The organism is Paraburkholderia diazotrophica (genome assembly GCF_038900755.1).
Taxonomy (GTDB): Bacteria; Pseudomonadota; Gammaproteobacteria; order Burkholderiales; family Burkholderiaceae; genus Paraburkholderia; species Paraburkholderia diazotrophica_A.
Genome location: NZ_JBBPEN010000001.1, coordinates 230687 through 284843, shown reverse-complemented (window position 1 = coordinate 284843; position 54157 = coordinate 230687). Strand labels below are relative to the sequence as shown.

Annotated in this window: 60 protein-coding genes (2 of these 60 cut by a window edge); 33 read left to right on the top strand and 27 right to left on the bottom strand. The window is 62.7% G+C overall.

The features are described from left to right. Positions 1-753: the 3' portion of a LysR family transcriptional regulator gene (locus AABE10_RS01365; protein ID WP_342931504.1), read on the top strand. 150 nt of this gene lie to the left of the window's left edge; 753 of the gene's 903 nt are visible here — the last part of the coding sequence; its start codon lies off the left edge, out of view; its stop codon occupies positions 751-753. A 53-nt stretch (positions 754-806) separates the two neighbouring features. Here AABE10_RS01365 and AABE10_RS01360 read toward each other — a convergent pair whose 3' ends face one another. Next, on the bottom strand, positions 807-2366 hold the full coding sequence (locus tag AABE10_RS01360) for a phospholipase D family protein (protein WP_342931503.1): 1560 nt from the start codon (positions 2364-2366) through the stop codon (positions 807-809). 112 nt (positions 2367-2478) lie between these two features. After that, on the bottom strand, positions 2479-2946 hold the full coding sequence (locus AABE10_RS01355) for a response regulator (RefSeq protein WP_342931502.1): 468 nt from the start codon (positions 2944-2946) through the stop codon (positions 2479-2481). Positions 2947-3419: 473 nt separating this feature from the next. Between AABE10_RS01355 and AABE10_RS01350 the strand changes: the two genes are divergently transcribed. Further along, positions 3420-3638 carry a hypothetical protein gene (locus tag AABE10_RS01350; RefSeq protein ID WP_342931501.1) on the top strand — a complete coding sequence of 73 codons (219 nt, stop codon included), beginning with the start codon at positions 3420-3422 and terminating at the stop codon, positions 3636-3638. 60 nt (positions 3639-3698) lie between these two features. On the opposite strand, the gene AABE10_RS01345 is transcribed toward AABE10_RS01350, so the two are convergent. After that, a complete protein-coding gene (locus AABE10_RS01345; RefSeq protein ID WP_342931500.1) occupies positions 3699-4598 on the bottom strand; it encodes a hypothetical protein in 900 nt (299 codons plus the stop codon). A 214-nt stretch (positions 4599-4812) separates the two neighbouring features. On the opposite strand from AABE10_RS01345, the gene AABE10_RS01340 reads away from it, so the two are divergent. The 4 genes from AABE10_RS01340 (at position 4813) to AABE10_RS01325 (ending at position 7693) form a co-directional block, all read left to right on the top strand. Then, a complete protein-coding gene (locus AABE10_RS01340; protein WP_342931499.1) occupies positions 4813-5346 on the top strand; it encodes a carboxymuconolactone decarboxylase family protein in 534 nt (177 codons plus the stop codon). Positions 5347-5558: 212 nt separating this feature from the next. Further along, entirely contained in the window at positions 5559-5963 is a 405-nt protein-coding gene (locus AABE10_RS01335; protein WP_090864343.1) for an FKBP-type peptidyl-prolyl cis-trans isomerase, read from the top strand. 289 nt (positions 5964-6252) lie between these two features. Beyond that, positions 6253-6750: a protein tyrosine phosphatase gene (locus AABE10_RS01330; RefSeq protein ID WP_342931498.1), complete on the top strand. Its 498-nt coding sequence runs from the start codon at positions 6253-6255 to the stop codon at positions 6748-6750. A 97-nt stretch (positions 6751-6847) separates the two neighbouring features. Continuing rightward, positions 6848-7693 carry a CHAD domain-containing protein gene (locus AABE10_RS01325; protein WP_342931497.1) on the top strand — a complete coding sequence of 282 codons (846 nt, stop codon included), beginning with the start codon at positions 6848-6850 and terminating at the stop codon, positions 7691-7693. A gap of 55 nt (positions 7694-7748) precedes the next feature. Here the strand turns inward: AABE10_RS01325 and AABE10_RS01320 are convergent, their stop codons facing one another. The 3 genes from AABE10_RS01320 to AABE10_RS01310 all read right to left on the bottom strand — a co-directional run bounded on the left by AABE10_RS01320 (position 7749) and on the right by AABE10_RS01310 (position 9028). Next, complete coding sequence (locus AABE10_RS01320) at positions 7749-7940, bottom strand: DUF3562 domain-containing protein (RefSeq protein ID WP_342931496.1); 192 nt, start codon at positions 7938-7940, stop codon at positions 7749-7751. 234 nt (positions 7941-8174) lie between these two features. Further along, complete coding sequence (locus AABE10_RS01315) at positions 8175-8528, bottom strand: hypothetical protein (protein ID WP_342931495.1); 354 nt, start codon at positions 8526-8528, stop codon at positions 8175-8177. 80 nt (positions 8529-8608) lie between these two features. Further along, positions 8609-9028 (bottom strand): secondary thiamine-phosphate synthase enzyme YjbQ, encoded by a 420-nt coding sequence (locus AABE10_RS01310; RefSeq protein WP_342931494.1) that lies wholly within the window; start codon positions 9026-9028, stop codon positions 8609-8611. 216 nt (positions 9029-9244) lie between these two features. Here AABE10_RS01310 and AABE10_RS01305 point away from each other — a divergent pair, with 216 nt between their 5' ends. Both AABE10_RS01305 and AABE10_RS01300 read left to right on the top strand, forming a co-directional pair. Beyond that, on the top strand, positions 9245-9511 hold the full coding sequence (locus tag AABE10_RS01305) for a cupin domain-containing protein (RefSeq protein WP_342931493.1): 267 nt from the start codon (positions 9245-9247) through the stop codon (positions 9509-9511). A 136-nt stretch (positions 9512-9647) separates the two neighbouring features. After that, positions 9648-10505 carry an oxidoreductase gene (locus tag AABE10_RS01300; protein ID WP_342931492.1) on the top strand — a complete coding sequence of 286 codons (858 nt, stop codon included), beginning with the start codon at positions 9648-9650 and terminating at the stop codon, positions 10503-10505. Here the strand turns inward: AABE10_RS01300 and AABE10_RS01295 are convergent, their stop codons facing one another. Further along, positions 10506-11180 (bottom strand): antibiotic biosynthesis monooxygenase family protein, encoded by a 675-nt coding sequence (locus AABE10_RS01295; RefSeq protein WP_342931491.1) that lies wholly within the window; start codon positions 11178-11180, stop codon positions 10506-10508. It lies immediately after the preceding gene. Positions 11181-11195: 15 nt separating this feature from the next. Beyond that, positions 11196-11588: a RidA family protein gene (locus AABE10_RS01290; RefSeq protein WP_342931490.1), complete on the bottom strand. Its 393-nt coding sequence runs from the start codon at positions 11586-11588 to the stop codon at positions 11196-11198. Between the two features lie 217 nt (positions 11589-11805). Here AABE10_RS01290 and AABE10_RS01285 point away from each other — a divergent pair, with 217 nt between their 5' ends. Continuing rightward, entirely contained in the window at positions 11806-12282 is a 477-nt protein-coding gene (locus AABE10_RS01285; protein ID WP_342931489.1) for a glycine zipper 2TM domain-containing protein, read from the top strand. 87 nt (positions 12283-12369) lie between these two features. Here AABE10_RS01285 and AABE10_RS01280 read toward each other — a convergent pair whose 3' ends face one another. Then, positions 12370-13908, bottom strand: a complete 1539-nt coding sequence (locus tag AABE10_RS01280; protein ID WP_342931488.1) for an NADH-quinone oxidoreductase subunit M — start codon at positions 13906-13908, stop codon at positions 12370-12372. A gap of 385 nt (positions 13909-14293) precedes the next feature. Between AABE10_RS01280 and AABE10_RS01275 the strand changes: the two genes are divergently transcribed. Continuing rightward, on the top strand, positions 14294-14542 hold the full coding sequence (locus AABE10_RS01275) for a hypothetical protein (protein ID WP_342931487.1): 249 nt from the start codon (positions 14294-14296) through the stop codon (positions 14540-14542). A gap of 93 nt (positions 14543-14635) precedes the next feature. On the opposite strand, the gene cyoD is transcribed toward AABE10_RS01275, so the two are convergent. The 4 genes from cyoD to cyoA are packed head-to-tail and all read right to left on the bottom strand — an operon-like array spanning position 14636 to position 18488. Continuing rightward, complete coding sequence (gene cyoD / locus AABE10_RS01270; protein ID WP_342931486.1) at positions 14636-14971, bottom strand: cytochrome o ubiquinol oxidase subunit IV; 336 nt, start codon at positions 14969-14971, stop codon at positions 14636-14638. Beyond that, on the bottom strand, positions 14972-15577 hold the full coding sequence (cyoC, locus tag AABE10_RS01265) for a cytochrome o ubiquinol oxidase subunit III (protein WP_342931485.1): 606 nt from the start codon (positions 15575-15577) through the stop codon (positions 14972-14974). Further along, positions 15577-17589 (bottom strand): cytochrome o ubiquinol oxidase subunit I, encoded by a 2013-nt coding sequence (gene cyoB, locus AABE10_RS01260; RefSeq protein ID WP_342931484.1) that lies wholly within the window; start codon positions 17587-17589, stop codon positions 15577-15579. Before cyoB ends, cyoC begins: the two co-directional genes overlap by 1 nt. Before the next feature lie 2 nt (positions 17590-17591). Beyond that, on the bottom strand, positions 17592-18488 hold the full coding sequence (cyoA, locus tag AABE10_RS01255) for a ubiquinol oxidase subunit II (RefSeq protein WP_342931483.1): 897 nt from the start codon (positions 18486-18488) through the stop codon (positions 17592-17594). 283 nt (positions 18489-18771) lie between these two features. On the opposite strand from cyoA, the gene AABE10_RS01250 reads away from it, so the two are divergent. From AABE10_RS01250 to AABE10_RS01235, 4 genes are all read left to right on the top strand, one after another. Next, positions 18772-19197: a DUF1810 domain-containing protein gene (locus AABE10_RS01250; RefSeq protein ID WP_342931482.1), complete on the top strand. Its 426-nt coding sequence runs from the start codon at positions 18772-18774 to the stop codon at positions 19195-19197. Positions 19198-19377: 180 nt separating this feature from the next. After that, positions 19378-19830: a transcriptional repressor gene (locus AABE10_RS01245; RefSeq protein WP_342931481.1), complete on the top strand. Its 453-nt coding sequence runs from the start codon at positions 19378-19380 to the stop codon at positions 19828-19830. Positions 19831-20027: 197 nt separating this feature from the next. Then, positions 20028-20690 carry a response regulator gene (locus AABE10_RS01240; RefSeq protein WP_342931480.1) on the top strand — a complete coding sequence of 221 codons (663 nt, stop codon included), beginning with the start codon at positions 20028-20030 and terminating at the stop codon, positions 20688-20690. Beyond that, entirely contained in the window at positions 20687-22018 is a 1332-nt protein-coding gene (locus tag AABE10_RS01235; protein ID WP_342931479.1) for a sensor histidine kinase, read from the top strand. The genes AABE10_RS01240 and AABE10_RS01235 overlap by 4 nt, the downstream gene beginning before the upstream one ends. Before the next feature lie 21 nt (positions 22019-22039). Here the strand turns inward: AABE10_RS01235 and AABE10_RS01230 are convergent, their stop codons facing one another. From AABE10_RS01230 to AABE10_RS01195, 8 genes are all read right to left on the bottom strand, one after another. After that, on the bottom strand, positions 22040-23491 hold the full coding sequence (locus AABE10_RS01230) for a heavy metal sensor histidine kinase (RefSeq protein WP_342931478.1): 1452 nt from the start codon (positions 23489-23491) through the stop codon (positions 22040-22042). Further along, positions 23491-24168: a heavy metal response regulator transcription factor gene (locus AABE10_RS01225; protein ID WP_342932226.1), complete on the bottom strand. Its 678-nt coding sequence runs from the start codon at positions 24166-24168 to the stop codon at positions 23491-23493. The genes AABE10_RS01230 and AABE10_RS01225 overlap by 1 nt, the downstream gene beginning before the upstream one ends. Before the next feature lie 179 nt (positions 24169-24347). Beyond that, a complete protein-coding gene (locus AABE10_RS01220; RefSeq protein ID WP_342931477.1) occupies positions 24348-24821 on the bottom strand; it encodes a type VI secretion system tube protein Hcp in 474 nt (157 codons plus the stop codon). Positions 24822-24881: 60 nt separating this feature from the next. Next, on the bottom strand, positions 24882-25376 hold the full coding sequence (locus AABE10_RS01215) for a lysozyme inhibitor LprI family protein (RefSeq protein ID WP_342931476.1): 495 nt from the start codon (positions 25374-25376) through the stop codon (positions 24882-24884). Further along, positions 25363-25941, bottom strand: a complete 579-nt coding sequence (locus AABE10_RS01210; RefSeq protein WP_342931475.1) for a lysozyme — start codon at positions 25939-25941, stop codon at positions 25363-25365. Before AABE10_RS01210 ends, AABE10_RS01215 begins: the two co-directional genes overlap by 14 nt. Before the next feature lie 638 nt (positions 25942-26579). Further along, on the bottom strand, positions 26580-27443 hold the full coding sequence (locus AABE10_RS01205) for an ABC transporter permease (protein WP_342931474.1): 864 nt from the start codon (positions 27441-27443) through the stop codon (positions 26580-26582). Between the two features lie 24 nt (positions 27444-27467). After that, positions 27468-28265: an ABC transporter ATP-binding protein gene (locus AABE10_RS01200; protein ID WP_087732859.1), complete on the bottom strand. Its 798-nt coding sequence runs from the start codon at positions 28263-28265 to the stop codon at positions 27468-27470. 47 nt (positions 28266-28312) lie between these two features. Further along, positions 28313-29329: an ABC transporter substrate-binding protein gene (locus AABE10_RS01195; RefSeq protein WP_342932225.1), complete on the bottom strand. Its 1017-nt coding sequence runs from the start codon at positions 29327-29329 to the stop codon at positions 28313-28315. A 241-nt stretch (positions 29330-29570) separates the two neighbouring features. Here AABE10_RS01195 and AABE10_RS01190 point away from each other — a divergent pair, with 241 nt between their 5' ends. Together AABE10_RS01190 and AABE10_RS01185 are read left to right on the top strand one after the other, a co-directional pair. Continuing rightward, positions 29571-30248 (top strand): response regulator, encoded by a 678-nt coding sequence (locus AABE10_RS01190; RefSeq protein ID WP_342931473.1) that lies wholly within the window; start codon positions 29571-29573, stop codon positions 30246-30248. Positions 30249-30285: 37 nt separating this feature from the next. After that, on the top strand, positions 30286-31728 hold the full coding sequence (locus tag AABE10_RS01185; protein ID WP_342931472.1) for a sensor histidine kinase: 1443 nt from the start codon (positions 30286-30288) through the stop codon (positions 31726-31728). 6 nt (positions 31729-31734) lie between these two features. Here AABE10_RS01185 and AABE10_RS01180 read toward each other — a convergent pair whose 3' ends face one another. Continuing rightward, positions 31735-32193 carry an Lrp/AsnC family transcriptional regulator gene (locus tag AABE10_RS01180; protein WP_087732959.1) on the bottom strand — a complete coding sequence of 153 codons (459 nt, stop codon included), beginning with the start codon at positions 32191-32193 and terminating at the stop codon, positions 31735-31737. 271 nt (positions 32194-32464) lie between these two features. On the opposite strand from AABE10_RS01180, the gene AABE10_RS01175 reads away from it, so the two are divergent. The 11 genes from AABE10_RS01175 (at position 32465) to AABE10_RS01125 (ending at position 43219) form a co-directional block, all read left to right on the top strand. Next, positions 32465-33538 (top strand): Leu/Phe/Val dehydrogenase, encoded by a 1074-nt coding sequence (locus tag AABE10_RS01175; RefSeq protein WP_342931471.1) that lies wholly within the window; start codon positions 32465-32467, stop codon positions 33536-33538. A 120-nt stretch (positions 33539-33658) separates the two neighbouring features. After that, positions 33659-34363 (top strand): FadR/GntR family transcriptional regulator, encoded by a 705-nt coding sequence (locus AABE10_RS01170; protein WP_342931470.1) that lies wholly within the window; start codon positions 33659-33661, stop codon positions 34361-34363. Positions 34364-34430: 67 nt separating this feature from the next. Then, entirely contained in the window at positions 34431-35321 is an 891-nt protein-coding gene (gene ltnD, locus AABE10_RS01165; RefSeq protein WP_342931469.1) for an L-threonate dehydrogenase, read from the top strand. Positions 35322-35339: 18 nt separating this feature from the next. Continuing rightward, the gene (otnK, locus tag AABE10_RS01160) at positions 35340-36656 is read left to right on the top strand and encodes a 3-oxo-tetronate kinase (RefSeq protein WP_342931468.1); all 1317 of its coding nucleotides are present in this window, start codon (positions 35340-35342) and stop codon (positions 36654-36656) included. Further along, positions 36653-37309 carry an aldolase gene (locus AABE10_RS01155; RefSeq protein WP_342931467.1) on the top strand — a complete coding sequence of 219 codons (657 nt, stop codon included), beginning with the start codon at positions 36653-36655 and terminating at the stop codon, positions 37307-37309. The genes otnK and AABE10_RS01155 overlap by 4 nt, the downstream gene beginning before the upstream one ends. 87 nt (positions 37310-37396) lie before the next feature. Then, positions 37397-38185, top strand: a complete 789-nt coding sequence (gene otnI, locus AABE10_RS01150) for a 2-oxo-tetronate isomerase (protein ID WP_342931466.1) — start codon at positions 37397-37399, stop codon at positions 38183-38185. A gap of 54 nt (positions 38186-38239) precedes the next feature. Further along, positions 38240-39226, top strand: coding sequence for a D-erythronate dehydrogenase (gene denD, locus AABE10_RS01145; RefSeq protein WP_342931465.1), 987 nt, complete (start codon positions 38240-38242; stop codon positions 39224-39226). Between the two features lie 390 nt (positions 39227-39616). Next, on the top strand, positions 39617-40708 hold the full coding sequence (locus AABE10_RS01140; protein WP_342931464.1) for a sugar ABC transporter substrate-binding protein: 1092 nt from the start codon (positions 39617-39619) through the stop codon (positions 40706-40708). Beyond that, on the top strand, positions 40705-41703 hold the full coding sequence (locus AABE10_RS01135) for an ABC transporter permease (protein WP_342931463.1): 999 nt from the start codon (positions 40705-40707) through the stop codon (positions 41701-41703). The genes AABE10_RS01140 and AABE10_RS01135 overlap by 4 nt, the downstream gene beginning before the upstream one ends. Continuing rightward, complete coding sequence (locus AABE10_RS01130) at positions 41703-42476, top strand: ATP-binding cassette domain-containing protein (protein ID WP_342931462.1); 774 nt, start codon at positions 41703-41705, stop codon at positions 42474-42476. The genes AABE10_RS01135 and AABE10_RS01130 overlap by 1 nt, the downstream gene beginning before the upstream one ends. 164 nt (positions 42477-42640) lie before the next feature. Next, the gene (locus tag AABE10_RS01125; RefSeq protein ID WP_342931461.1) at positions 42641-43219 is read left to right on the top strand and encodes an NnrU family protein; all 579 of its coding nucleotides are present in this window, start codon (positions 42641-42643) and stop codon (positions 43217-43219) included. A 111-nt stretch (positions 43220-43330) separates the two neighbouring features. On the opposite strand, the gene AABE10_RS01120 is transcribed toward AABE10_RS01125, so the two are convergent. The 3 genes from AABE10_RS01120 to AABE10_RS01110 all read right to left on the bottom strand — a co-directional run bounded on the left by AABE10_RS01120 (position 43331) and on the right by AABE10_RS01110 (position 46184). Then, positions 43331-44620, bottom strand: a complete 1290-nt coding sequence (locus tag AABE10_RS01120) for an SUMF1/EgtB/PvdO family nonheme iron enzyme (RefSeq protein WP_342931460.1) — start codon at positions 44618-44620, stop codon at positions 43331-43333. Positions 44621-44791: 171 nt separating this feature from the next. Further along, positions 44792-45559, bottom strand: coding sequence for a fumarate/nitrate reduction transcriptional regulator Fnr (gene fnr / locus AABE10_RS01115; protein ID WP_428983250.1), 768 nt, complete (start codon positions 45557-45559; stop codon positions 44792-44794). A 145-nt stretch (positions 45560-45704) separates the two neighbouring features. Beyond that, the gene (locus AABE10_RS01110) at positions 45705-46184 is read right to left on the bottom strand and encodes a universal stress protein (RefSeq protein ID WP_342931459.1); all 480 of its coding nucleotides are present in this window, start codon (positions 46182-46184) and stop codon (positions 45705-45707) included. Between the two features lie 308 nt (positions 46185-46492). On the opposite strand from AABE10_RS01110, the gene AABE10_RS01105 reads away from it, so the two are divergent. Next, on the top strand, positions 46493-47182 hold the full coding sequence (locus AABE10_RS01105; protein WP_342931458.1) for a FadR/GntR family transcriptional regulator: 690 nt from the start codon (positions 46493-46495) through the stop codon (positions 47180-47182). 297 nt (positions 47183-47479) lie between these two features. Here AABE10_RS01105 and AABE10_RS01100 read toward each other — a convergent pair whose 3' ends face one another. Next, complete coding sequence (locus tag AABE10_RS01100; protein WP_342931457.1) at positions 47480-48067, bottom strand: acyl-homoserine-lactone synthase; 588 nt, start codon at positions 48065-48067, stop codon at positions 47480-47482. Positions 48068-48209: 142 nt separating this feature from the next. Between AABE10_RS01100 and AABE10_RS01095 the strand changes: the two genes are divergently transcribed. Further along, positions 48210-48542: an XRE family transcriptional regulator gene (locus AABE10_RS01095; protein ID WP_342932223.1), complete on the top strand. Its 333-nt coding sequence runs from the start codon at positions 48210-48212 to the stop codon at positions 48540-48542. On the opposite strand, the gene AABE10_RS01090 is transcribed toward AABE10_RS01095, so the two are convergent. Continuing rightward, the gene (locus AABE10_RS01090) at positions 48526-49230 is read right to left on the bottom strand and encodes a LuxR family transcriptional regulator (RefSeq protein ID WP_342931456.1); all 705 of its coding nucleotides are present in this window, start codon (positions 49228-49230) and stop codon (positions 48526-48528) included. The two genes, AABE10_RS01095 and AABE10_RS01090, sit on opposite strands and share 17 nt — an antisense overlap. A gap of 573 nt (positions 49231-49803) precedes the next feature. Between AABE10_RS01090 and AABE10_RS01085 the strand changes: the two genes are divergently transcribed. The 4 genes from AABE10_RS01085 to AABE10_RS01070 form a co-directional block, all read left to right on the top strand. Beyond that, complete coding sequence (locus AABE10_RS01085) at positions 49804-50769, top strand: dihydrodipicolinate synthase family protein (protein ID WP_342931455.1); 966 nt, start codon at positions 49804-49806, stop codon at positions 50767-50769. 80 nt (positions 50770-50849) lie between these two features. Next, positions 50850-52430 carry an aldehyde dehydrogenase (NADP(+)) gene (locus AABE10_RS01080; protein WP_342931454.1) on the top strand — a complete coding sequence of 527 codons (1581 nt, stop codon included), beginning with the start codon at positions 50850-50852 and terminating at the stop codon, positions 52428-52430. Between the two features lie 110 nt (positions 52431-52540). After that, a complete protein-coding gene (locus tag AABE10_RS01075) occupies positions 52541-53485 on the top strand; it encodes an SMP-30/gluconolactonase/LRE family protein (RefSeq protein WP_342931453.1) in 945 nt (314 codons plus the stop codon). A gap of 289 nt (positions 53486-53774) precedes the next feature. After that, positions 53775-54157: the 5' portion of an ABC transporter substrate-binding protein gene (locus AABE10_RS01070; RefSeq protein ID WP_342931452.1), read on the top strand. Its footprint extends 808 nt past the window's final position; 383 of the gene's 1191 nt are visible here — the first part of the coding sequence; its start codon is at positions 53775-53777; its stop codon lies off the right edge, out of view.

Below are 54157 nucleotides of genomic sequence, written 5' to 3'. Positions count from 1 at the left end.
CCGTTGCTCGAACGCACGCGGCGCGGCGTGCGCGCGACGCCCGCAGGCGAAGCGCTCGTGCGTCACGCGCGGCTGATCGTCGGGCAGGTCGAGCAGATGCGCGGCGAGCTGCGCAGCTACGCGACGGGCCTGAAGGGCCGCGTGCATCTGATGTCGAACACGGCGGCGCTCGCATCGTTTCTGCCCGAGCAGTTGTGCCACTTCCTGAGCGCGCATCCCGATCTGTCCGTCGACATCGACGAACGGCCGAGCGCCGACATCGTGCGCGCCGTGGCCGAAGGGCGGGCGGATCTCGGCATCGTCGCGGATATCGCCGATCTTGCCGCGCTGCAAACGCACCTGATCGCGGACGATCAACTGGTGGTCGCCGCGAGCCGCGCGCATCGCATTGCCAACAACGCGCGCGTCGCGTTCGCCGATATCGTCGACGAGGCCTTTGTCGGACTTTCCGATGCGGCGCTGGAGCGGCATCTCACGGAGCGCGCATCGCGGCTCGGGCGTCAGATGCAATACCGCGTGCGTCTGCGCAACGTCGCCGATCTGGGCCGGCTGATCGAAGCGGGCGTCGGCATCGCGATTCTGCCTGCGGCTTGCACGCAGCCGCTGCGCGACGCGAATCTCGCGATCCTGCCGTTGTCCGAAGCGTGGACGTCGCGGCGTCTGCATCTGTGCGCGCGGGACTTCGCGGCGCTCACGCCGCATGCGCATGCGCTCGCGCAACAGCTGATGACGCTCAACGCACTGCCGCGATAAACGCACTGCAGCGATAAACGCAGTGTCGAGAGCGCCGCCACACATGTGCGCCGCTACAACTGCGATTCGATCGGCAGTATGCCGAGCAGCCAGACACCCGCCTTGCGCAGCGCCGACACATCCGGCTCGCTGTCGAGCACTTTCACGGTGCCGTCGGGCGCCGTATCGATCCACACGATGCTGTCCGTGCCGTTCGGATTCGGGCGCAGTTCGAGCCGCCAGGCGATGTGGTCCAGACTCGGCTCGAGCGTATCGACGACTTGCGATGCAGCCGCTGCACTTTCGCAATACACGCCGATTTCCGTATTGAGTTCGACGGAACGCGGATCGAGATTCATCGAGCCGATAAAGAGCGTATCGCGATCGAACACATAGGTCTTTGCGTGCAGCGAGGCCTTCGACGAGCCGAACATGTGCTTCTTGTCGTCGTCGCTCTTCTCGCTCGCGACGGGCTTGAGTTCGTACAGCCGCACGCCCGCTTCGAGCAAGGCCTTGCGGTAGCGCTGATAGCCCGCGTGCACGGCGGCGACGTCGGTGGCGGCGAGCGAGTTGGTCAGCACGGTGACGCGCACGCCATCGTGCGTGAGTCCACTCAACCACGCGACGCCTTCTTTTCCGGGCACGAAATAAGGCGAGACGACGAGCATCTGATGCTCCGGTTGAAGATGGAGCGCCTTCAGTTGCGTCATCAGATGGCCTTGCGCGTTGCCCGGCGAGCGCGTGATTTTCGCGGGATCGTCATAGAGCAGCGTGGCTTTGCCCCACGAGTACTGCGTCGCGTCGTGCGAATGGATCACGTGTGTGAGCCGCGCACGCGCATTGACGACGTACGGATTGTTCTCCTCGGACGCGAGATACGCGTCGAGCTTCGCGCGAACCTCCGCAAGCGCGTTGGCGTCCGCTTTGCGGCCCATCAGGCTGGCGACGGGATACGACGCCTGCGAGTTCCAGTACAGGTCGAATGCCGTCGATACGTCGCGCACCACGGGGCCGTGCACGAGCACATCGAGGTCGCCGAATGCGACGTCGGTCGACGCGCCGAAGTACTCGTCGCCGATATTGCGTCCGCCGAGTATTGCGCCTTCGTTGTCCGCGATCATCGACTTGTTGTGCATGCGCCGATTCACGCGAAGGAACTCGGTGGCCATGCCGATCTTCTTGAACGTGCGGCTGGCGACGGGATTGAAGAGCCGTATCTGCACATTCGGATGCGAGTCGAGCGCGAGCAGCAGCTTGTCGTCGGCGTTGGTGCCGAGATCGTCGAGCAGGATGCGCACGCGCACGCCGCGATCGGCGGCGCGCAGAACGGCGGCGCCCAGCGCGCGGCCCGTCAGGTCGTCGTGCCAGATGTAGTACTGGAGATCGAGCGTGCGGTCGGCGGCTTGCGCGAGCACGAGGCGCGCGACGAGCGCATTGACGGCATCGGGCAACAGATGGAACGCGCTTTCGTCCGGGTGCTGCTGCTCTTGCCGCGTGAATGCGCTCGCAAGGCGCGTGTTCTGCGTATCGGTGACGGCATGCGTCTCGACGCGGTCCGTCTGTGGCGGCAAGCTCGCGCACGAAGTCAGCAAGGCGACGGTGAAGGCCGCGAGAAGACTTCGTAGCTCGATCATGTGCGCGCTCCGCAACGGGATGCGCGTCAGATTAGCGGGAGCGTTGGGCGGTTACAAGTGGGACAAGCAAGAGGAACAGACGGAACAGACGGAGCGCTGCCGTGGTGTGGCGTTACGAGTCGATCGATGTATCGTTCGTCGGCGCGGGACCCATCAACAGCGTCAGGATCTTCACGATCATCATCGGATCGACGGGCTTTGCGCAGACCGCGTCGAAGCCGCCGGCGCGCAGCCCGTCGAAGTTGTCGTCGGTCTCATAGGCCGTGTACGCGAGCAGCGGCACGGACGCGGTCTCGGGCGACTCGCGCAACGTCCTTGCGACGGCGAGCCCCGACACGCCCGGCATTGCGACGTCGAGCACGACGCCGTCGGGATGCCATTCGTTCGCGATTTTAAGCGCGTCGCAACCGTTGTAGGCGACGCGCGTCTCGAAGCCGGTGCTGTCGAGAAAGGCAGCCAGCGAGTCGGCCGAATCGATGAAATCGTCGACGACGAGCACGCGCGGCGGAATCGAATGCGCAGCGGCGCGCGCCGCCGTCCATACCTGATTTCGTCTTGGCCTGAAGCTCGTGCTGCGCATGCTGCCCCCTGAAAATCCGTCGCTGTCTGCGGCTGCTCGCGTGTCTTGTAAGCAGGCACAGCAACGGCCATTCCAACCTTGCATCCGGCGTGCTTTCGAACCCGCAACGCGAGCCGCCGCGCTGGCGGAAAACGCCGATTTCAGCGAGTTCGCGCGCGGTTTCGCGCTGGCTTCGGCCCCGACCTCACGCGTGCGGCACGCTAGAAGCGCTGCCGTCGACCATGAAACCGACCATGAAAGTCCGTCACGCGGATTGCAGCTTTTCCATACGCTGACCAGGGTTGAATCGCAGCGTCGGCGCGCGCGCGGAACGCGACAGGGCGAATCGCCGTGCTGCAACGCAAGGCCGCGTGTGGCGCCGGGCACATAGACAAAGGCCTGGCGGGCAATTTGCCATGCTACGATGCCGTCATCCGCCGGGAGAAACCCAGCCCCGGATTGCATCGCACTTTCTTCGCTGCAGGAGGCTTGCCATGCACTTCGACTACAAGGGATTTCATATCGACTGCCGGGCGAGGCACGACGAAGACGGCCACTACGTCGCCCAGGCCAAGCTCACTCGGGCGGCGACGGCGAATACGCCCCCGGAAGTGCATCAATCCGGCGACATCGATTCATTCGTCGACGAATCGGACGCAGTGACATGCGCGCGCACATGGGCGATCGAATGGATCGATGAAAACTGGGACTAGCCGCATTGCTTTATTGCCCGGCTTCCGCGGTCCCACGCCGCGTGGAAGAACACGCCATGGCTATTGCGCAGTTTGCTGGCGCCGGTACTCATTCTTCTTCATGTCCAGGTACTCTTGCCGGTCGAGTTCGTGCAACTGGCGCTGATACTGCTCGGTTGCATCGAACCATGTCGCGAAGCGTCGAGCGACGCGCTTGTCGGCGGGTATTGCAAGCGAAGCCAGATACGCGTCGATCGCGAGGTAGTAGCGCATCGTATTGCGTTCGACGAGCCCGCGCACGCCGCCGATGTAATCGCCGTCCGGCGCCTTCGTAAAGCCCACTTTCGCGCTGCCTATCGTCGCGAGATAGGCCTTCATCGCGATGCGCCCCGCTGTGCCGAATCCATACGAGTAGGTGAGATGCAGGAAGGTGCGCCCGTTGCCGATGTCGGCGGCTTCGAGCACGATGCGATAGTCCTTCGTGCTGAGCGGTCCCGTCGCTGCGCTCAGATCGACCTGGAAGTAGTCGGGGCTCGTCGCCACCGAACGGTAGTTGAACTGCACGCGGTACGTGTCGCCGATTTCCTGTTCCGTCTTCTTGCCCACGTTCATGCTGATGGTCGCGCCGTTGGGGCCTGAAGCAGCATGACAGTACTTCGTGTTCAGATGCAGGATCAGCACTTCGCACCAGTTGGCGGGGCCTTGCTGCGGATCGTTGAGCGCGCTGTTGACGAGCTCGAACGGATAGTCGACGACGGCGTAGATATCGCCCTTGAGCGTGTTCTGCGTTTCTTCCGAGTCGAGATGGATCGGGCGATGAAATGCGTTCGACTTGAGCTGCGGCGCGAGCGCGTCGTACTTGTCCCTGAGCGCCGTGGCGTTGTCGTCGGCCCATGTCGGCGCGCCGAGCGACAGGCCCAGTAGCGTGAGCACCATGAACGCAAGTCGCCTCGTAATACGCATGATCCGCTGAGTGCTCATGACGGCGCTCCCGCTGACAGATCCGTGGCTGGCCAAGCCGGCCGGGCAAGTTCGGCACGAATATAGCAGAGGCGCGCTGACATGCGGATGAGCCGTTCGAGCATAAAGCTGATTTGAACCGGCATTCATTGCAGCAACGCTCGTTCCTAGAATGGTCTCCATGCGTTGACCCCGTCGCGCAAACACCTCTCGATCAACCTTTGGAGCACACATCATGGGACGTCTCAATAGCCAATCCGTCAGCGAAGCCACCGGCCAGGCCGCCGATCTTTTCGCGGGCATCAAGCGCGCGGTCGGCATGGTGCCGAATGCGTATGTCGACATCGGCACGAACAGCCCTGCTGCGCTGCAAGTCGTGCTGAGCACGGGCGACGCGCTGAGCAAGGGCGCGCTGTCGCGCAAGGAAGTGGAAGCCGTCAAGCTCGCGATCAGCGGCGTCGCGGATTGCGATTACTGTCTCGCGGCTCACTCGCTGGCGGCCCGCAAGGCCAGCATCGCGGCGGACGATATCGCCGCGCTGCGCGAAGGGCGCGATACCGCCGACGCGCGTCTGAATGCAATCGCAGCGTTTGCGCGCACGGTCTTCACGACGCGTGGCACCGTGCCCGTCGAAGTCGTCGATGCGGTGAAGGCCGCGGGCTATAGCAACCAGCAGATCGTTGAGACGCTGCTCGCAATCGCCGACATCACGTTCACGAACCTGTTCAATCGCGTGAACGATACCGTCGTGGACTTTCCGAAGGTCTGACGCAACGGCAAGCCGCTCGCGTCGAGTGGCTGTGTGCAATGTCGATATGCCCGTGACTGGCCGTGTGTCGTCACGGGCGTTTTGCGTCGATCGCGTATCGCTGCGCGGCAGCGCGTCTCCGTGGTTTCATTTGTAGCGATTTGATTCAGCGCTCATGCCGCAAACGTTCGATCCGCTAGAATGAGGCTCGCTTTTTAACCAAGGAGATTCGCGTGAAATCAGTTGTTGCCCTGCTCGCCGCAGCCGCGCTCGCGTCAACGGCGCTCACCGCTCAAGCTGCATCGACGGAAAAACTGCCCTCGGGCGTCGTCGTCGAACATCTGACGCAGGGAAGCGGCCCGCAGCCCACGGCCGCCGATGTCGTGCGCGTCAACTATCGCGGCACGCTCGCGAACGGCACCGAGTTCGACAGCTCGGCCAAGCACGGCGGTCCGGCAGAGTTTCCGCTCGGTCGCGTGATCCCTTGCTGGACGCAAGGTGTCGCGACGATGAAAGTCGGCGAGAAGGCAAAGCTGACCTGCCCGGCCGCAACGGCTTACGGCTCGCGCGGCGTCGGTACGATCCCGCCGAACAGCGATCTGACATTCGAAGTCGAACTGCTCGCGATCGTCAAGTAACTAGCTCTTCGCGCAGCGCCTCGCCATTCCCACGCGATTATGTCGTGGCGGCGGCGCTGCACACTTTCCCGCCTTGCATTCCACATCGTGACGAGCGCAAGCTCCGGCGGCGCAAATCCCGTATTGAATCGTTTGATTATCGTTAACGCTGGTTGGCAGAAGGCAAATTGGCGTGATACCTAATTGGTCTTGCGGCGAGTCAGATGGACGATTGGGATTCTGTCACCAATATGAAAAACTGCGCGCTCAGAATCCCGCAAAAAATAAGATTTGCACGACGGGGTATAGGGTGACCAGAAAACAAAGGGTGCTGTTCCTCTGCAAGGACAACGCAGCGCTTAGCATCTTGGCGGAAGCCTTGCTGCGCGAGTTGGACGGATTGCATTTCGACGCTTTCAGCGCAGGTCTCGAACCCGCCGACAAGGTCGACGCGGCGGCAATGGGAGAGTTGCGTCACGGTTTTTCCAGCCTGGAGCTGCTCAATCCGAAGAGCTGGCTCGAGTTCACGAGCGAATGGGCGCCGCAGATGGACTTCGTCATTAGCTTGTGCGACGAGTCGTCGCGCGTCGACGTGCGCGCGTTTCACGGCCGCCCGCAATTGCTCCACTGGACGCTGACGCCGTCTGCGCGCTCCGCTGCGGGCGCGTTCGAATACGCGTTCTGGCAGATATTGAAGCGCGTCGAAGATTTCATTGCCGCGCAACGCCGCCCATGGCCGTCTTTGAAAATGCCGTCGGTTGCGCCGTGCGCGCCCGATGCGTGCGACCTGTTGATGAGCGGCCAATAAGGCGGCTCCAACGCAGCCAGCGAATGCGGCTGCATCGGGAACCTGATTTGCTGGTCGGTATGACCGGCGCCGAGTGCTCGCACAATCAGGGAACCCGATGAAAGTCGAAGCCAATACCGAAGCCAGTCGTGCAGTGCCGCACGACGACACTGCCGAAGCCCATTTCTCTCACTATGCCGCGCCGCTGATCGACAGCGCGCTTGCTTGCGCGGCCGCGCTGCGCGCCAATCCGGACGCGGAGGTGCTGCACAAGCTTCGCGTGTCGTTGCGGCGCTTGCGTTCGTTGTTGTGGGCATACCGGCCGCTCCTCGACGAAACGTTCGACGCGCAGCAACGCGCGCTCTTCAAGTTTTTCGCGAGCGCTGCCGGTAAGACTCGCGACTGGGACATCCTGATCGGTTTGCTCCAAGAGACAGCCGATACTCAAGGCGAACCCCGCGAGGCGCTCCAAACGGCGCGTGCGAAGTCGCTCGACGCGAGCCGCGAAACGCTCGCACACGCCAACGTGAAGAGCGCGCTACGCGATGCGCTCAAGGAAGCGAACCGCGAACTGAATACCGCGCACGATCGCACGCCGCTGCCGAAGTTCGCGCGCAAGCGGCTCGCGTCGGCGCAAAAGTCGATGAAGAAGCGCATGAAGCGCGCGGCGCATGCGAAGCGCTCGGACTACGCGTCGTATCACGAAGTGCGCAAGGCAGGGAAGAAGCTCCGCTATCTGATCGAGTTCTTCGAGCCGGTACTGAAGAAAAAACAGGTGAAGTCCGTCAGTTCGCTGAAGAAGCTTCAGAAGCGCTTCGGCGAGTTGAACGACGTCGTCGCGAGTGAACAGTTGTTGCGCGACAACCCGAGCGTGTTTTCCGACGAAGCGTTGAGCGCTCGCGCGCTCGACTCGCTTGCGAAGGAACGCAAGCGCCGCATGCGCGCCGCAGCGAGGTTGTTATGACAGACGCAAACGATGCTCTTCGGCCTTGCCTTTCGGCGGGCCGCTCGACGTCCTTTCAATGCCCTGTTCGCGAACGCAGTGTCTCGCGCACGCGCTTCGCCGCGAAGAGCGGCACATAGTCGAAAACGCGTGCTTCGCGCCGATAGTCTTCGACCGCGTCGGTGTACATCTGCGATACGACTTCTTCGGGACTGTCCGTGGATTCCGCGATTTCATGCACGATCTTTTGCGCGTCGCCAGTCTTCATCCGGGTCTCCCATCGTTCGGTCGGTAGTCGGGAGCTTGAATTGAAGAACACACGGCCTGTGACTGCCAATAGAACTTCGCAATCGATGGGCCCGGCCCGGTGCCGTTGTACCGAAGTGCGCGAAGAATGCCTGATTGATCAGACAGATAGCGCGCGTGCACAAGAACTTTTCCACAGGCCTGTGCACAGAAATTGTGGATAACGCGGAGTCGAATCGAAGACAAAGGCTCGCCGTCATTGTAGCCACTTGCGTACGTCTCTTTCCCAGTCGGGCTCGCCACAGCCTTTCGGGTTCTCGGGGCCGAGGACCGTAATATAGCCTCTGCTCTTCATGCACGATTCGTACGCGCGCACCTTCGTGCACTGGCCCAGACCCGAATTCATCGCGACCGTTTTGCATTGCGAGATCGAGTGATCCATCGGCCCGAAGTCCATGTCGCTCGAGCGGTTTAGCGTCGGCGCGTCCGCGCCTGCCGCCGACAATTCGACAGGGCCCATATGCGTGCAGGCCGTCGCGAGCAGCGCGAGCGCCGCCGCCGCCGTAAAGCATGCATGCAAAAGGCGGCGAACGTGGGCGCGCATTGTCATGATTCAGTTCCTTATTGATGATGCAGGCTCATAAGCGAATGCATCCTGCGAATGATGGTCGTGTTTAAGCACGAGACGTTTCATTCGCCGATCAGATGCAACACGATGTCGCGTTCCTGTGGCCGCGCGCGGTGCTCGAACAGATAAATGCCCTGCCACGTGCCGAGCACCATGCGGCCGTGTTCGACGGGGATCGAAAGCTGCACCTGCGTCAATGCGGTGCGCAGATGCGCGGGCATGTCGTCGGGGCCTTCCGTGTCGTGCTCGTATCGGCCGGGGGCTTCGGGCGCGAGCATCGCGAAGTGCCGTTCGAGGTCGCGTTGCACCGAAGGGTCCGCGTTTTCCTGAATCAGCAGCGACGCCGACGTGTGCCGGCAAAACACGGTCAGCATGCCCGTCTGCATCGACTCGTCGGCCACGAATGCGGCGACGTCCGCAGTGAAATCGAACAATCCGCGAGCGCGCGCCCGCACGTTCAGATGTCGAATGGCCTGGCGCATGAATCGTTCTCCGTGTGCCCATTGCGTTGTGTCGTTGCGAAATGCAATACCTGCCGATCAGTTTACCGCGCGCTTCGCGTTTCATCTTCAGCGGCGAGCAGAGCCGCGGTACATCGATTGCTGTGCGTATCGCGCAGCCGATTTCGTTTTGCAAAAAGGGCTACGCTGGCAGTGCCGAATCGCTCGCCGTCGAACGGCAACTGAAAGGAGACCGGCATGGAACGGGACGAATTCATCGACGCACTGAAGCGCGAAGGCTTCGCCGAAATCGTGACGGTGACGCGCGATGCGCACGGCACGCTCGACGATCACGCTCATCCTTTCGAAGCGAAAGCGTTGGTCCTGCACGGCCGGTTGACGTTGCGAGTCGGCGATATCGAGCGCGTCTATCAGACGGGCGACGTATTTCATTTGCACGCAAACGAAAACCATTCGGAGCGTTTCGGGCCAGACGGTGTTCAGTATCTGGTCGGCCGCAAGTGACGGCAGTGGGAGTGCGCGACAGTCGTGGCAGCCTCGCTGCAAGGTCCGCGTCGAGCCGTTAATATTTTTTGGACCGCGCATCGACGCGCGATGCGCCTGCGCGTTACCGATCACTTCACTTTCGAGGAGGCCCTGAATGACGACGACGCCCGTCTGGTTCATCACTGGCTGTTCAACCGGCTTCGGCAAGGAACTGACCCGCGCCGTGCTTGCGCGCGGCTGGCGCTGCGTGGCGACGGCGCGCAATGTCGCGTCGCTTGCCGATCTGGCCGAGCCCGGCAGCGATGCCGATGCGCGTCTGCTGCGCGTGAAGCTCGACGTGACGGACGACGCGCAAATCGCGGCCTCCGTCGATGCCGCGCAAGAGCGTTTCGGCGCGATCGACGTGCTTGTGAACAATGCGGGCTACGGCTATCAGTCGTCGGTTGAAGAGGGCGATGAGGACGAGATACGCGCGCAGTTCGACGTCAACGTGTTCGGCCTCTTCGCGATGACGCGCGCGGTGCTGCCGGGCATGCGGGCGCGCCGCAAGGGGCATGTGCTGAACATCACATCGGTCGCGGGTCTCGTGGGCTTTCCGGGCTCGGGCTATTACGCGGCGACCAAGCATGCGGTCGAAGGATGGTCCGATGCGCTCGCAACGGAAACTGCGCCGCTCGGCATCCGCGTGAGCTGCATCGAGCCGGGCCCGTTTCGCACCGACTGGGCGGGCCGTTCGCTGAAGCAGACGCCGAACCGCATCGACGACTACGCGGACACAGCGGGCAAGCGCATGCAGGCGACGGCGCAAACCAGCGGCCATCAGCCCGGCGATCCGGCGCGCGCGGCCCAGGCGATGATTCGCATCACCGAAACGGACGAGCCGCCGCGTCATCTCGTGCTGGGCGCGTTCGGCGTCGATGCAGTGTCGAAGCGCCTGCATGCGGCGCTCGCCGATATCGACGCGTGGCGTGACACGAGCGTCGGCGCAGACTTTCCCGATGGCGCGAAGTAATCACTCAGGCCGTGGCGCGTCGGGATAGTATTGCGGCGCTTCGCGCCGGTCGTACATGCCGTAGTCGCGTATCACGCGCACGCTGCGCAGCCGCGCGCCATCGGGCAGCGCGAGCGCTTTCGCGTAGTGTCTGGCGGCCTGCTCGTCGCGCCATGCCGTGAGAAGAATGACGTCTCCCGGTGTCAGCACGGCGTCGAATACGTCCCACGTAACGAGGCCTGCTGCACCGTCATGCAGGCCCAAGTCGATCGCAACATCGTGCGCGCCCGCCTGCTTTACCCATTCGGCTTCGCGGCGCGCGTCGATCAGCACGATCGTCGTCGCGTCGCCTGTCTGCGTTTCGTCGAGCCGCTGTTCCTCGATCGCGTAGCCTTCGGGCGGGTGTGTGTCGTGCGTCACCTGGCCGACGCGCAGATGATAGTCACGAAGCGTCTGCGCGCGGCCCTTCTCCTGCATCCCGTGATGCAGCGCTTGCGTGCGCCAGCGCACGAGCGCTTTTTCATCGCGCCAACCCGATAGCGACAGCAGCCATCCTTCGCGTGTGAGACTGCGATAGCGAATGTTGTCGATGAAACCATCGATCTGCTCCAGTTCCGGCTTCAGCCTCTTCGCATAGCCGAGATACGCGTCAAATTGATCGGCGTGCGGACGCACTTCGAACAGCACTGAAAACATCGTGTTCCCCCGTATTCAAACGGTTGCAATGCAATCGATTTCGATATCGAAATGTCCCGGCCACGCGGGCACGCAAACGAAAATGCGCGCGGGCGGTTCTTTCGGGAAATATCGCGCGTAGATGGCATTGACGGTTGCGAACTGCGCGACGGAAGTGCAGTAGACATTGCACTTCAACACATTATCGAGCGACGAGCCCGCTGTCTCGACGCACAGCTTCAACTGCTCGAGCACGAGTTCGGTTTGACGTTCGAGCGGCGCATCGACGACTTCGCCCGTTGCCGGATCGAACGGTGGCAGACCCGATACATAGATCGTATCGCCGTGCCGCGTGACGACGGAAGTCGGCGCCTTGAATCGTTCGAGCCAGCTCGACAGCGGTTCGACCCGTATGATCGCGCGTTTCATTGCCGTACTCCTCGTGCGTGATGTCGAAGCCATCGTAACGCCTTCGGCTGCGATGATGTTTCAGAGCGAAGCGAAATGACAGGCGAGCGCGAGTGGAAACGAATGCGTGCAGCAAACCTTGCTCATTCGTCGCTCATTCTTCGAGCCTACGATGCACCCATCGATTCAACGCGCAGCGCGCCGCACCATCCGGCGCGTTGTGATGAGAGGGGAAATCATGAACAGGTCATGGGTCAAGGCATGTGCATCTGTACTCGTCGTTTCGCTCGCACTGAGCGGCTGTGCGACGTTCGACGGATCGGCCAATGTCTATTCGGCGTCGCAGGCGCAGCGTGAAGAGACGGTGCGCTTCGGCACCGTCGAAAGCGTGCGCGGCGTCACCATCGATGCGAGCAACGGACAGCCCGCCGTACTCGGCGCACTGGGCGGCGGGCTCCTGGGCGCTGTCGCGGGAAGTGCGATCGGCGAAGGGCACGGCTCGCTGCTGTCGAGCGTCATCGGCGGCATTGCGGGCGCGGTGGCGGGCGATCGGGTGCAGAACCATTTCGCGCAGAAGCATGGCGTCGAAATAACCGTGCGGCTCGATGACGGCTCGCTGCGCGCCGTGACGCAAAGCGTCGACGGTCCGATGTTCCATGCGGGCGAACGCATCCGCCTGTTGTCGAGCGGCGACGTGACGCGCGTGACAGTCTGAGCGACGCGCGACGCTCAAAAGCAAAACGGCCTCGCAATGCGAGGCCGTTTCACGTTCCGTTCGGGCAATTAATGCAGGCAATCGCGCTCAACCCGGCAGGCGATTCGCAACGGCCACCGTTGCATGGTTGTTCGACGCGACGCCCGTGCCCGTCGGCAGCGCGGAGCCTTGTGCCTGCGCGACGAGATTTTCCGCCGACGGGCCGATCGCGTCGGTGAAGGTTTTCGGATGCACGCCGATCGCGAGCACCAGCACGGCCATCGCGCCGAGCAGCACGAACTCGCGCTTGCACAGATCGCGCAGGTTCGCGACGCGCGCATTGCGGATCGCGCCGAACATCACGCGCTTGTACATCCAGAGCGTGTACGCGGCGCTGAGGATCAGCGTCAGCGCAGCCGTCGCGCCGATCCAGAAGTTGAAGCGGATCGCGCCCATCAGCACGAGAAATTCGCCGACGAAGCCCGACGTGCCCGGCAGGCCGACGTTCGCCATCGAGAAGAGCATCGCGAACGTCGCGAGCTTCGGCATCGAGTTGGCGACGCCGCCATACGCGTCGATCGCGCCGCTCTTCGTGCGGTCGAACAGCATGCCCGTGCACAGCAGCATCGCGCCCGCCACGATGCCGTACGACAGCATCTGCACGACGGCACCTTCCGTGCCCATGCGGTCGAACGTGAAGAGGCCCAGCGTGACCAGACCCATATGCGCGACGGCGGAGTACGCGAGCAGCTTGCGCATGTCCGTTTGCGCGAGCGCGAGCAGGCTGCCGTAGATCACTGCGACGAGCGACAGCGCGATCATCGCGGGTGCGAAGAAGTGGCAGGCATCCGGCACGATGGGCAGCGCGAAACGCAGCAGGCCGTAGCCGCCCATCTTCAGCATGCCGAGCAGCACGGCCGCGCCCGTCGGGCCGTCCGAGTGCACATCTGGCAGCCACGTGTGCACGGGCCACATCGGCACCTTCACCGAGAACGCAGCGAGGAAGCCGATGAACACCAGCAGTTGCGGCGTGAAATCGAGCTTCAGCGCGCGCCACGCGGCGATGTCGAACGTGTGCGACTGCGCCCACAGATAGATCAGCGCGGCGAGCATCGCGAGCGAGCCGACCAGCGAAAAGAAGAAGAAACGCACGGCCGCGTAGACTCGGCGCTTTTCGCCCCACGTGCCGATCAGCAGATAGAGCGGAATCAGCGAGGCTTCGAAGAAGACGAAGAACAGCATGCCGTCGAGCGACGCGAACACGCCCTGCATGCAGCCCGACAGCAGCAGGAACGCGCCGTAGTACTGCGCGACGCGCTTCGTGACCGTGTCCCACGACGCGATCACGATGATCAGCGTCGTCACCGACGTCAGCACCGTGAACCACAGCGAGATGCCGTCGACGCCGAGGTGATATGAGATGCCGAAATCGGGCAGCCAGCGCAGCTGTTCGGAGAATTGCATCGACGCCAGCGACGAATCGAAGCCGGACACGAGCGGGATGACGGGCAGGATGCTCACGGCCGCGCCCGCCAGCGCGAGCCAGCGCGTGCGGTTCGGTGCGCTCTCGGAGCCGGCGGCCAGCACGACGAGGCCAGCAAGGATCGGGACCCAGATCAGGAGGTCGAGGACTGATGGGAAGTGCATTTACTCGTTCGACGCGAATAGCAGGCCCTCGCCTGAAAAGGCGAAGGAAGAAAAAACCTTACATGGACATTTCGACGGTCGGCCCCTGAGCGGAGCAGGACGATGCGCAGACTTGCGCACGCGCTTAACCAAAACGCATGAGGCGGTCAGGGTTAACGAGCATACATCAAAACAATAATGTTGCGCTGCCACAAGTCCCAATTTAATTTGTTGCAGAACTCGCTATTGACATTGATCTGCTGGCCTGAGCAGGCAGGTTGCGATGCACAAAAAAGCGGCAGTGGAACCGTTTCCATACGATCGAACTCAACGGCTGCTTACAGGGCTTGCCCTAGATTGAAGCGGCGGTTGTTCGCGATACGCTTAAGTCGCGAGGAGACGAATCATGAGAAAGGTGTTCCACATCGCCGTTATTGCCGTTTTAGCTTATCTGGTTGCGGACCGGGCGCTGTTGCACGCGCAGGCTCGCGAAGCCAGCACGTTTGCTTGCGCTCAGGGCGCGGAGCAGGTGAAGCTCGATGCGCTAGGGCGGGGATTCGACGACGCTGCCGCGAGCAGCCAGGGTGAGGCGTTCAGGTCGGGGTGTCTCGTGACGGGACGCGGCCGTCCGACGGAGATGCTGGCGCGCAACTAATGCGCCAGTGATGCGCTATTGAAGCGAAAGGGCAGGGGAACGTGCCGGCTGCACGATACGGCGTGTGCAACCGGCATCGGGCGATGTGCGCGCTTAACGCGACATCATGTTCATGCTGACGTTATGCATGACCCACAGCGTGCCGCCGATCACGATCACGGCGGTCAGCACGGTGTACGCAAACGCCGTCAGGTTCCAGCGCTGGCTCGACGAGCCGTTCATGTGCAGGAAGAAAATCACGTGCACGATGATCTGCACGAGGCCGAGGCCCGCGATCGCGTAGATCGCCTGGGTGCCCGTCAACGCGCCCGTCAGCACCACGCCGAATGCGGCTGCCGTCAGGATGACGGCCAGCACGAAGCCGATCATGTAGCTGCCGAAGCTGCCGTGGTTTTCTTCCGAATGCGACGAGTGAGAATGGCTGCTCATTTAGATCACGCTCGCAAGATAGACAAACGAAAAGACACCGATCCACACGATGTCCAGGAAGTGCCAGAACAGGCTCAGGCACGTCAAGCGGCGCAGTTCGCGTTCGCCGAGGTCGCGCGCGCGAACTACCTGGACCATCATCACGATCATCCACAGCAGACCGGCCGAGACGTGCAGACCGTGCGTGCCGACCAGCGTGAAGAACGCCGACAGGAACGCGCTGCGATCCGGACCGGCGCCTTCCGCGATCAGATGCGAGAACTCGCGCACTTCGAGCACGACGAACGCCGCGCCGAGCACGAACGTCACCGCGAGCCACCAGAGCGTCGCGCTCTTGTTGTTCTTGTGCGCGCCCAGCATCGCGAAGCCGTACGTGATGCTCGAGAACAGCAGGATTGCCGTTTCGATCGCAACGCCCGGAATCTCGAACAGGTCTTTGCCGCTCGGACCACCGGCGAACTGATGGCTCATCACTGCAAACGTCGCGAACAGCGCCGCGAACAGAATGCAGTCGGTCATCAGATACAGCCAGAAGCCGAACACCGAATGGGACGGAGCGTGTTCCGCGTCGTGATGCGGCTCCGCAAGAATGGCTTTTTGAAGCATCAGGCAATCTCCTCAGGCTCGGGCATGCGCTTGGCCGCGCCTGCACCCGATCCGGCGCCGTGGCGCTCTTCGATCAGTTGAACCGTATCGGCCGGGATGTAGTAGTCGGTGTCGTTATCGAAGCTGCGGGCGATCACAGTTGCAATCGCGCCGATGAAGCTCACGATCGCGAGCCACCAGATATGCCACGTCAGCGCGAAGCCCAGCGCGAGGCTGAACGCGCCGATGAACACACCAGCGCTCGTGTTCGACGGCATATGGATGTCGCGGTACACGGGCTCGCTCTTCTCCACCTTGCGGCGTGCCTTGATCTCGACGAATGCATCGAGCTCGCGCACGACAGGCAGCGTCGCGAAGTTGTAGATCTGCGGCGGCGAGGTCGTCGCCCATTCGAGCGTGCGGCCACCCCACGGATCGCCCGTCAGGTCGCGGTTTTCCGGCTTGTTGCGATCGCGGATCGACACGACGAGTTGCAGCACCTGGCACGCGATGCCGCACGCGACGAGCACGGCGCCCACTTCGGCGACGAGCAGCCACGGATGCCATGCCGGGTTGTCGTAGTGGTTCAGACGACGCGTCATGCCCATGAAGCCGAGCACATACAGCGGCGTGAACGCAACCCAGAAGCCGATCTGCCAAAACCAGAACGCCGCCTTGCCGAGCTTCTCGTTGAGCTTGAAGCCGAAGGCCTTCGGGAACCAGTAGTTCATGCCCGCGACGTAGCCGAACAGCACGCCGCCGATGATCACGTTGTGGAAGTGAGCGATCAGGAACAGGCTGTTGTGCAGCATGAAGTCCGCGCCCGGAATCGCCAGCATCACACCCGTCATGCCGCCGATCGTGAACGTGACCATGAAGCCGACCGTCCACAGCACAGGCGTCGTGAACTGAATGCGGCCCTTGTACATCGTGAACAGCCAGTTGAACACCTTCACGCCCGTCGGGACCGCGATGATCATCGTCGCAATGCCGAAGAACGCGTTGACGTCGGCGCCCGAGCCCATCGTGAAGAAGTGGTGCAGCCACACGAGGAACGACAGGACCATGATCGCGCAGGTCGCGTAGACCATCGTCTTGTAGCCGAACAGCGGCTTCTTCGCGAACGTCGCGATGACTTCCGAGAAGATGCCGAACGCCGGCAGGATCAGGATGTAGACCTCGGGGTGGCCCCACGCCCAGATCAGGTTCAGGTACAGCATCGCGTTGCCGCCGGCATCGTTCGTGAAGAAGTGCATGCCGAGGTAACGGTCCAGGCCGAGCAGCGCGAGCGCGACGGTCAGGATCGGGAACGAAGCCATGATCAGTACGTTCGCGCACAGCGAAGTCCACGTGAACACGGGCATCTTCATCAGCGTCATGCCGGGCGCGCGCATCTTGATGATGGTCACGAAGAAGTTCACGCCTGTCAGCAGCGTACCGATACCCGAAAGCTGAATGCTCCACAGGTAGTAGTCGACGCCGACGCCGGGACTGAACTGCAACTCGGACAGCGGCGGATACGCGAGCCAGCCGACCTGCGCAAACTCGCCGATCAGCAGCGAGATATTGATCAGGACCGCGCTGATCGCCGTCATCCAGAACGACAGCGAGTTCAGGAACGGGAACGCGACGTCGCGCGCGCCGATCTGCAACGGAACGATGATGTTCATCAGGCCGACCATGAAGGCCATCGCCATGAAGAAAATCATGATCACGCCGTGCGCCGTGAAGATCTGGTCGTAGTGATGCGGCGGCAGATAGCCGGGCGCGTGATACGCGAGCGCAAGTTGCGTGCGCATCATGATCGCGTCGGCGAAGCCGCGCAGCAGCATGATCAGGGCGACGATGATGTACATCACGCCGAGCTTCTTGTGGTCGACGGACGTGAGCCATTCGGTCCACAGATAACGCCACTTGCCGAAATACGTGATTGCGCCGAGCACGGCGAGCGCGCCGAGGATCATGCCCGCGCCGGCGATCATGATGATCGGCTCGTGATACGGAATGTCCGCGAGGGTTAATTTACCGAACATGCTTACCCCTTGGTCCCGTTAGGCCCACAGTTCGCGTCCTTCATGTTGTCGACGACGTGACCGTTGTTGTAGCGGGCGACGATGTTGTTGAAGAGCTTGGGATCGACCGACGAGAAGTACGACACAGGCGCCTTCTCTTCAGGCTGCGCCACCTTGTAGTAGCGGTCCATGTTGAGGTGATCCGTCGATGCGCGAACCTTCGCGACCCATGCGTTGAAGTCTTCAGGCGTTTCGGCGAGCGTGCGGAACTTCATGTCCGAGAAGCCCTTGCCGCTGAAGTTGGCCGACGCGCCGGCGTAGTCGCCGACTTCGTTCGCCTGGAGGTGCAGACGCGTCTGCATGCCTGCCATCGCGTAGATCTGGCCGCCCAGTTGCGGGATGAAGAACGAGTTCATCACCGTGTCGGACGTGATGCGAAAATTCACTGGCGTACCGACGGGAATCGCCAGCTGATTCACCGAAGCAATGCCCAGATCCGGATAGATGAAAAGCCACTTCCAGTCGAGCGCGACGACTTCGACGTTGATCGGCTTCACGTTCGATTCCAGCGGCTTGTACGGGTCGAGCTCGTGCGTGCTCTTCCACGTCAGGACGGCGAGGAACAGAATGATCAGCGCAGGGATCGTCCAGACGGCCACTTCGATCGCGGTCGAATGCGCCCAGTCCGGACGGTATTCGGCCGACTTGTTCGAGGCGCGATAGCGCCAGGCGAACAGCAGCGTCAGGAGGATGACGGGAATCACGACGATCAGCATCGTCCACGTCGAAGTCGCGATCAGCGACGTCTCGGCGGCACCGATGGGGCCTTTCGGCATGAGCACTTCAAGGTTGCACCCCGATAGCAGGAACGCCGGGGCAATTGAAACGAGACCGACTAACCGGCCCGCGATTTTTTTCATCGTCGCGGCCCTCTCTACAAAATCAAACAAACGAACGCTTGCATTTCCTTGCTCCTTTTATAAGCGCTCGCATAATACGAAAGACACGTGTTGCAGTACAGCACTTTGATGCGAACGGACTATTGCGCAATAAGGAGTGAGACATAGTGTCGCAATGCCGCATTTTTAGGCTTTTCGGGGCGTTCGCGCGGTCGGAAAACCGCCCTTGAAAGTTGTTTGTAGGGAGTGGACGGGTATGCCGGATGCACCGCCAGCGGCATGCGAGAGAACTACGGAGGACGCGATGGACGATCAGTTCGACCTTCGGCGTTTCGTCGAAGCTCAGGCCCCGATTTATGCGCAGGCGCTAGCGGAATTGCGCGCGGGACGCAAGCAAAGCCACTGGATGTGGTACGTGTTTCCGCAGATTCAGGGGCTTGGGGAGAGCCAAATGGCCCAAAAATTTGCGATCACGTCATTGGCAGAAGCTGTCGCATATTTGCAACATCCGGTGCTCGGTCCCCGTTTGAGAGAAGCCACGCAGGCGGTCAATGGAGTCGAAGGATCGACGATCGAGACCATCTTCGGCTACCCGGACTATCTGAAGTTCCGTTCGTCGATGACCTTGTTTTCGAATGCGGCGCCAGGCGACCCGATATTCGCGAACGCATTGGCGAAGTACTTCGACGGCGAGCCGGACGAGCGGACACTCGCGCTCATCTGCAGGTGACTCAACGGGCGGCTCGCGTCTTGCGCGCGAAGCCGCGTCCCTCGAGCGCATCAGGCCGCGCAGCATCGTTGCGCGCGCCATCATGTCAGCCCCGATAAGCGATTCTTAAGGTTCGCACAGCGACAATGTCGCGTCGCGAAGCCCGCTACGAGGCTTTGCCCATCATGACGGGGCACATACATGATTGCGATCTACGCGGCGTTGAAAACGGCTGGCTTGCGTCCGACGTCGAGCCGGGCTGCCGTACTCAAGCTCTTCCATGATTTTCCGAATGAGCACTTCGGCGCGGACCAGGTGTTCCGCAGGCTGTCGCAGGATACGGAAGCGTGCAGTCTCGCGAGCGTCTATCGCGCGCTCGCGCAGTTGCATGAGGCCGATCTCATCTCCAGTGCGTCCCTTGGCGACGCGCGCATCGTCTACGAACTGAATCGCGGCAAGCGCCACTATCACCTCGTCTGCAATCGTTGCGGGCGCATCCAGGATGCGTACGATCCGGGCCTCGAAGAACAGCAGGCCAAGATCGCAGCCGAGCATCACTTTCACTACTCCAGTTCCAATCTGGTGATCTTCGGCCGCTGCGACGAATGCGTGGGCCTGCCCGTCGAATCGGCGCGGCGCGCGGGCGCAAACTGACGCACTCGTTTCGAACCATCTTTCACGCTGCGTCGCCGTCACGGCGACGCGTCTTCATCGACGACTGAAGCAGCACGAGCGGCAATCGCACGCGGATTGCCCCGATCGTTGCGTCGGCATGGCGCGCCGCCCAGATCGCTAAGGGCGCGTTAAGCTTATGGCGCCGACAATGGAGGCTATTCAGGAGAAACAGCGCGATGCGTTTGCTGCTGGTGGAAGATGACGAAATGATCGGCGAGCCTGTCGTGGAGACGATGCGGCGCGCCGGATATGCGATCGATTGGGCGCACGACGGACGCGAAGCCGAGCTGTCGCTGGACCACGACGTCTACGATCTGGTTCTGCTCGATCTCGGCTTGCCGAAGGCCGACGGCATCGATGTGCTCAACCGCTACCGGCGGCGCGGCGGCAGTGCGCCCGTGATCATCCTGACGGCGCGCGATGCCGTCGAAAGCCGCATCGTCGGACTCGACGCAGGCGCCGACGATTACCTCGTCAAGCCATTCGACCTCGACGAGCTTGCTGCACGTGTGCGCGCGCTGCTACGACGCCGCACGGGGCACACCAGTCCCGTCTATTCGCACGGCGATCTGACGCTGAACCCGGCCACGCACGAAGCCACGCTCAAAGGCGAACTGCTTTCGCTCGTGCCGCGCGAATTCAGCCTGTTGCAGGCGCTGATCGAAGAGCCGATGCGTGTCTTCACGCGCCCCGAACTCGAAGAGAAGCTGTATGGGTGGGGCGAGGAAGTGGGCAGCAACACGATCGAAGTGCACGTGCATAGCTTGCGGCGCAAGATCGGCGCGGATCAGATCGTGACGGTGCGCGGCGTCGGCTATCGGCTGAAGAGGTGCGAGTGACATCGATCCGGCGCTGGCTGCTGGGTTGGCTGATCGCCGGTCTGGCTGCGGCAGCGCTGATCGCGGGTTATGGCATCTTCCATACCGCGCGCGAAGAGGCGAGCGAACTGTTCGACTATGAGCTGCGCACTGTTGCGCTTTCCGTGCCCGCGAACATCAGCAGTGTCGATACGTTGACGCACAGCACGCCGGACTTCGAAGGCCTTTCCGACGATCGTCTCTTCATCGAGGTTTGGGATCAGGCGGGCAAGAGCATCTACAGGTCGCTGGACGGCATCGACCTTCAGCGCTTTCCCGCAGGCTTGCGCACGATCGAGCGCGATGAGTATCACTGGCGCGTGTTCGGCGTGAAGGAAGGCGACCGCTTCGTGCAGGTCGCGCAGCCCGTGTCCGTGCGCGACGACCTGGCGCTGCGGCTGGCATTGCGCACGCTTTGGCCATTGGCATTGCTCATTCCCGCGATCATTCTGATTGTGCTCTTCGTCGTGGGCCGTGGGCTTGCGCCGCTCGGCAGCATTTCGCGCGCGCTCGCGACGCGTTCATTCGATTCGCTTGAACCCTTGCGTCTCGATGGACGCATGCCCGTCGAAATGAAGCCGCTCGTCGATGCGCTCAATGACTTGCTGAACCGCCTGAACATCGCTTCGCAGTCGCAGCGCACGTTCGTCGGCGATGCGGCGCACGAGTTGCGTTCGCCGCTTGCCGCGCTGAAATTGCAGTTGCAGGCGGCGGAGCGCGACGGTTCGCTGGTCGGCAGCAAGCAGACATTCGAGCGCATCGAAGGGCGCCTGAACCGGCTGATTCATCTTGTGCATCAGTTGCTGACGCTCGCGCGCGAGGACGCGCAGCGCAGTGCGCGGTTCGAAACGGTGAGCCTGCGTAGACTATGTGAGCGCACAGTCGGAGATTTTTCGCTGCTTGCGGAGGCGAGGCAAATCGATCTCGGTCTGGAATGCCAGGCTGCTCGTGATGCCGGCGATGCCTACAAGGTTCGTGCGGAAGCGCAAGGCATCGAGGTGCTGCTGAACAATCTGATCGACAACGCGATTCGCTATACGCCGCCGGGCGGCAAGGTCGATGTGATTTTGTCTCGCAGCGGCGCGGACATCAGCGTCGGCGTGTCGGACAGCGGGCCGGGCATACCGGAGGCCGAGCGCGAGCGTGTATTCGACCGCTTCTATCGCAGCGCGGGGAACAAGGAGCATGGCAGCGGTTTGGGGCTCGCGATTGCACTGAAGATCGCGCAGCGGCATCACGCGGTGCTTCGGATGGAGAACGATGAAGAGCGGCCGGGGCTGCGGGTTACGTTGGCGGGGTTGCGGGAGTAGGGGTCCACGGCGGACCGACCATCACGGAAACACAAGCACAACCCTCGTCCCGCTCGCGTCGCTTTCCGCATGCACCGTGCCGCCATGCAGTTCCATGATCGTGCGCACGATCGCGAGCCCGAGACCCGTCGACCCCGGCGATCCTTGCGACGAGCGCGATGAAGGCAACGCACTGCGAGACGGATCGATCCGGTAGAAGCGATCGAAAATCCGCTCCAGGTGTTCGGGCGCGATCGGCTCGCCTTCGTTCGACACCGTGACGCGCACGCGATCATCTATCTGATGCGCGTCCAGCACGATCTCCTTGCCGCGCGGCGTGTAGCGCAACGCATTGGCGAGCAGATTGCTGACCGCGCGGCGGAACAGTTCGAGATCGGCGGTGAGCATCGCCGAGCCTGCTACGCGTATGCGCACGTCGGCATCTTCGGCGACGCCTTCGAAATACTCGCCGATGTGCGTCAGTTCCTGCACGGCATCGAAGACGCGCATGTGCTTGACGAACTGCGGATGCTCGGCGCGCGCGAGGAACAACACGTTCTCGATCATCCGCGACAGCCGCTCGCATTCCTCCAGGTTGGAGGCGAGCAGCGCTTCGTATTCGTCGGCGGAACGCGGACGCGCGAGCGCGACTTCCGTTGCGCCGCGCATGTTGGCGAGCGGCGTACGCATGTCGTGCGCGAGGTCCGCCGTGAAGCGCGACATCTGCTTGAAGCCGTGGTCCATGCGTTCGAGCATCGCGTTAAGCGTCGTCACCAGCGTTTCGAGTTCACGCGGCACGCTGGTCACGGCGATACGCGTATTCAGGCGGTTGACGGTGACTTCGCTCGCACTCGCCGCGATATCGCGCACGGGCCGCATGGCCGCGCGTATCAGCAGATAACTCAGCACCGTCGTCAGAATCACGCCGATGATGCCGCAGGTCTTCAGCGTATCGCGATAGTGATCGAGCAGCGCATGGCGGTCGCTCATGTTGCGCGCGATCAGGATGCTGACCGTTTCGCCGTCGCGCAGTTTCGCATCGGTGGCGATGCCGCGTATCGGCGCGCCCGTTGCGTTCGTCCAGCCGGCAATCGAATTTTCCGTGATGCGCGCCGTTTCGGGCACTCGCGCAATGGAGCGCCCCGAAGACAAAATCGAGCTGTCGCCGACGGGCATCGTCGTGCCGAACGTGCTCACTACATTGTGTTCGATCGCGAGTTGCCCGTCGGGATCGAACACTTCCATCGACATGCCCGGATTGCCCAGCACGATGCTCGTGATGCGGTCGCCATGCTCGCGAATGCCCGCCGTCGTATCGATCTCTGCCGCGAGACGGCGAGCGTGGCGCGCGGCGAGCACGATGCTCATGTCGTCCTGCGAGCTGACTTCGCGTTCCAGCGCGCGATAGAGAAAGTTGCCGACCAGCACGAACACCGCGAGCGTCGTCGCGCCGAATGCGAGCGCGAGCGTGGCGGTGATCGAGCGGCCGCGCATCAGGCCGGTTCCTTGATTTCGAGTACATAGCCGACGCCGCGCACCGTATGAATCAGCTTGACGGGGAAGTTGTCGTCGACCTTGCTGCGCAGACGGCGAATCGCGACTTCGACGACATTCGTATCGCTGTCGAAATTCATGTCCCATACGTACGACGCGATCTGCGTGCGGCTCAGCACTTCGCCGTGACGGCGCGCGAGCAGTTGCAGCAGCGAGAACTCGCGCGGCGTGAGGTCGATGCGCATTCCGCCGCGCTTGACGCGTCGCCGGTTCACATCCATTTCGAGGTCGCCGATTCTGATCAGCTCGCTCTCGCGCGGCGGGCCGCGTCGCGCGAGCGTGCGCGCGCGAGCGAGCAGTTCGACGAATGCGAAGGGCTTGACGAGATAATCGTCCGCGCCGAGTTCGAGGCCGCGCACGCGGTCGTCGACGTCATCGCGCGCGGTGAGAAAGAGCACAGGCGTAGTGCGCGTCTCGCGCAGCGTTTTCACGACGGTCCAGCCGTCCATCCACGGCAGCATCACGTCGAGAATGATGACATCGTAGTCTTCCTCTTGCGCGAGGATCAGCCCATGTGAGCCGTCGTTCGCCACTACGACCGAATAGCCGGATTCTTCCAGCCCTTTCTTCAGATAGGCGGCCGTCTTGGGCTCGTCTTCGATCACGAGGATGCGCATCGCCATGCTCCGCTGCGGATTGATTTTTTAATCATACCGGCGTGGGGACGAGGGCTGATTACATTTCGGTAATGTGTGGGCGCTAGTGCCGCTAGTGCCTTTGCAAGCCGTGGGAATAAAAAAGGCGCCTCCGAAGCGGGGTGTGCACATTCGGCGCTTCTTACCCCTGAGTTGCACAACTACCGTTCGATGTTTTCTTTTATGTCGAATGTTGCCGTAACCGCGCCTGCGTTGATACCAGAAATATCCTGAACCTTATACTCCTGCTTGACGCGTGAGAACGATAAGCTCACGTGCTCGGAGTAGTGATCTTCATATATAACTGGTTCGACGGACGTTACAACAACGTCACCCATAGTTACCTTCAGGAATTCGAGGGGATTTCCCCCGGCTTTTCGTGTTGTCAGAATCACTTCGGGAATGTGTCGACCGGTTAGGCAGTAGCGCATAAGGTTAGGGCTTGAACGGTCTATCTGGTGAACAAAATTCAAATCATTAATTGTTGCCTTCCCTGCACCGCCTCCCGATCCGGACATCATCGAAGAAGGTTGCGACACTTTCCAGCGCCAGCTATCAATTTCAATTTCGCCCTTATGTAGAGCATCATGCGATTCGCCAGAAATTCCACTGATCTTCAAAAAAATATCTGCCATATCAGTCTCCTTGTTTCATGTGTTCAAACTGCCGATGCGTCGGAGCGCGCCGTGCGCGTGCTACATTGGATTCTTTAGTAGCGCGTCCAATTCTTTCGTGTGGGCTTGCGTAATCGTAGTCATACACTCCCAAAAACTAATGTAACGACTTGAAGCGGGGCCATTCCTATAGGCAACGCTGTAACAAGTTTCGTCGCGGTAGTTGATCCACGCGGTTCGAGCTTTTGAGAAGTGTGAAAGCGCGAGCGGTTCGTTTTCTTTTTCTGCTTCCGAATCAGACTTCCTGAACGCTGTAACGACCGAATCGAATTTATGTAGCAGCGTCGCTTCTGCGCGCTCGAACTTTGCATGTGCACATTGCTCCATGTCAGCGGTAGACGCATGCTCGCCCGTATCGCACAGATGCGCGATTTCGGCGGGCGCATGACCTGCGAAATACCGTGAAGATGGCTGGAACACGTGGTAGTCGAACTTGCCTGAGTAGATTGTCTCTGCCTGAACAGATCCAGAGAGAGCGAGGACAATTGAAAGCACTACGGGGTCAGTGTGCCGCATCGTAGACTCCAGAAGCAAACAAGCGCGCTTCCTGAAACCTGCGACGTTTTAGATTCTTGTTGTGTCCGACGCGATACGGCAAGATGAAGTCGAACAATTTATTGTATTCGCCGCTATTGACTTTGGTAACGAGTGCGTCAGCTCCAGTGAAAGGGCCGCAATTAAAGACTATGCTAATCAGGGCGTCGTATTCAAACTGGTAGAGCGGCACCCAGATGTCGCGATTCAACCGGCCTTCCATACGGTCCAGGTCGGCTCTAAGCAGGCTCTGTGCGCGTTGCAAGGTAATCTTGTCGCCTACTTTAAGTTGGTCGACGTCAACCACAAGGTGCCCGCAACCTACGGTTGGTAAACCACGATTATCTTTGTAGACTTCCAATATGAATCCGTCTGTGACCTGATGACCCTGGAAGTTCTTCCCGTTGAGCACACCCGATTCCAGCACTGCTACGAATTCAAGCGCGTAACTTGACACGCTCCACGGTTTGCAATGCCGCGATGAATAGGTCGTAAACACTGACCCAGGGTCGGTGTTCGGGGTGCATACGCAAAGCGCGTCTGTCATGCTGACCTCATTAGCTCTACTGCCGAAAAGTTGTCAATATCGCCAAGACTTGCCAAGGTAAGGCTGACAACATTGCTGGTCCAGCCTGTAGGGAGGGGCGCCCGCTGTGCGCATTGAGAACATCAGTAGTGCAAAGCGGAATAGGGCCTTTCCCGTCTTCGTTATCCGACATGTTTCTAGTCTCCGACGAGTAGCGGAATGCAACACGGGCGAGTACATGTCCGGCGACGCCAGGGCGCGGCTATTGCTGCTTGCCCCCGCCTGATTGGAACGGATCCGGTGGTTGCGCGGTATCAGAAAAATTCGAAAAATGTGCAGGATTTTTCAGTGACCGTAGGTTGCCTGTGCACCGCATTACTCGCGATGCATAACCTTGCCCACCGATCTCAGTTACAGCGATAGCGCATGGCCGTTGCGTTGCGGCCATTCAATACGTTCAAGACGATATCGCGTCCAGCAACCCAAGGTCTGACGTACCTTGCGATCCAGCAATTCCGCCTCCCGACTCTTGGCAAAACAGCCACCAGAGTACGCAATCGCTTAACAAGGCTCCACGGTTTTCTACAATGAACCAAAAAAAAAGCGCCTCCAAAAGGAGGCGCTCAATTGCAACAATACAACCACTGCGAGAAATTCAATCAGCTGATATTCGGCCGCCATTTCAGCAAGCGCTGCTCGACGGCCGTCAGCAGATAATCGGCGGCCAGTGCGACGACGGCCAGCACGATCATCGCCGCGAATACGCCGCTCGCATTGAACGCGCCCTGCGCCGTCGAGATCAGCAGTCCGATGCCCTGCTTCGAGCCAAGAAACTCGCCGACCACCGCACCGACCAGCGCAAAGCCGAAGCTCACATGCAGGCTCGCGAGAATCCAGCTCAGCGCCGACGGAATCACCACGGAAGTCGTCACCTGGCGCCGCGACGCACCGAGAATCTGCGCATTCGCGATCATGTAGCGGTCCGCTTCGCGCACGCCCTGGAACGCATTCGCGAACACGACGAAGAACACCATCACGACGGCGAGCGCCACCTTCGATGCCATCCCCAGGCCCAGCGCAATCACGAACACCGAACCGAGCACCACGCGCGGAATCGAGTTGGCGATCTTGATGTAGAGGCTGAACACATCGGAGAGCAGCTTGTTGCGTCCCAGCACGATGCCGCAAAACACACCCGCCACCGAGCCGATGATGAAGCCGAGCCCCGTCTCTTCGAGCGTGACCCATACCTGCGTGAGCAGCGGCCCTTGTGACGTACCATTCACGAACCAGTCGACGATCTGCTCGAAGATCGCCGACGGCATCGAGAAGAAGAACGGATCGATCCACTTCAGGCGCGCCGACAGTTCCCAGCCGCCCAGCACGATCACGAGGACGGCGATGCGCAGCCCGATCACGAGCGCGTTGCGTTGACGGATGCGCTTCTGCGCGATGCGTTCGACCTGCGCGAGCGAACTGGCGTCGAGGCCGGCAGGCATCATGTGTTGAGGCGTAGTAGACATTAAACGAGCTCCAGCCTGATTGAATTAACCGATCTGCACTTCTTCGCGCAGGTCGTGCCAGATGTCGCGCGAGATTTCGATAAAGCGCGGGTCATAGCGGACTTCCGACGTGATACGAGGACGCGGCAGATCGATCTCGTAGACCTTCTTCAGTGTCGCGGGCCGCGCCGTCAGCACGAACACGCGGTCCGCGAGCGCGATCGCTTCTTCGAGATCGTGCGTGACGAACACGACAGAGCCCGCATTCGCCGACCACAGCTGCAGCAGCTCGTCCTGCATCAGCGTGCGCGTCTGCATGTCGAGTGCCGAGAACGGCTCGTCCATCAGCAGGATTTCCGGCTTGTTGATGAACGTCTGCGCGAGCGCGACGCGCTTTCTCATGCCGCCCGACAACTGATGCGGATAATGCTTGCCGAACTTGTCGAGCCCGACGCGGCGCAGCCATTCGTTCGCCTCGTCATACGCGGCCGATTTCGAGCGGCCGCGATAGAGCGGGCCGGCCGCCACGTTGTCGAGCACCGAGCGCCACGGAAACACGGCATCGGCCTGGAACACGAAGCCGATGCGCGGATCGATGCCGTCGACGGGCGCGCCCATCACGCGCACTTCGCCCGTCGTCGGCTTGAGCAGCCCCGTGATCATGCTGAGCGTCGTGGACTTGCCGCAGCCCGTCGGTCCGACGACGGCGACGAACTCGCCCTTCGCCACCGACATGCTGAAGTCGCGCAATGCGACCGTCGCCTTGCCGTCCGGTGAAATGAACCGGCACGATACGTTGCGCAGCTCGATGGCCGGTGCGCCGTGTGGCCTGGATTGATTCATCGCGTGCTGCCTCTTTCCTTGCGGGTGATAGTGGACGACGATACGGCTTACTTCGCAGCCGTCGCGACCGTCGAAACGTAGTCGTTCGAGTAGGTCTTCGCGAGATCGATGTGCTTGCCCTTCACCGACGGATTGAACGCCGACAACACCTTCAGCACCGTCTCGGGACCATCGGCGGGCATCTTGCCGTCCTTCGTGAACATCGGCAGCGAGGCCTTCAGCGCGGCCACGTACAGGTCCTTGTTAGCGCCGTAGTAGTCCTTCGGCATCTTCGCAGCGATGTCGTCGGCGCCATGCGTCGCGATGAAGTTCAGCGTCTTCGCGAACGCATGCGAGAGCTTCGTCGCCTCGGCCTTGTGCGATTCGGCCCACGCGCGCTGCACGTAGAAGCTCGAAGCCGGATACGTGCCGCCGAGCGCCGCGCGCGTGCCTTCGATCGTGCGCATGTCGACCAGCACCTTCGCGTCGCCCATCTTCAGCAGTTGCGAGACGGTCGGCTCGGTCGTCATGCCCGCCTGGATGCGGTCCTGCTTGATCGCCGCGATGAAGCTGTTGTCGGCGCCAACGGGCAGCAGCGTATATTGCGTCGACGGGATGCCCGCGCGCTGTGCGAGGTATTGCGTGAGGAAGCTCGTCGACGAACCGAGGCCCGTCACGCCAAGCGTCTTGCCCTTCACGTCCGCCATGCTCTTGATCTCGCCCGCGGCCTTCGTCGATACCATCTCGACTTCGCCCGGCACCTGGCCGAAGATCACGAGCGCCTGTACTTCCTTGCCCTTGCTTTGCAGGTCGATCGTGTGATCGTAGAAGCCGACCACGCCTTGCACGGCGCCCGCGAGCAGTTCGTTTTCGGCATCGACGCCGGCCGGTTGCGAAAGAATTTCGACGTCGAGCCCTTCGTCCTTGAAGTAGCCGAGCTGTTCCGTCAGCTTCGCGGGCAGATAGATGATCTTGGCGGCGCCGCCGACCATGATCGAGATTTTCTCGGCGTGAGCGCTGGCGGAAGCAGCGGCGAGGGCGAAAGCGAGTCCGGACACAGTTGCGATCTGGCGGAAGGTACGCATCATCAGTCTCCTTGTTGGTGAGGCGCCGGCCGCTTTGGCATCGCGGCATCGCGCTTTTTTGAATGAGTGGGGCGATTATAGAAAGCTCAAACCTTCTGCAAGCTTTCTGTCGCCGCGCCGAAATATGGGTGTTAACCCGATGCAAACGCAAACAATCAGTCGACATACAATCGCGCGGCAGTGCCGCACATACGCGATGGGCGAGCGCAGCGCCGCCGTTTTTCATGCAATCCGTTGACCGATGAAACTGCTGTTGATCGAAGACAATCCGACGCTTTCGCACTGGCTCGCGCGCATGCTCGAGCAGGAGGCGTTCGCGCTCGATGCCGTGCAGGACGGCGAAGCCGCCGATCAACTGTTGCGCACGAACCGCTACGACGTCGTGCTGCTCGATCTGAACCTGCCGCGGCTGTCGGGCAAGAATGTGCTGCGGCGTCTGCGTCAGCGCGGCGATGCGACGCCCGTGATGATCCTGACGGCGAGCGGCTCGATCGACGAAAAGGTCGAGCTGCTGGGCGCGGGCGCCGACGACTATCTGGTGAAGCCGTTCGAAGTGCGCGAGCTGGTCGCGCGCGTGAAGGTGATGATTCGCCGGCAGACGGCTTCGACCGCGAATGAAGTGTCGTGCGGCGATCTCGTGTTCGACATCGACACGCGGCAGTTCGCGTTGAAGGGTGCGCCGCTCAACGTCACGCCGCGCGAGCGCAGCGTGCTCGAAACGCTGATCTTGCGCATGGGCAAGACGGTGTCGAAAGCCGCGCTGATGGACTCGATCTTCACGCACGACGATCAGCCCAGCGAAGACGCGCTCGAAATCTATGTATCGCGGCTGCGCAAGAAGCTCGACGGCAGTTCCGCCGCAATTGTCACGCTGCGCGGCCTCGGCTACCTGTTGCGCAAGAAGGACGACGTGGAATGAAGCGCGATCCGAAGTGCAATGCGAGGTGCAACGCGCGATGACCAGCAGCCTGCGCATCCGTCTATTGTGGTGGCTGCTCGTGCCGCTCGCGATCTACGTGTTCGTGACGGGCAAGGCCGAATACGACAACGCGCGCCGCACCGCCGATCTCGTGCAGGACAACACGCTGCTGTCGTCCGCGCGGATGATCGCGGGCGAAGTCGAATGGGCGGACGGCATGCTGCGCGTCGATATCCCGCCCGCGGCGCTCGAAATTTTCGCGTCGCCGTATGGCGATCAGGTGTTCTACAACGTGAGCGTCGACGACGATCGGCTGCTCGCCGGCGTGCCGGATTTTCCGCTCGGCGCATCGGCGTCGTCATCCGCTTCCGCCGCGCACGATTCGAACGATACGCGCGACAGGCCCACCTACTACGACGCCGAGTTGCACGGTGCGTCGATACGCGCGATCGGCTACGTGCGGCGCATGTACGACAACGGCGCGACGCGGCACGTGCTGGTGTCGGTCGGCAAGACGCAGGCTTCGCGCGATGCAATGGTGCGCGAACTGTGGCGGCCGCAACTGGTGCGCCAGATCGAGATGATGCTGCTCGCCGTGGCGCTCGCGTGCATCGGCTTGACGTTCGAACTGCGTCCGCTGCTGAAGGTGAAGGACGAAGTGATGGACCGCGATCCGATGCAGCTCGAACCGTTGCGCGTCGATCGGTTGCATACGGAGTTGCGTCCCATCGTCGATGCGATCAATCAGTGCATCGCGCGGCTCGGCTTGCAGGTGGCCGCGCAGCGGCGCTTCATCGCGGATGCCGCGCATCAGTTGCGCACGCCGCTGACGCTGCTCGACACGCAGTTGCAGTACGCGCGGCAGCATCGCGAACTGGAGCCGTCGCTGGGCGAAGCGCTGGCCGCGATGCAGCGAAGCAACCGCTCGATGGTCGGCCTCACGAACAAGCTGCTGTTGCTCGCGCAAGCGGAAGCCGCCGACTACACGCGGCTCGCGAACGAGCCCGTCGATCTCGCTGCAATCGCCAAGGACGTCGTCGAAGATCTCGCGCTCTTCGCGCAGAATCGCGGCATCGATCTCGGCGCGGAACTCGACGCATCCGCGTGGATGATCAGCCACGAGGGCCTGCTCTCGGCGCTCGTATCGAATCTCGCAGAGAACGCGATTCGCTATACGCAGCCGGGCGGACACGTGACGGTCGCCGTGCATGTCGACGCGGCGAACGTCACATTGACGGTCGCCGACAACGGCCCGGGCATTCCCGCCGAAGCGCGCAGCCGCGTGTTCGAGCCGTTCTACCGGGCCTCCTCCGACACGGAAGGCACGGGTCTTGGTCTCGCCATCGTGCGCGAGATCGTGCAGGCGCATCGCGGCGAGATCGCGCTCGAAACAGGGGAGAAGGTGGCAGGGGCGCTCGCCGACGCGCGCGGCCTGACGGCGCGCGTCACGTTTGCGGCGGCATCGGCGAAGGCGGCCTGACGCGCGCTATGGCTCGACCGATACCGAGCGCTTCAGGCATCGCAACGCGAAGATCGAGCGGCTGTCCTGAAACCCCGGCAGCCGATACAGCTTGCGTCGCAGGAACGACTCGTAGCCTTCCGTGCCCGCGACAGCGACCTTGATCAGATAGTCGTACTCCCCCGACACCAGGAACGCCTCGACCACTTCGGGCAGATCGGCGAGCGCTTCACCGAAGCGCTCCAGCGTGCGCTCGTCGTGCTTCGCGAGCTTCACTTCGATGATCACCGTGTCGGGCAAGCCGAGCGCCTTCTGGTTCAGCAACGCCGCATAGCCTTCGATCACGCCCGCTTCCTCCAGCGCGCGCACGCGGTTCCAGCATGGCGTCGCCGACAGGCCGACGCGCTCGGCGAGCTTTGCGTTGGAGAGACGTCCGTCGTTGCGCAGCTCGCGCAGTATCCGCTGATCGGTGGAGTCGAGTTTCATGTGTGCGGCAGAGGCTGATGGATCGGAAGACGAATCGTCTTTATGATCGGTTTTGCGTAGGCGATTATTCTGCCACGACGCACCGATTTGCAGATAAACAGGACAAATCTCCGAATTTGGCCGCCTACACTTTTGCGATCGGGGGATCGGCGGACACGCTGCCCTCGCGATTCATACGCATGCGTTCGCAACCCGGACGACATGCGGCCCGCCGCCGCGACGCCATCGCTTCGCGCCGGCTCAACCGCCTGCCCACAAGGAAGGAACACAGATGGACCGACTGACGACGAATTTCGCCGGAACGCTTTTCGGGCTTCACGGCGAACCCGCCCACGAACGCATTGTCGTGGCCAGCGACGCGCAATCCGGCCTGCAAGCCGTGATCGCCGTCTACAGCACGGCGCGCGGCCCCGCGTTCGGCGGCTGCCGCTACTGGCAGTACGCATCGGAATATGAGGCGTATCACGACGCGCTGCGTCTGTCGCAAGGCATGGCGTTCAAGAACGCGTTGGCCGGTTTGCCGTTCGGCGGCGGCAAGGCCGTGATCCTGAAGCGTCCCGAGCAGATGAATCGCACGGCGATGTTCAAGGCGTTCGGCCGGCTCGTGCAATCGCTCGGCGGCGTGTATCTGACAGCGGAAGACGTGGGCACGACGGCCGACGACATGCGCGCCGTGCAAAGCGAAACGCCGTACGTAAGCGGCATTCCGCGCGACAACGACGTGTACGGCGGCAACCCGTCGCCGCGCACTGCGTATGGCGTGTTCGTCGGTCTCAAGGCGGCCGTGCAGGTCGCGCTCGGCCGCGACACGCTCGACGGCGTGTCGGTAGCGGTGCAGGGGCTCGGCTCCGTGGGCTGGGATCTTTGCGAGCGGCTGCATGGCGCGGGCGCGGAGCTGATCGTCTCGGATATCGATGCGGGCAAGACCGAGCGCGCGAAGCGTCTGTTCGGCGCTCAGATCGCGGACACGGCGCGCATCGCGGGCGTCAACGCGGACGTCTTCGCGCCATGCGCGCTCGGCGGCTCGATCACGGAAGCCGTCGCCGCGCAATGCGAGTTCAAGGTGATCGCGGGCGGCGCGAACAATCAACTGATGTCGCTCGCCGAAGGCGACACGCTGCACAAGCGCGGCATCTTCTACGCGCCCGATTTCCTCGTCAACGCGGGCGGCATCATCAGTTGCGTGCGCGAGTATCTGGGCTCGGCCGACGAACAGGCCGTGCTCGCGGAAGTCGCGCAGATCGGTCCGCGCGTATTCGAGCTCGCGGAACGCGTGAACGCGACGGGCATCGCGCCGGCGCGCGCGGCCGTGGCCTGGGCGCGGGAGCAGATGAAGGCCGTCTGATTTCGATGTACCGCGCCGCGAGCGATGCCTCGCGGCGCGTTGGGCTAAGGGTTCACCCCGATGGCCCTTCTTTTTCGCAAATTTGTATGATGACCTTATGACATCGCGAATTTGCGGACCATGTTCGAGAAAATCCCCAACAAGGCGCTGAGCGACACGGTCGCCCAGCAACTGCTCGCGCAGATCGACAAGGGCGCCTTTACGCGCGGCGGCAAGCTGCCGACGGAAGCCGTGCTCGCGCAGGAGTTCGGCGTGAGCCGCACGGTGATCCGCGAAGCCATCTCGCGCCTGAAGAACGAAGGCGTGGTCGAGCCGCGCCAGGGCAGCGGCGTCTATGTGTCCGCGCATGGCGCGATCCGGCCGCTGCGGATCGACTACGCCGAGGCAATCGAAGGCGGCTCCGTCTTGCAGATTCTCGCGGTGCGGCGCGCGATCGAAGCCGAGGTGGCATCCGAGGCCGCGATGCGCCGCACGGACGCCGACATGGCGACCATCGACGCGGCGCTCGCCAGGATCGATGAAGCCGTCGCCGAAGGCCGCGACGGCGTGGCCGAAGACGTCGCGTTTCACCGCGCGATCGCGGCCGTCACGGGCAATCCGTACTTCATGAAGACCCTTGCGTTCCTCAACCAGTATCTCGAAGCGGGCACCGTCGTGACGCGCCGCAACGAGGCGCTGCGCGAGGACTTCTCGCGTCAGGTGCGCGACGAGCACGCGGCGATCGTCGCGGCGATTCGCGCGGGCGACCCGATGGCCGCGCGCAACGCCGCGCAGACGCACATGTACAACGCGGCGCGCCGGCTTGCCGAGGCAGGCATCTGCTGATCCAGACGCACGGCTGTTCGAAAGCCGCGCAAGCCGTAATCCGAAGCATCGTTCGTAGAGGAAAGTGATGGCCAGAAAAATCGGAGTGATCGGTCTTGGCGCAATGGGCATGGGCGTTGCGCGCTCGCTGCTGCGCGGCGGGTTCGATGTCCATGCGTGCGACGTTCGCCGCGAAGTGCTCGACGCGTTCGCGGCCGATGGCGGCACGCGCTGCGCGAGTCCCGCCGAGCTGGGTGCGCAATGCGACGTCGTGATTACGCTCGTCGTCAACGCGGCGCAAACGGATGCCGTGCTGTTCGGCGAGCACGGCGCCGTGAAGTCGATGAAACCCGGCAGCGTCGTGATCGCATGCGCGACCGTCGCGCCCGACTTCGCAATTGATCTTGGCCGCCGCGTCGAAGCGGCCGGCCTGCTGATGCTCGACGCGCCTGTTTCCGGCGGTGCGGCGCGCGCGGCATCCGGCGAAATGACGATGATGACCTCGGGCCCCGCAGCCGCCTATGCCGCTTGCGAAGACGTGCTCGCCGCGATGGCGGGCAAGGTGTATCGGCTCGGCGAGCAGCATGGCGCGGGCTCGAAGGTGAAGATCATCAACCAGTTGCTCGCGGGCGTGCACATCGCGGCCGCCGCCGAGGCGATGGCGCTCGGCCTGCGCGAAGGCGTGGACCCCGCTGCGCTCTACGACGTGATCACGCATAGCGCGGGCAATTCGTGGATGTTCGAGAACCGCGTGCCGCACATTCTCGACGGCGACTACACACCGCTGTCGGCCGTCGATATCTTCGTGAAAGACCTCGGCCTCGTGCTCGATACCGCGCGGCGTTCGAAGTTTCCGCTGCCGTTGTCGGCGGCTGCGCATCAGATGTTCATGATGGCGTCGACGGCGGGCCACGGCGGCGAAGACGATTCCGCCGTGATCAAGATTTTTCCGGGCATCGATGTGCCGGCGAAGCGCTAAACGAAGGGACTGCACGACATGACGATCTCTGCCAACAAGCCGCTGCTCGGCTGTATCGCCGACGACTTCACGGGCGCCACCGACCTCGCGAACATGCTGGTGCGCGGCGGAATGCGCACCGTGCAGACCATCGGCGTGCCCGCCGCCGACACGCGCATCGAAGCCGATGCGCTGGTGGTCGCACTGAAATCGCGCACGATAGCCGCCGCCGATGCCGTCGCGCGATCGCTGGCCGCGTTCGAGTGGCTGCGCGCGCAAGGCTGCCGGCAGTTCTTCTTCAAGTACTGCTCGACGTTCGATTCGACGGACGCGGGCAACATCGGCCCGGTCGCCGATGCATTGCTCGATGCGCTGCACGCGTCGCGCGCCGACACGCCGTTCACGATCGCGTGCCCCGCGTTTCCGGAGAACGGCCGCACGGTGTATCGCGGGCATCTGTTCGTCGGCGACGTGCTGCTGAACGAGTCGGGCATGGAGCATCATCCGCTCACGCCGATGACGGACGCGAACCTCGTGCGCGTGCTGCAGCGGCAGACGCAATCGAAGGTCGGGCTCGTGCGCTACGACGCCGTTGCGCAAGGCGCTGAAGCGGTGCGCGCATCGATCGATGCATTAAAGCGTGACGGCGCGCGCATGGCCATCGCCGATGCGATTTCGGATGCCGATCTCTACACGCTCGGCGAAGCCTGCGCGGACCTGCCGCTGATCACGGGCGGCTCGGGCGTCGCGCTCGGCTTGCCGGCGAATTTTCGCCGCGCGGGCTTGCTCGACGATGTCGCCGATGCGGGCGAGTTGCCGCGCGTCGAAGGCGCGTCGGCGGTGCTGGCGGGCAGCGCGTCGAAGGCGACGAACGCGCAGGTGGCCGCGTGGCGCGAGACGCGGCCCGCGTTCCGCATCGATCCGCTCGCGGCGGCGCGCGGCGAGCCTGTCGTCGAGCAGGCGCTGGCCTTCGCGCGCGAGCACATGAACGCCGCGCAGCCGCAGCCCGTGCTGATCTACGCGACGGCAACGCCCGAAGAAGTGAAGGCCACGCAGCGCGAACTCGGCGTGGCGGAAGCGGGGCATCTCGTCGAACGCACGCTGGCTTCGATCGCGCGCGGCCTGCATGACATCGGCGTGCGCAAATTCGTCGTCGCGGGCGGCGAGACCTCGGGGGCCGTCGTGCAGGCGCTCGGTGTCGGGATGCTGCGCATCGGCAGGCAGATCGATCCGGGCGTGCCGGCGACCGCGAGCATCGGCGCTGCGCCGCTCGCGCTCGCGTTGAAGTCCGGCAACTTCGGCGCCGTCGATTTCTTCGCAAAGGCGCTGCGTCATCTGGATGGAGATGCGCAATGACGCCTGCCGTTCGCATCGGCGACGAAGCGAAAATCCGCGAAGAGATCTGCGTGACGGGCGCGAGCCTGTACGAGCGCGGCTACACGGTCGGCAGCGCGGGCAACATCAGCGCGCGCCTCGACGATGGCTGGCTCATCACGCCGACGGACGCCTGTCTCGGACGGCTCGATCCCGCGCAGCTCGCGAAGGTCGATCTTGCGGGCAACGCGGTATCGGGCGGCAAGCCGTCGAAGACGCTCGCGCTGCATCGCGGCGTCTACGAGCGCAATCGCGACGCGCGCGGCATCGTGCACACGCATTCGACGCATCTCGTCGCGCTGACGCTCGCGGGCGTATGGAGCGACGCCGACGTGCTGCCGCCCATCACGCCGTACTATGTGATGAAGGTCGGCCACATTCCGCTGATCCGCTACAAACGTCCCGGCGATCCGCAGGTCGCGCAGCAGATCGCGGCGCTCGCCGACAGCGTGCGCGGCGTGCTGCTCGAGCGGCTCGGGCCTGTCGTGTGGGAGCGTTCGGTATCGCAGGCTTCGTATGCGCTCGAAGAGCTGGAAGAGACGGCGCGTCTGTGGCTGATGACGAACCCGCGTCCCGCGCCGCTCGGCGAAGCGGCGCTCACAGAATTGCGCGACGTATTCGGCGCGCGTTGGTAACGCGGCGCGCGGACATTGCGTGAAGGCCGGACGATGTATCGCGTGTCCGGTTGACGTTCGATAGAGATAGATACAGGAGTTGCTTCGATGCCTCGTTTCGCCGCCAATCTGACGATGATGTACAACGAACACGCGTTCCTCGACCGCTTCGCCGCTGCCGCGCGCGATGGCTTCGAGGCCGTCGAGTTTCTGTTCCCGTATGAATACTCGGCCGCCGATCTGAAAGCCCGTCTCGACGAGCATGGCCTCACGCAAGCGCTCTTCAACGCGCCGCCTGGCGACTGGGCCGCGGGCGAGCGCGGCATTGCGTCGTTGCCGGGCCGCGAGGACGAGTTCCGCCGCAGCGTCGATACGGCGCTCGCGTACGCGCGCGTGCTCGGCAACGACAAGCTGCATGTGATGGCCGGTTTGATCGGGCCGGAGCAATCGCGCGCCGCGCATCGCGACGTGTATCTGAAGAATCTCGCGTATGCCGCGAAGATCGCGCAGGCGGACGGCATCACCGTCGTCATCGAGCCGATCAACACGCGCGACATTCCCGGCTTCTTTCTGCATCGCCAGGACGACGCGCAGGTGATCTGCGCTGAAGTCGGCGCGGCGAACCTGAAGGTGCAATTCGATCTTTACCACTGCCAGATCGTCGAAGGCGATCTCGCCGTCAAGCTCAAACGCGACATGGCGGGCATCGGCCACATCCAGATTGCGGGCGTGCCCGAGCGGCACGAGCCGGATATCGGCGAAGTGAACTATCCGTATCTGTTCTCGCTGATCGACGAACTCGGCTACGACGGCTGGATCGGCTGCGAGTACCGGCCGCGCGCGGGCACGTCGGCGGGACTCGGATGGATCAGGCCGTATGTGAAGCCGCGCGGCTGAACCGATCGACAGGCGCGTGACCGAACCGCATATTGAATTGAGGAACCACGGCACATGAAAGTACTGATCACAGGCGGCGCGGGTTTTCTGGGGCAGCGCCTCGCGCGCGAACTGCTCGCGCGCGGCGAGCTGAAGGGCGCGGACGGGCAGCGCCAGCCGATCACCGAACTGGTGTTGCTCGACGTCGTGGCCGCGCCGGGTCCGGACGATGCACGCGTGCGGATCGAAGTTGGCGATATTGCCGAGCGCAGCGTGCTGGAACGGCTGATCGACGAGAAGACTTCGGCGATATTCCACCTCGCCGCCATCGTCAGTGGCCAGGCCGAAAGCGATTTCGATCTGGGCATGCGCATCAATCTCGATGCGTCGCGGCTGCTGCTCGACGTGTGCCGGATGCGCGGACACACGCCGCGTGTCGTGTTCACGAGTTCGGTCGCCGTCTATGGCGGCGACTTGCCCGAGGTCGTGCTCGACGATACCGCGCTGAATCCGCAATCGTCGTATGGCGCGCAGAAGGCGGGCGCCGAGCTGCTGCTCAACGACTATTCGCGGCGCGGTTTCGTCGATGGCCGCGTGCTGCGCCTGCCGACCATCAGTGTGCGGCCGGGCAAGCCGAATGCCGCGGCGTCATCGTTTGCGAGCGGCATCATCCGCGAACCGCTGACGGGCGAAAAGGCCGTGTGCCCCGTGAGCGGCGCGACGCGTCTGTGGCTGCTGTCGCCGCGCAAGGCGATCGAATGCCTCGTGACAGGATGCGAAATCGACGGGGCCGCGTTCGGCAACCGGCGCACGGTGAATCTGCCGGGCGTGTCGGTGAGCGTCGACGAGATGATCGCGGCGCTGCGCGAAGTGGCCGGCGATGCCGTCGCGGCCCGGATCGAATGGAAGGCGGATGAGCGCGTCGGGAAGATCGTCGGCAGCTGGCCCGCGCAGTGGGATACGTCGCGCGCGCGGCAACTCGGTTTTGCCGGCGACGCGTCGTTCAACGATATCGTCCGCGCGTTTATCGACGATGAACTCGGCGGGAAAATTCCGGCGTGAGCCGGGCAGATCGCAAGGCATACTAAAAGCCTACAGCGCGAGGCCGCGCGTATCTGCAAGACGACTTCACTGCATTGGCTCATAGCCCACTATCTGGCACGACGCACTCTGAAAAGACCGCATAGGCGGTCTTTTTGTCGTTATGGAGCGGCACTTTAAATGGCCTTGAGAGCGGCACCCTATAGGTGGACGTTAAATAGTCCGACTACTTTAGGGTATACGTTGATTAATCGGCAAAAGTACGTGATATAGGATTTTCCGCAGGGTCGTCAGGGGCACACGCATGCACACGGGGTTCGTGAGTGTGGTGCCTCCCGGCACCGGCGCCTTCCCTCGCCTGCGCCGTCATGCACAGCAAGTTATTCAATAACTCAAAGACTGGAGGATGACATGGCCGGTAAGCAGGAACCCAAGGACGAAGTCCAGAGCATGCGTCGCGGAATGCTGCAGGGCGCCGGCCTCGGCGCGGCGTTGGCATTGCTCGGCGGCGCGCTTGGCGGGGCGATTACGCCGGCGCAGGCTGCCGAAGCGGCGCCGTTTCCGGCGCATAAGCGCTGGAAGATCGTCTTCGTCAATCACGTGACGACAAACCCATTCTTTGTCCCGACGCAGTACGGCATTCAGGACTCCACCGCTTTGCTCGGCATGGACTATCAATGGACGGGCTCGGCCAACGCCGACATCGCCGAAATGGTGAATGCCGTCAACGCCGCGATCGCCGGGAAAGCGGATGCGATTGCCGTGCCGATCGTCGATCCGAAGGCTTTCGACAAGCCGATTCAGGCGGCGCTCGACGCGGGCATTCCCGTGTTCGCGTATAACGCGGACGCGCCCCAGGGTTCGTCGAATCCGCGTCTGTCGTACATCGGCCAGGATCTGTATCTGTCCGGCTATCAGATGGGCGAGCGCATCGCGAGCCTGATCGACAGCGGTCTCGTCGGGCTCTTCATCGCGACGCCCGGCCAGTTGAATATTCAGCCGCGTCTGGACGGCGCAGTCGCCGCGATCAAGAAGTCGGGCAAGAAGATCGACGTGCAGACCATCGCGACGGGCGCGACCGTCAACGAAGAGCTTTCGAAAATCAAGTCGTTCTATCTGGGCCACCAGGATCTGAAGGGCATGTTCGCCGTCGACGCGGGCAGCACGCAGGGCGTCGCCGAAGTGATGAAGGAGAACAACCTGCCCTCGAAGGGCGTGCATGGCGGCGGCTTCGACCTGTTGCCGCGCACCGTGCAGCTGATCCACGATGGCTTCCTCGACTTCACGATCGATCAGCAGCCATACGTGCAGGGCTTCTATACCGTGGTCCAGGCGTTCGTGTACCTCGCGTCGGGCGGGCTCGTCGGTCCGTCCAACGTCAACACCGGTTTGAAGTTCGTGACGAAGGCCTCCGTCGATCCTTACCTGAACACGTCGACACGCTACGAGGGCAAGAGCACGAAGCCGCAAATCGTTCCGCACACGGGAGCGATCAAAGGGTGACGTCTCCTGTAGCGGACATCAAGAAAGCGCAACGGCCGCGACGCTCGTCGCGGTCGTTTCTGCGTTCGAGCGAGCTTCGCATCCTCGCAGTCGCCGTCATTCTCTGCGCGTACTTCGAGACGGCCAATCACGACTTTCTGCTGACATCGGCGAGCCTGCAGAACCTGTCGCAATTCATCGCTCCCGTCGCCATCATCGCGTTCGGCGAAATCATGTTGATGATCGGCGGAGAGATCGATCTGTCCGCCGGCATGGTGTTCGCATTCGCGCCTTTCATCATGCACTTCGCGCACGAGGCGGGCTTGCCGGCGTGGATCTCGGTGATCGCCGGGCTGGTCGCGGCGGGCCTGATCGGATTCGTCAACGGCGCGGTCACGGTCTATCTGCGGATTCCGTCGTTCGTGACGACGCTCGGCACGCTCTTCTTCGTCAACGGCTTCACGCTGACGATATCCCGAGGCACGCCCGTTTCGCCGCCCGAGGACGGCCTCTTTGCCGAGTTCATGGGCGCGTGGGGTTACAGCGAGATCATCTGGGCGATCGCGCTCGCGGTGATCATGCACGTGTTGCTGCGTCACACGCGCTGGGGCCTGCATACGATCGCGTCCGGGGCGAATCCGCTCGGCGCGAGCGAGGCGGGCATTCACGTCAGGCGCCTGAAGCTCGGCAACTTCGTGCTCGCCGCGGTGCTCGCCGGATTGACGGGCACGCTCGAGTGCTTCCGCATTTCGTCGATCGATCCGCAAGCGGGCGGCAACCAGATCATGTTCCTTGCCGTCGCCGCGGCTGTGATCGGCGGCACGCCGCTCGCGGGCGGGTCGGGTACGATCATCGGCGGGCTGATCGGCGCGGCCGTGCTCGGCATTCTGAACGACGGCTTCACGCTGATCGGCATCAACGCGTTCACGTTCAACATGATTCTCGGCGCGGCGATTCTCGCGGCGATGATCTTCAACATCCACGTCGTTCGTCTCGCGCGCAAAGGAGAGCTGTGATGTCGTCGTCGCCGGAAGAGGCGCTGCGCGGGGAAGACATCGTCAAGCGCTTCGGCGCCGTGACCGCGCTCGACGGCGTGTCGCTGACGCTCAGGCAAGGAGAAATTCTCGGCATTCTGGGCGACAACGGCGCGGGCAAATCGACGCTCATCAAGATTCTCACCGGCTTTCATCAGCAGACGAGCGGCAAGCTGTTTCTCGGCGGTCAGGAGACGATGCTGCGTTCCGTCGATCACGCGCGTTCGCTCGGCATCGAATGCGTGTATCAGGATCTCGCGCTCGCCAATTCGCTGAGCATCTATCACAACATGTTCCTGAACCGGGAGATCCTGCGGCCCGGGCCATTTCGTTTGTTGAACCATCGCGCGATGCGCGAGCGCGCGTCGGAGTGTCTCGAAGAAATAGGCGTGCATGTGCCGTCCGTCGACCTCGCTGTCGAGCAGCTTTCGGGCGGACAACGGCAAGCCATCGCGGTGGCGCGCGCGGTCAATTCGAACGCGAAGATCCTGCTGCTCGACGAACCGCTTGCGGCGATGGGCGCGCGCGAAGCCGGGCTCATCATCGATCTGATCTTGCGGTTGAAAGAGAAGGGCGGCCTGTCGATCATCATGATCATGCACAACTACGCGCAGACGCTCGACATCGCCGATCGCGTGATGCTGATGCAGCGCGGCCGCGTGACGTATCAGCGCGAGACGGTCAGCACGTCGGTTGCCGAGCTGATGGACATCGTCAGGCGCGAATATCGGGCGATGCGCACGCAGGGGACGTGAGCGGCGGCTCGTCAGCACGCCGCTGGTTGCCGACACGCATTCGCAGCACGCGCGCGAACAGTCTGCTGTCAATCGGCGCCTGCAATCTGCATTTCGTATTGGCACGGCTGACGTCATGCGGGACAATCGCGGCAACCTGTCGACATCCGACACGAGGAGCCGCCATGTTCGTATTGATATTGGGGTTGCTGTTGTTCCTTGGAGCGCATTCCGTCCGCATCTTCGCGGACGACTGGCGCAAGGCGCGGATCGCGCAGATGGGCGAGAAGCCGTGGAAGGGCGCGTATTCCGTCGTGTCCATCATCGGGCTCGTGCTGATCGTCTGGGGATACGGCCTCGCGCGGCGCGAGCCCGTCATGCTCTGGTCGCCGCCCGCGTGGGCGCCGCATCTCGCAGGCATCCTCACGCTCGTCGCCTTCATCCTCTTTCCGGCTGCCTATGTGCCGGACAATCACTTCAAGGCGCTGGTCAAGCATCCGATGACGGTCAGCGTCGCGCTCTGGGCCTTCGCGCATCTGCTGGCGAACGGAACGCTGAACGCGGTCATCCTGTTCGGCGCGTTCCTCGTCTGGGCGATCGTCGATTTCGCCGCCGCGCGAAAGCGGGATCGCGTCGAAGGCATCGTCTATCCGGGCGGGACGCTTTCACGCGATGTGATTCCCGTCGTGGTCGGCGTCATCGCCTGGATCGCGTTCGCGTTCTTCCTGCACGGATGGCTGATCGGCGTAAAGCCGATGGGGTGAGCTTCACGTCGCGCTAGCCGCGACGTGAAGCGTTGTGGGATCGATGTGCGTGACGATTCACGAGACAGCATGTGGTTCGCGCATTCCCATATGCGGTCGTGCTTGACTCAGTCAGTTCCGCACGCACCTGAACCCGGCATACACATGCTGATAGCGCGGCTGAAACCAGTTGCGGAAAGTGGGCCGCACCATGCATTGCGCGGTGCGGGCCGAGCCGCCTTTGAGCACGTAGTGCTGTCCGTCGAAGAAATTGGCCGAATAGCCGGGATAGAACGGGAACGCATCGAAGCCCGGTAGCGGCTCGAATAGCGACGACGTCCACTCCCATCCGTTGCCATACTGACCTTCGACACCGAACGCGCTGACATTGTCAGGCGACGCATCGACGGCTTGCGGGTCCCAGTGGCGGAAATCGAAGTTGCCCGAAGACGAGGGCGGCGTGCCGTGCGCCGCGCGCTGCCATTGCGCTTCCGTCGGGAGCGACTTGCCGGCCCAGCGCGCGTATGCGCTCGCTTCCGCGTGGCTCACGTAGACGGGCCAATCGGGCGGCAGCGCAATGTCTTCGAACATCGTGCGCAGCGTCCATTCGCCATCGCCGTTTTGCGACCACGTCACGGGATGCGAGATGTGCTCGGCTTCCTTCCACGCCCAATCCTTGTCGGTCCACAAAGCGCGATCGCGATAGCCGCCCGCGTCGATGAACTCGCGGTACTGCGCATTCGTCACCATGTAGCGGTCGATCTCGAACCCATCGACGTGCACGCGCCGCTCGCCGAATTCGTTGTCCCAACCGAACCGGCCTTCCTCTTTCGGCATGCCGAGCACGGTCTCGCCTGCGGGCACGCGCAGCATCGTCGACAATTCGACATTGCGCACCTGTTGCGCGCCCTGCACCCTGCGCGCGGGCGCGGCCTTCATCTCGAGCGGCAACTGATGCAGCATGTACGCGAGCGTTTCCGCATGCATCAACCGGTGTTCGATCGCGACGTGCAGCAGTTGCGCGGGCGAACCCGTCGACATGTCGCCGTGGCCGAACTCGAATGTACGAAGCTTGCCGTCGATCTGCTCGCGCGCCTTGTTCCCGTAGCCGCGAACGGCGTCGATGGTCGGCCAGTCGGAAGGCTGATCGGTGGGGAAGCCGCCATCGACGGGATCGATACCGAACGCGAACAGCTTGTCGAGTTCCGGCGCGAAGGCGGGCAGCGCAGTTAACCGCTCATCGAACAGATTGCGGTCGAAGGCTTCGAGATGGCCGATGTAGAACACGATCCGATGACGCTCCCGGATCGGGCGTTCATAAAGGTATTCGGGTTTGACGACCGCGAAGAGGGCGTCGGTAACGGTGCGTGCATCGATGAGACGTTGGACCAGCGGGTGCTGCAGGACAGGCTCGCGATTCATTTCGCCGGGTCTCCTTGTTGGGGAGATTTGCATGGGACCCGAGCGAGCGCTCAAACGCCGACCCGGGTCGCAAGGGACAGTCTTGAACTGTACCGCAGGTGCAGGAGACGTGCCAGGCGAGTGCACATGACGACGGCCGATGCGTCGCGATGTGCGTGAACCGCTGTGCTATCAGGCGCTCGGCGCGCCGATGCGGCGCAGGCCTTCGGGATCGACGATGTGAATGAAACGGCCTTGTGCGTCGATCAGTCCGCGCTTTTGAAATCTTGACAAGGTGCGGCTCACGGTCTCGAGCGTCATGCCGAGATAGCTGCCCATGTCTTCGCGCGTCATCCGCAGATTGAATTCAGCAGAGGAGTAGCCGCGCTGCGCGTTGCGTTCCGAGATGTCGAGCAGGAACGCCGCGACGCGCTCGTCGGCGCTCAGCGAACCGAGCACCATCATCTGCGCGGCTTCGCGGACGATCTGCTCGCCCATCAGCTTGTGCAGCCGCTCCTGCATCGAGCCGATCTCGCGGCAAAGATGCTTGAGCTCAGCGTACGGGATGATGCACACGGAGCTGTCTTCCAGCGCGACCGCGCTGCACGCGTGCTGGTCGCTGCTGATGCCGTCGAGCCCCAGCGGTTCGCCCGCGAGTCTCAAGCCCGTGACCTGCTCGCGGCCGTCGCGATGCGCCATCACCGTTTTGAGCGAGCCCGAGCGTACCGCGTACAGATTGTCGAAAGAATCGCCCGCGCGATAGAGCGATTCGCCGCGCCGGACGGAACGCGCCGAGCAGATCACGGCTTCGAGTTGCGGCAGTTCGTTGGCGGCGACGCCTTGCGGCATGCAGAGCTGCCGCATCGCGCACGACGAGCAGCGCGCGCTGGTGCGCGTCGCCGGAGCGGTATGACGGACGCGGACTGCGCGAGTGGAGGCGGAAGCGGTAGGGGTGAGCATGGGACCACCGGCTAAAAAAGAGTGATAGCCGATTGTCCCACTCGATGCGCGTGCAACGAGGCGGCAAAATGACGCGTCATAGCGCACCTCGCTGTTGAGCGAGGTCACGCTCGTGAAGACGCAAGCCGAAGCTCTGCCGGGCTGCTCAGGCCGGCGTCGGCTTGTCCGCGTCGCCGGTGCCCGCAGCGGACGGAATCAGCAGCACGGGAAACGTCGACTGGCGAACGCAGCGCTCGGCCACGCTGCCCAGAATCAGCCGCTGCATGCCGCGCCGGCCATGCGTGCCCATCACGATCAGATCGGCGTTGAACTCGGTGGCGGCGCGCAGAACGAGCGTCGGCACGTCGTCCAGCGACGAGGCTTCGCCGACGAGAATATCGCCGGATACCCCGCGCTCGTGCATCGCCGCCGACAGTTCCGCCGTCAGTTCCTTGCCTTGCTCGACGAGCCGGTTGCGCAGAATCGACGGATCGTAGCCGGGCGCGTCGAAGTACATCGGCGTGTTTTCGACTGCGTAGAACGCGCGCAGCGTCGCGCCGAGTTTGCTCGCCAGATTCAGCGCGTTGTCGAACGCGCGGCGCGACGTATTGCTGCCATCGACCGCAACGAGGATGCGTGTGTACATGAAGCCTCCGTGCCGTGGAGAGCGGCGCGCCGCCGTGTTCCGCAGGCGCGCCTGCCGCGAGTGGAAATTGTGCCCCGATCGCGCTTGCAGCTTAAACGATCGCCGAAAAATGCGCGCTTTCGGCGCCGGAAAGCGCAGATGTTAATCGGACATTTGCCAAATTTTGCCGTCGGGCGTGCGGTCGTTCATACTGGCGGCATGCGCGCCAAGACACGCTTTCCAGCGCAGTCGCCCGTCGATTCCGCCTGGCAGCGTGCATTATTTGCCTTACAATTAAAATCTACTCTGACAAGCTGCACCCTTCGACGATGAACGAGCGTAAATCGACAGGTCTGCCGGACAAGATCTACAGCGATATTCTCAACCGGATTCTCGAAGGGGAATACAAGGAAGGCGAGCGTCTGCCGACCGAGCACGCGCTCGCGGAGCGTTTCGAGACGTCGCGGCCGACCGTGCGCGAGGCGCTGGCCCGTCTGCGCGCGGACGGCATCATCGTGACGCGCCATGGCTCCGGCACGACGGTCGCGCGCCGGCCCGATCCCGATGTGCGCCGCTTCGCGCCGCTGGAAACGCTGTCCGATATCCGGCGCTGCTACGAATTTCGCATCGTGACGGAATCGGGCGCAGCCGAGCTTGCCGCGCAAATGGCCGACGCCGACGACATCGCCGCGATCCAGCACGCGTGGGATGAACTGGAGCGCGTGATCGAGACGCAGGGCATCGGCGCAAAGGACGATTTTGCGTTTCACGTGGCCGTTGCGCGCGCTTCGAAGAACCAGTTTTTCATCACGATGATGGGGTTCATCGAAGAGCAGATCGTGTTCAGCATGAACCTGTCGCGCAATCTGTCGCTGGTGAAGACGCTGGAGCGGCAGCGGCTCGTGCAGGCCGAGCACCTCGCCGTGCTCGACGCGATCCGTCGCAAGGACGGGGCGGGCGCCGGCCACGCGATGCGCCTGCATCTGGAGCATGCGCGCGACCGGATGTTCGGCTCCTGACTTTTGCGCCTCGACGGGTCGTGTGAAACGCGGCGCTGTTTTCCCCCGCCTGAAAAATGCGGCGCGCCTCGCGCCGTATCGCAAAGGGATCGCAAAGAAGTGAATCCCCTTCCGACGTCGCTACCGAAACCGTGCGGCACACCGCGTGCGATGCAATCGGCTCGAGCGAAGCGGCCGAACGCGTCGCGCTGCGCGAGACGTACCGTGAGCCTGCGCGCATCGCAACCGTCCCGCCGTCGCCTCAGGCTCAATACCTCCGATACCGAGCCGGCGCGAGAGCGTAGCGGCGTACGTCCGTCAGGCCGCGACGGGCATCGGCTTGCAGACGGCGGCGCGAATTGCGTCGACGGTGATGTCGAGTGCGATCGCCCGCTCGACACCGATTTTCACCGGCGGCCCGAGGCGCGTGACTTCGATGCCCGTGCGGCGCAACAGCCGCTCGATCGCCGTGGTCGTCACGGTCACGTAACGGGTGATGCCCATCCGGTCCGCGAAAGTCACCAGTTCGTGAATCGCGTGCATGGTCAAATCTGCGAAGCCAAACGTTTGCGCGCCGTCCGTTTCGATAGCGAAGCGGCTCAATTCCCATATATGCCGTCCGAGTGGCGCCGCCTGACCATCCAGTAATTGCGGAAACGTGTCCTTCAGCATGTTCGGCCCTTCCGTCGGCATCAGCCGCCAGCAGCCACAGACGTGCCGGTCTCCGTTCTGGATGAGCATGTAGTACGGGCCGAGCGCGTCGTAGCCGTCGATCTCCATGCCCGCGATGGTCGGAACGTCCCACCCCATCCTGTCCCGGAAGACGCGGGCGCGCAGCCGGTACATCTCGTTGATGTTGTCGTTGTCGAACTCTTGCCGTGTGCCAATCCGAATCGCGGTATGCATGGTGTGCTCCTTACGTGGTAGCGGTACGCAGGAAACGTATGCATTTCGGATAAAAAAAACACCTATTCACCTGGATAGGTGTTAAGTGGGCACGGGGATCACAAAATTGAGACGAGGCAGCCAATCATCAGGGGAAAACATCATGGAACTTCAAAATCATTGGCAATCGGGTGTTCACGCAAACGTTCAACCGACCGTCCAGAGCCGTAGTTCAGAGCCGTCGTCCACTGTGGATCGCGTGCTTATCATCGCGTACCGCAAGAAAAAGAAAGAGAGCCAGCGCCAGTTCTGGGCGCGCTTCGGCGTGACGCAGTCACGCGGCAGCCGCTTCGAATCGGGCGCGGAAATTCCGGCTCCCGTATCGATCCTGCTGGGTCTGTACTTCACGAAAACGGTCACGGACGGCGATCTGGGCAGAGCAGAGAAGGTGCTCCACAATCCGGAAGCCCGTGAGCTGATCAGCCTGGATCAATAAGACCGAGCTGCGTGGCAATCACGGCGGCTGCGCGCCGTGAGTTCACACCGAATTTCGCGCGAATGTTCTTGAGATGGAAGTTCACTACCGCCTCCGAACAATTGAGAATGTGCGAAATTTCCCAAGTGGACTTACCGCGCGCTGTCCATTTCAGGCATTCCTGCTCGCGCGGCGTGAGCTTCGGCACCAGCGCTTGCGTGTGAGCCTCCAGATGGGGCTGGCTCGTGTCGATGATCAGGTCGCGCAGTAGCACCAGGTTCGGCAGCACGACATCGAGATGGCTCCAGAATTCGTCGGTCGGATTCCGATCGTTCACGAAGCAGATCAAGCCCGATTCCTGTCTAGGCCCATGAATGGGCAGACTCACGCCCGCGCGCAGACCATATGCCCGGGCTTCCTCGTACATCGTCTGCTGTGGGTAGGTCGAAAAGAGGTCAGGCGACCAGATCAGCGGTGACGAGCGCGTCATGCAGTGCGCAACAGTCGGATCGATGTGCGCGAAACCATGCGCGTTGTAGAACTGCCGCCAGGTCGGCGAGTACGTGCTGCGAATGAACGCGTCTTCCAGCCGGATGCCCGGGCGCGGAAGGATCCCGACCAGCACGCGATCGAAGCCCCACCCGTCGGCGAGACGTGCGACTTCGCGGAACCAGGTGACGTCGTTCTCCGCTTGCAGCAAAGGCGACATCTGCTCAATGAAATGTTGCGGCAAGGTTCTATCTCTCGAGGTTCGCAGCGGAGCGGGCTCTGGCCATGCCGATGCTGCGGATACTCATGATTCGTGGCACATCAATTTATCACCATTATTAGCCTTTTAATGCGAAATGGCGATAGACGATTTCGGGTTTCTTCATTTTTTGCCCCAAAAAGAAGCTTGACGGGATAGTCGATTAAACCGGCTTGGCGAAATAGGGCATTAAGTGGCGCAATCCGCTCCTGGCTTGGCAAACAGCCGTTCTTTTAAGCGCGTCATTTGAAAAGCACTTGCACGTGTTGAATCGGTATTAAATACGCGGGGCGTCAGGGTCCGGAATAGATTACGAAAAGGTTTGAATCAAATGCGCCGTTATTTTCGATGCGTTGTCATACCAGAATTTTTCGAAATCGACGTCTGGAGCGCAGCGCGCGAGCGTTTATTAGTATGATGAAAGTCGTTTCCAGGCACGGTGCGCACTGGGGCGCGCAATCCCAAAGTTGTTTGACAACATTGGCGACGCGATGCTAACTTGCGCGGGTGATCGTCCCTGTTGCGAGCCGTCCCATGAACGTGTCCCCGATTCTCGAAAGCGAATTCGCCGCCAGTGTAATGGCGGTTCCTCCGCTTGCGCGCCGCGCCGATCTGACTCTCGATGCCGGCGAAAACCAGAAGCTGATCCGTCACATCGAGGCGGGCGGGATCCGTACGCTGCTTTATGGCGGCAATGCGAACCTGTATCACGTTGCCGTCAGTGAGTATCGCGAGTTGCTGGACATGCTCGCCGCGCTCGCCGGTTCCGCGACGCGTGTAATTCCCGCCATCGGCCCCGATTACGGGAAGATGCTCGACCAGGCGCGCATTCTCGCGCGCACACCGTACCGGACCGCGATGGTCCTGCCGTTGCCGGGCTTCACGACGTCCGAAGGCGTCGAGGCGGGGCTCACGCGCATCGCCGACACCGCAGGCATTCCGCTCACGCTCTACATCAAGAGCGAGAACTACGTGAGCGTCGATGCGCTCGCGCGGCTCGTCGAGCGCGGCACGCTCATTGCTGTCAAGTACGCGATCGTTCGCGACGATCCATCACGTGACGATTACCTTCGCCGGCTGCTGCAAAACGTGAGTCCGTCGAAGGTGATATCAGGAATGGGCGAGCGGCCGGCGCTCGCGCATGTACGGAAATTCGGTCTCGCCGCATGGACGACGGGCTCGGGCTGCATCGCGCCGCATGCCGTGATGGCTTTGCTGCGCGCGGCGAAGGCGAACAACACCACCCATGCAGCGGCAGATGATGACGGCGAAGCACAGCGTCTTTACGACGCCTTCATGCCGCTCGAAACCCTGCGCGACGAGATCTCGCTGATCCGCGTGCTGCATGACGCGGTGACGTTGTCGAAGCTCGCGGACATGGGGCCGATTCTGCCGCTGCTGAGTTCGACGCCGCCCGAACATCATGCGAAGATCGAAGCTGCGACGCAGGCCTTGCTCGACTTCGAGCGGCGACTCGCGGAATCGTCCGCCCATTCATGACGTCGCACACCCACTATTTGGATTCCAGGCCGCGCGATGCGACATGATCCGCGTCGCGCGGCCATCGACAGGAGCTGGACATGCAGATTACCGGTGACATGCTGATCGGCGGGTCGGCGGTGCGCGGCACCAAAGGCACGCTGCGCGCGTTCGACCCGGCGCGCAACATGGAAATCGAACCCGAGTTCGGCGCGGGCGGCACGGTCGAGGTAGACCGTGCGTGCGCGCTGGCCGCGCTCGCTTTCGACCCGTATCGTCAAACGTCGCTCGAAGTGCGCGCGCATTTCATTGAGACGATCGCTGAGAACATTCTCGGGCTCGGCGACGCGCTGATCGAGCGCGCGCAGGCCGAATCCGCGCTGCCGAAAGCGCGGCTCGAAGGCGAGCGAGCGCGCACCGTCGGGCAACTGAAGCTGTTCGCATCGCTCGTGCGCGAAGGCCGCTGGCTGAGCGCGACGATCGATTCCGCGCAGCCGGACCGCAAGCCGTTGCCGCGCCCCGACTTACGCATGCAGAAGATTCCCGTGGGCCCCGTCGCCGTATTCGGCGCGAGCAATTTTCCGCTCGCGTTTTCGGTCGCGGGCGGCGACACGGCGTCGGCGTTCGCGGCGGGTTGTCCCGTCGTCGTAAAGGCGCATCCGGCGCATCTCGGCACGTCCGAGCTGGTCGGCCGCGCGATCCAGAAAGCCGTCGCCGATTGCGGCCTGCACGAAGGCGTTTTCTCGCTCGTGATCGGCGCGGGCAACGAGATCGGCGAGGCGCTCGTCCAACATCCCGCGATCCGGTCGGTCGGCTTCACGGGCTCGCGCAGTGGCGGTCTCGCGCTCGTGAATCTTGCGCAGAAGCGCCGCGAGCCGATCCCCGTGTTCGCCGAGATGAGCAGCATCAATCCGATGTTCGTGCTGCCCGGCGCGCTCGCGCAGCGCGCGGAGCAGATCGCGACGGGCTTCGTCGAATCGGTGACGCTCGGCGTCGGCCAGTTCTGCACGAACCCCGGTCTCGTGCTGCTTCTCGAAGGCCCGCACAAGAAGGCATTCATCGACGCCGCCGCGAAAGCGCTCGCGCAAAAGAGCGCGCAGACCATGCTGACGCCGGGCATCGCGAACGCGTACCAGGACGGCGTCACGCATCGCACCGAGCAGCGCGGCGTGCAGAGCATCGCGCGCGGCACGTCGTCGGATGCCACATGCGCGGCGTTGCCTGCGCTGTTCCAGACGGAAGCGATGCATTTCCTCGCGTCCACCGAACTGGAGGACGAAATCTTCGGGCCGACATCGCTGATCGTCACCTGCACGGACATCGAAGAAATGGTCAAGGTGGCCGAATACCTCGAAGGCCAGTTGACGGCGACGCTGCACCTCGAAGCCGACGACTACGACATCGCGCGGCAACTGCTGCCGACGCTCGAGCGCAAGGCCGGCCGCATCCTGGCGAACGGCTTCCCGACGGGCGTCGAGGTGTCGTATGCGATGGTGCATGGCGGGCCGTACCCGGCGACGTCCGATTCGCGCGCGACGTCGGTCGGCGCAACGGCTATCGAACGCTTCCTGCGTCCCGTCTGTTACCAGGATTTGCCCGCCGATCTGCTGCCGCAATCGCTGCGCGATGAGAATCCGCTGAAGCTCTGGCGTTTGCAGGACGGCAAGCCTGTGCAAGCGTAAGCGCGAGAGCAAGCGCGCGGCTGCATCCAACAACAATCAATTCGACAAAGAGACCGCCGGATACCGGGCGTCGATTCCAATCGACGCCCGGCGTTCGCGCCGACAGCGCCATGACCGAACCCGCCAATCACCGACGCTATCCCGATCCTTCCATTCGCAGTTTCGATCCCCGCTTCGACACGTTGCGCCTGGCATCGGCTTCCGTCGAGTGCCTGTACCAGGGCGCGCGCTGGTCGGAGGGGCCAGTCTGGTTCGGCGACGGTCGCTATGTGCTGTGGAGCGACATTCCGAACAATCGCATCCTTCGCTGGGACGAGGAGACGGGCGCCATCACGCCGTTTCGCCGGCCGTCGAATAACGCGAACGGCAACACGCGCGACCGCGAAGGGCGGCTCGTCACCTGCGAGCATCTGACGCGCCGTGTCACGCGCACCGAATACGACGGTTCGATCACGGTGATCGCCGAGCGCTACCAGGGCAAGCGCTTCAACTCGCCGAACGACGTGGTCGTGAAATCGGACGGCTCGATCTGGTTTACCGATCCGTCGTTCGGCATCGACAGCTTCTACGAAGGCGAAAAGCAGGAAGCCGAGTTGCCGCAGAACGTCTATCGCGTCGACGGCCAGACGGGCGAAGTGACGATGGTCTGCGACGAAGTAATCGGACCGAACGGGCTCGCGTTCTCGCCGGACGAGTCGGTGCTGTACATCGTCGAGTCGCGCTCGAAGCCGCGCACGATCCGTGCGTTCGATGTCGCCGGCGACGGCCAGTCGCTTGCGAACAATCGCGTGCTGATCGACGCGCAGCAAGGCACGCCGGACGGCTTTCGCGTCGACATCCACGGCAACCTGTGGTGTGGCTGGGGCATGGGCACCGACGAGCTCGACGGCGTGCGCGTGTTCTCGCCGCAAGGCGAAGTGCTCGGGCACATCGCGCTGCCGGAACGCTGCGCGAACGTGTGCTTCGGCGGCCGGCATCGCAACCGGCTCTTCATGGCCGCGAGCCACGGACTCTATTCGCTGTACGTGAACACGCAGGGCGTGCGCGGCGGCTGACTAAGGCGCCTTCGGCACGACGACTGGCCGATTGTTCAAAGTTGCCTAACAAGTCGCGTGTCAGTGTTCTCCCTATGACGAACGGCCAGGCTGCCCAATCAGGCTGAAATCGTTGCCACAAAAGGATTTGAAGATTCTGTAAGCCTGTCTTGCCGGGAAGGGCGTCGGGTAGAATTTGCTTGACATCATGCCCACGCCTTCGTTATGTTTCATTGACTAGCAGCCCGTAGCGCGTCACCCGCCGCATCCTGGTCGGCGGGCGTTCCATACCAAGAGGCGAGGAGACGAAATGATTTTTTCTGGCAGGGTGTCAGTGCGGTTGGCAGGTGTATGCGTGGCTGTCGGTGCCGCAGTCGCGGGGTTCACGCCGGGGTTCACACCAACGGCGCGGGCGGCCGATGCCGTCACGCTCAACATCGTCGACGTGGCCGGCGATCTTCAGTTGACGCAAAAAGGCTTCGAAGCCTTCAAGGCCAAATACCCGAATCTCGTCTCCAACATCACGTACACGAACGCGCCCGCGCCGCAATTGCCCGGCAAGATCAAGGCGATGCAGGCGGCCGGCCGCTCGGACATCGATCTCGTGCTGACGGGCACCGATGCGCTCGCGGCCGGCATCGAACAGAACCTGTGGATCAAGCTGCTGCCCGACCAGAACGCCGCGCTGCCCGG

What these genes read in the sequence shown, in the direction of transcription:
- AABE10_RS01360 (WP_342931503.1), bottom strand. Translation starts at nt 2,366, where the DNA reads ATGATCGAGCTACGAAGTCTTCTCGCGGCCTTCACCGTCGCCTTGCTG.
- AABE10_RS01355 (WP_342931502.1), bottom strand. Translation starts at nt 2,946, where the DNA reads ATGCGCAGCACGAGCTTCAGGCCAAGACGAAATCAGGTATGGACGGCG.
- AABE10_RS01350 (WP_342931501.1), top strand. Translation starts at nt 3,420, where the DNA reads ATGCACTTCGACTACAAGGGATTTCATATCGACTGCCGGGCGAGGCAC.
- AABE10_RS01345 (WP_342931500.1), bottom strand. Translation starts at nt 4,598, where the DNA reads ATGAGCACTCAGCGGATCATGCGTATTACGAGGCGACTTGCGTTCATG.
- AABE10_RS01340 (WP_342931499.1), top strand. Translation starts at nt 4,813, where the DNA reads ATGGGACGTCTCAATAGCCAATCCGTCAGCGAAGCCACCGGCCAGGCC.
- AABE10_RS01325 (WP_342931497.1), top strand. Translation starts at nt 6,848, where the DNA reads ATGAAAGTCGAAGCCAATACCGAAGCCAGTCGTGCAGTGCCGCACGAC.
- AABE10_RS01320 (WP_342931496.1), bottom strand. Translation starts at nt 7,940, where the DNA reads ATGAAGACTGGCGACGCGCAAAAGATCGTGCATGAAATCGCGGAATCC.
- AABE10_RS01315 (WP_342931495.1), bottom strand. Translation starts at nt 8,528, where the DNA reads ATGACAATGCGCGCCCACGTTCGCCGCCTTTTGCATGCATGCTTTACG.
- AABE10_RS01310 (WP_342931494.1), bottom strand. Translation starts at nt 9,028, where the DNA reads ATGCGCCAGGCCATTCGACATCTGAACGTGCGGGCGCGCGCTCGCGGA.
- AABE10_RS01305 (WP_342931493.1), top strand. Translation starts at nt 9,245, where the DNA reads ATGGAACGGGACGAATTCATCGACGCACTGAAGCGCGAAGGCTTCGCC.
- AABE10_RS01300 (WP_342931492.1), top strand. Translation starts at nt 9,648, where the DNA reads ATGACGACGACGCCCGTCTGGTTCATCACTGGCTGTTCAACCGGCTTC.
- AABE10_RS01295 (WP_342931491.1), bottom strand. Translation starts at nt 11,180, where the DNA reads ATGTTTTCAGTGCTGTTCGAAGTGCGTCCGCACGCCGATCAATTTGAC.
- AABE10_RS01290 (WP_342931490.1), bottom strand. Translation starts at nt 11,588, where the DNA reads ATGAAACGCGCGATCATACGGGTCGAACCGCTGTCGAGCTGGCTCGAA.
- AABE10_RS01285 (WP_342931489.1), top strand. Translation starts at nt 11,806, where the DNA reads ATGAACAGGTCATGGGTCAAGGCATGTGCATCTGTACTCGTCGTTTCG.
- AABE10_RS01280 (WP_342931488.1), bottom strand. Translation starts at nt 13,908, where the DNA reads ATGCACTTCCCATCAGTCCTCGACCTCCTGATCTGGGTCCCGATCCTT.
- AABE10_RS01275 (WP_342931487.1), top strand. Translation starts at nt 14,294, where the DNA reads ATGAGAAAGGTGTTCCACATCGCCGTTATTGCCGTTTTAGCTTATCTG.
- cyoD (WP_342931486.1), bottom strand. Translation starts at nt 14,971, where the DNA reads ATGAGCAGCCATTCTCACTCGTCGCATTCGGAAGAAAACCACGGCAGC.
- cyoC (WP_342931485.1), bottom strand. Translation starts at nt 15,577, where the DNA reads ATGCTTCAAAAAGCCATTCTTGCGGAGCCGCATCACGACGCGGAACAC.
- cyoB (WP_342931484.1), bottom strand. Translation starts at nt 17,589, where the DNA reads ATGTTCGGTAAATTAACCCTCGCGGACATTCCGTATCACGAGCCGATC.
- cyoA (WP_342931483.1), bottom strand. Translation starts at nt 18,488, where the DNA reads ATGAAAAAAATCGCGGGCCGGTTAGTCGGTCTCGTTTCAATTGCCCCG.
- AABE10_RS01250 (WP_342931482.1), top strand. Translation starts at nt 18,772, where the DNA reads ATGGACGATCAGTTCGACCTTCGGCGTTTCGTCGAAGCTCAGGCCCCG.
- AABE10_RS01245 (WP_342931481.1), top strand. Translation starts at nt 19,378, where the DNA reads ATGATTGCGATCTACGCGGCGTTGAAAACGGCTGGCTTGCGTCCGACG.
- AABE10_RS01240 (WP_342931480.1), top strand. Translation starts at nt 20,028, where the DNA reads ATGCGTTTGCTGCTGGTGGAAGATGACGAAATGATCGGCGAGCCTGTC.
- AABE10_RS01230 (WP_342931478.1), bottom strand. Translation starts at nt 23,491, where the DNA reads ATGCGCGGCCGCTCGATCACCGCCACGCTCGCGCTCGCATTCGGCGCG.
- AABE10_RS01225 (WP_342932226.1), bottom strand. Translation starts at nt 24,168, where the DNA reads ATGCGCATCCTCGTGATCGAAGACGAGCCCAAGACGGCCGCCTATCTG.
- AABE10_RS01220 (WP_342931477.1), bottom strand. Translation starts at nt 24,821, where the DNA reads ATGGCAGATATTTTTTTGAAGATCAGTGGAATTTCTGGCGAATCGCAT.
- AABE10_RS01215 (WP_342931476.1), bottom strand. Translation starts at nt 25,376, where the DNA reads ATGCGGCACACTGACCCCGTAGTGCTTTCAATTGTCCTCGCTCTCTCT.
- AABE10_RS01210 (WP_342931475.1), bottom strand. Translation starts at nt 25,941, where the DNA reads ATGACAGACGCGCTTTGCGTATGCACCCCGAACACCGACCCTGGGTCA.
- AABE10_RS01205 (WP_342931474.1), bottom strand. Translation starts at nt 27,443, where the DNA reads ATGTCTACTACGCCTCAACACATGATGCCTGCCGGCCTCGACGCCAGT.
- AABE10_RS01200 (WP_087732859.1), bottom strand. Translation starts at nt 28,265, where the DNA reads ATGAATCAATCCAGGCCACACGGCGCACCGGCCATCGAGCTGCGCAAC.
- AABE10_RS01195 (WP_342932225.1), bottom strand. Translation starts at nt 29,329, where the DNA reads ATGCGTACCTTCCGCCAGATCGCAACTGTGTCCGGACTCGCTTTCGCC.
- AABE10_RS01190 (WP_342931473.1), top strand. Translation starts at nt 29,571, where the DNA reads ATGAAACTGCTGTTGATCGAAGACAATCCGACGCTTTCGCACTGGCTC.
- AABE10_RS01185 (WP_342931472.1), top strand. Translation starts at nt 30,286, where the DNA reads ATGACCAGCAGCCTGCGCATCCGTCTATTGTGGTGGCTGCTCGTGCCG.
- AABE10_RS01180 (WP_087732959.1), bottom strand. Translation starts at nt 32,193, where the DNA reads ATGAAACTCGACTCCACCGATCAGCGGATACTGCGCGAGCTGCGCAAC.
- AABE10_RS01175 (WP_342931471.1), top strand. Translation starts at nt 32,465, where the DNA reads ATGGACCGACTGACGACGAATTTCGCCGGAACGCTTTTCGGGCTTCAC.
- AABE10_RS01170 (WP_342931470.1), top strand. Translation starts at nt 33,659, where the DNA reads ATGTTCGAGAAAATCCCCAACAAGGCGCTGAGCGACACGGTCGCCCAG.
- ltnD (WP_342931469.1), top strand. Translation starts at nt 34,431, where the DNA reads ATGGCCAGAAAAATCGGAGTGATCGGTCTTGGCGCAATGGGCATGGGC.
- otnK (WP_342931468.1), top strand. Translation starts at nt 35,340, where the DNA reads ATGACGATCTCTGCCAACAAGCCGCTGCTCGGCTGTATCGCCGACGAC.
- AABE10_RS01155 (WP_342931467.1), top strand. Translation starts at nt 36,653, where the DNA reads ATGACGCCTGCCGTTCGCATCGGCGACGAAGCGAAAATCCGCGAAGAG.
- otnI (WP_342931466.1), top strand. Translation starts at nt 37,397, where the DNA reads ATGCCTCGTTTCGCCGCCAATCTGACGATGATGTACAACGAACACGCG.
- denD (WP_342931465.1), top strand. Translation starts at nt 38,240, where the DNA reads ATGAAAGTACTGATCACAGGCGGCGCGGGTTTTCTGGGGCAGCGCCTC.
- AABE10_RS01140 (WP_342931464.1), top strand. Translation starts at nt 39,617, where the DNA reads ATGGCCGGTAAGCAGGAACCCAAGGACGAAGTCCAGAGCATGCGTCGC.
- AABE10_RS01130 (WP_342931462.1), top strand. Translation starts at nt 41,703, where the DNA reads ATGTCGTCGTCGCCGGAAGAGGCGCTGCGCGGGGAAGACATCGTCAAG.
- AABE10_RS01125 (WP_342931461.1), top strand. Translation starts at nt 42,641, where the DNA reads ATGTTCGTATTGATATTGGGGTTGCTGTTGTTCCTTGGAGCGCATTCC.
- AABE10_RS01120 (WP_342931460.1), bottom strand. Translation starts at nt 44,620, where the DNA reads ATGAATCGCGAGCCTGTCCTGCAGCACCCGCTGGTCCAACGTCTCATC.
- fnr (WP_428983250.1), bottom strand. Translation starts at nt 45,559, where the DNA reads ATGCTCACCCCTACCGCTTCCGCCTCCACTCGCGCAGTCCGCGTCCGT.
- AABE10_RS01110 (WP_342931459.1), bottom strand. Translation starts at nt 46,184, where the DNA reads ATGTACACACGCATCCTCGTTGCGGTCGATGGCAGCAATACGTCGCGC.
- AABE10_RS01105 (WP_342931458.1), top strand. Translation starts at nt 46,493, where the DNA reads ATGAACGAGCGTAAATCGACAGGTCTGCCGGACAAGATCTACAGCGAT.
- AABE10_RS01100 (WP_342931457.1), bottom strand. Translation starts at nt 48,067, where the DNA reads ATGCATACCGCGATTCGGATTGGCACACGGCAAGAGTTCGACAACGAC.
- AABE10_RS01095 (WP_342932223.1), top strand. Translation starts at nt 48,210, where the DNA reads ATGGAACTTCAAAATCATTGGCAATCGGGTGTTCACGCAAACGTTCAA.
- AABE10_RS01090 (WP_342931456.1), bottom strand. Translation starts at nt 49,230, where the DNA reads ATGTCGCCTTTGCTGCAAGCGGAGAACGACGTCACCTGGTTCCGCGAA.
- AABE10_RS01085 (WP_342931455.1), top strand. Translation starts at nt 49,804, where the DNA reads ATGAACGTGTCCCCGATTCTCGAAAGCGAATTCGCCGCCAGTGTAATG.
- AABE10_RS01080 (WP_342931454.1), top strand. Translation starts at nt 50,850, where the DNA reads ATGCAGATTACCGGTGACATGCTGATCGGCGGGTCGGCGGTGCGCGGC.
- AABE10_RS01075 (WP_342931453.1), top strand. Translation starts at nt 52,541, where the DNA reads ATGACCGAACCCGCCAATCACCGACGCTATCCCGATCCTTCCATTCGC.